The sequence below is a fragment of the Thermomonas sp. genome, from assembly GCF_023953935.1.
GTDB lineage: Bacteria > Pseudomonadota > Gammaproteobacteria > Xanthomonadales > Xanthomonadaceae > Thermomonas.
In genome coordinates this window covers 1-57,315 of the sequence record NZ_JAMLIW010000004.1, presented here as the reverse complement: position 1 = coordinate 57,315, position 57,315 = coordinate 1, and the positions used below count along the sequence as shown (strand labels likewise).

General features: G+C 68.2%; 49 protein-coding genes (1 of these 49 only partly in view). 21 read left to right on the top strand and 28 right to left on the bottom strand.

What is annotated here, in order from left to right; all coding sequences use genetic code 11:
* The 11 genes from M9902_RS05820 to M9902_RS05770 all read left to right on the top strand — a co-directional run.
* On the top strand, nt 1-823 hold the 3' portion of the coding sequence (locus M9902_RS05820; protein WP_297221540.1) for an HIRAN domain-containing protein. It extends 1,181 nt beyond the left edge of the window; only the last 823 of its 2,004 coding nucleotides appear in the window; its start codon lies off the left edge, out of view; its stop codon occupies nt 821-823.
* Between the two features lie 31 nt (nt 824-854).
* Nucleotides 855-995, top strand: coding sequence for a hypothetical protein (locus tag M9902_RS05815; RefSeq protein WP_297221539.1), 141 nt, complete (start codon nt 855-857; stop codon nt 993-995).
* Nucleotides 996-1,316: 321 nt separating this feature from the next.
* Nucleotides 1,317-2,792: an anthranilate synthase component I gene (gene trpE / locus M9902_RS05810; protein WP_297221538.1), complete on the top strand. Its 1,476-nt coding sequence runs from the start codon at nt 1,317-1,319 to the stop codon at nt 2,790-2,792.
* Between the two features lie 93 nt (nt 2,793-2,885).
* Nucleotides 2,886-4,199, top strand: a complete 1,314-nt coding sequence (locus M9902_RS05805) for a hypothetical protein (RefSeq protein WP_297221537.1) — start codon at nt 2,886-2,888, stop codon at nt 4,197-4,199.
* Between the two features lie 110 nt (nt 4,200-4,309).
* Complete coding sequence (prmA, locus tag M9902_RS05800; protein ID WP_297221734.1) at nt 4,310-5,242, top strand: 50S ribosomal protein L11 methyltransferase; 933 nt, start codon at nt 4,310-4,312, stop codon at nt 5,240-5,242.
* A complete protein-coding gene (locus M9902_RS05795) occupies nt 5,239-5,757 on the top strand; it encodes a DUF3426 domain-containing protein (RefSeq protein ID WP_297221536.1) in 519 nt (172 codons plus the stop codon). The genes prmA and M9902_RS05795 overlap by 4 nt, the downstream gene beginning before the upstream one ends.
* A 99-nt stretch (nt 5,758-5,856) precedes the next feature.
* A complete protein-coding gene (gene fis / locus M9902_RS05790) occupies nt 5,857-6,120 on the top strand; it encodes a DNA-binding transcriptional regulator Fis (RefSeq protein WP_297172462.1) in 264 nt (87 codons plus the stop codon).
* A 65-nt stretch (nt 6,121-6,185) separates the two neighbouring features.
* The gene (purH, locus tag M9902_RS05785) at nt 6,186-7,787 is read left to right on the top strand and encodes a bifunctional phosphoribosylaminoimidazolecarboxamide formyltransferase/IMP cyclohydrolase (RefSeq protein WP_297221535.1); all 1,602 of its coding nucleotides are present in this window, start codon (nt 6,186-6,188) and stop codon (nt 7,785-7,787) included.
* Nucleotides 7,788-7,798: 11 nt separating this feature from the next.
* On the top strand, nt 7,799-8,245 hold the full coding sequence (locus M9902_RS05780; protein ID WP_297221534.1) for a hypothetical protein: 447 nt from the start codon (nt 7,799-7,801) through the stop codon (nt 8,243-8,245).
* Between the two features lie 10 nt (nt 8,246-8,255).
* The gene (gene purD / locus M9902_RS05775) at nt 8,256-9,542 is read left to right on the top strand and encodes a phosphoribosylamine--glycine ligase (RefSeq protein WP_297221533.1); all 1,287 of its coding nucleotides are present in this window, start codon (nt 8,256-8,258) and stop codon (nt 9,540-9,542) included.
* 23 nt (nt 9,543-9,565) lie between these two features.
* Nucleotides 9,566-10,594, top strand: a complete 1,029-nt coding sequence (locus M9902_RS05770; RefSeq protein ID WP_297221532.1) for a zinc-binding dehydrogenase — start codon at nt 9,566-9,568, stop codon at nt 10,592-10,594.
* Nucleotides 10,595-10,606: 12 nt separating this feature from the next.
* Here M9902_RS05770 and M9902_RS05765 read toward each other — a convergent pair whose 3' ends face one another.
* The 6 genes from M9902_RS05765 to M9902_RS05740 all read right to left on the bottom strand — a co-directional run bounded on the left by M9902_RS05765 (nt 10,607) and on the right by M9902_RS05740 (nt 15,493).
* Nucleotides 10,607-12,025, bottom strand: coding sequence for a diguanylate cyclase (locus tag M9902_RS05765; protein ID WP_297221732.1), 1,419 nt, complete (start codon nt 12,023-12,025; stop codon nt 10,607-10,609).
* Nucleotides 11,946-13,181: a hypothetical protein gene (locus M9902_RS05760; RefSeq protein ID WP_297221531.1), complete on the bottom strand. Its 1,236-nt coding sequence runs from the start codon at nt 13,179-13,181 to the stop codon at nt 11,946-11,948. The genes M9902_RS05765 and M9902_RS05760 overlap by 80 nt, the downstream gene beginning before the upstream one ends.
* 16 nt (nt 13,182-13,197) lie before the next feature.
* Entirely contained in the window at nt 13,198-13,419 is a 222-nt protein-coding gene (locus tag M9902_RS05755) for a hypothetical protein (RefSeq protein ID WP_297172399.1), read from the bottom strand.
* 161 nt (nt 13,420-13,580) lie between these two features.
* A complete protein-coding gene (locus M9902_RS05750; RefSeq protein ID WP_297221530.1) occupies nt 13,581-14,465 on the bottom strand; it encodes a nuclease-related domain-containing protein in 885 nt (294 codons plus the stop codon).
* 10 nt (nt 14,466-14,475) lie between these two features.
* Nucleotides 14,476-14,895: a hypothetical protein gene (locus M9902_RS05745; RefSeq protein ID WP_297172393.1), complete on the bottom strand. Its 420-nt coding sequence runs from the start codon at nt 14,893-14,895 to the stop codon at nt 14,476-14,478.
* Between the two features lie 70 nt (nt 14,896-14,965).
* Nucleotides 14,966-15,493 (bottom strand): NUDIX domain-containing protein, encoded by a 528-nt coding sequence (locus M9902_RS05740; RefSeq protein ID WP_297221529.1) that lies wholly within the window; start codon nt 15,491-15,493, stop codon nt 14,966-14,968.
* A 163-nt stretch (nt 15,494-15,656) separates the two neighbouring features.
* On the opposite strand from M9902_RS05740, the gene M9902_RS05735 reads away from it, so the two are divergent.
* Nucleotides 15,657-17,561 carry an MFS transporter gene (locus M9902_RS05735; protein ID WP_297221528.1) on the top strand — a complete coding sequence of 635 codons (1,905 nt, stop codon included), beginning with the start codon at nt 15,657-15,659 and terminating at the stop codon, nt 17,559-17,561.
* A 37-nt stretch (nt 17,562-17,598) separates the two neighbouring features.
* Here the strand turns inward: M9902_RS05735 and M9902_RS05730 are convergent, their stop codons facing one another.
* The gene (locus M9902_RS05730) at nt 17,599-17,967 is read right to left on the bottom strand and encodes a DUF2269 domain-containing protein (protein WP_297221527.1); all 369 of its coding nucleotides are present in this window, start codon (nt 17,965-17,967) and stop codon (nt 17,599-17,601) included.
* Between the two features lie 98 nt (nt 17,968-18,065).
* Nucleotides 18,066-19,352: a DoxX-like family protein gene (locus M9902_RS05725; protein ID WP_297221526.1), complete on the bottom strand. Its 1,287-nt coding sequence runs from the start codon at nt 19,350-19,352 to the stop codon at nt 18,066-18,068.
* A gap of 191 nt (nt 19,353-19,543) precedes the next feature.
* Between M9902_RS05725 and M9902_RS05720 the strand changes: the two genes are divergently transcribed.
* Together M9902_RS05720 and M9902_RS05715 are read left to right on the top strand one after the other, a co-directional pair.
* Nucleotides 19,544-19,816: a CD225/dispanin family protein gene (locus M9902_RS05720; protein ID WP_297221525.1), complete on the top strand. Its 273-nt coding sequence runs from the start codon at nt 19,544-19,546 to the stop codon at nt 19,814-19,816.
* 118 nt (nt 19,817-19,934) lie between these two features.
* The gene (locus M9902_RS05715) at nt 19,935-20,300 is read left to right on the top strand and encodes a DUF2752 domain-containing protein (RefSeq protein WP_297221730.1); all 366 of its coding nucleotides are present in this window, start codon (nt 19,935-19,937) and stop codon (nt 20,298-20,300) included.
* Nucleotides 20,301-20,315: 15 nt separating this feature from the next.
* On the opposite strand, the gene nudC is transcribed toward M9902_RS05715, so the two are convergent.
* From nudC to M9902_RS05700, 3 genes are all read right to left on the bottom strand, one after another.
* The gene (gene nudC / locus M9902_RS05710; protein ID WP_297221524.1) at nt 20,316-21,233 is read right to left on the bottom strand and encodes an NAD(+) diphosphatase; all 918 of its coding nucleotides are present in this window, start codon (nt 21,231-21,233) and stop codon (nt 20,316-20,318) included.
* A 5-nt stretch (nt 21,234-21,238) separates the two neighbouring features.
* The gene (erpA, locus tag M9902_RS05705) at nt 21,239-21,571 is read right to left on the bottom strand and encodes an iron-sulfur cluster insertion protein ErpA (protein WP_297221728.1); all 333 of its coding nucleotides are present in this window, start codon (nt 21,569-21,571) and stop codon (nt 21,239-21,241) included.
* Between the two features lie 67 nt (nt 21,572-21,638).
* Nucleotides 21,639-22,385, bottom strand: coding sequence for a DUF6776 family protein (locus M9902_RS05700; protein WP_297221523.1), 747 nt, complete (start codon nt 22,383-22,385; stop codon nt 21,639-21,641).
* A gap of 193 nt (nt 22,386-22,578) precedes the next feature.
* Here M9902_RS05700 and M9902_RS05695 point away from each other — a divergent pair, with 193 nt between their 5' ends.
* Nucleotides 22,579-24,294 carry an EAL domain-containing response regulator gene (locus M9902_RS05695; RefSeq protein WP_297172369.1) on the top strand — a complete coding sequence of 572 codons (1,716 nt, stop codon included), beginning with the start codon at nt 22,579-22,581 and terminating at the stop codon, nt 24,292-24,294.
* Between the two features lie 80 nt (nt 24,295-24,374).
* Entirely contained in the window at nt 24,375-26,570 is a 2,196-nt protein-coding gene (locus M9902_RS05690; RefSeq protein ID WP_297172526.1) for an ATP-binding protein, read from the top strand.
* 57 nt (nt 26,571-26,627) lie between these two features.
* On the opposite strand, the gene bfr is transcribed toward M9902_RS05690, so the two are convergent.
* The 7 genes from bfr to M9902_RS05655 all read right to left on the bottom strand — a co-directional run bounded on the left by bfr (nt 26,628) and on the right by M9902_RS05655 (nt 29,912).
* Nucleotides 26,628-27,101, bottom strand: coding sequence for a bacterioferritin (gene bfr / locus M9902_RS05685; protein WP_297172366.1), 474 nt, complete (start codon nt 27,099-27,101; stop codon nt 26,628-26,630).
* A 112-nt stretch (nt 27,102-27,213) separates the two neighbouring features.
* Nucleotides 27,214-27,432 carry a (2Fe-2S)-binding protein gene (locus tag M9902_RS05680; protein WP_297172363.1) on the bottom strand — a complete coding sequence of 73 codons (219 nt, stop codon included), beginning with the start codon at nt 27,430-27,432 and terminating at the stop codon, nt 27,214-27,216.
* A 74-nt stretch (nt 27,433-27,506) separates the two neighbouring features.
* A complete protein-coding gene (queD, locus tag M9902_RS05675) occupies nt 27,507-27,863 on the bottom strand; it encodes a 6-carboxytetrahydropterin synthase QueD (protein WP_297172360.1) in 357 nt (118 codons plus the stop codon).
* Nucleotides 27,864-27,958: 95 nt separating this feature from the next.
* A complete protein-coding gene (gene rimI / locus M9902_RS05670) occupies nt 27,959-28,444 on the bottom strand; it encodes a ribosomal protein S18-alanine N-acetyltransferase (protein ID WP_297221522.1) in 486 nt (161 codons plus the stop codon).
* Complete coding sequence (locus M9902_RS05665) at nt 28,444-28,695, bottom strand: hypothetical protein (protein ID WP_297172353.1); 252 nt, start codon at nt 28,693-28,695, stop codon at nt 28,444-28,446. The genes rimI and M9902_RS05665 overlap by 1 nt, the downstream gene beginning before the upstream one ends.
* On the bottom strand, nt 28,692-29,477 hold the full coding sequence (gene pssA, locus M9902_RS05660; protein WP_297221521.1) for a CDP-diacylglycerol--serine O-phosphatidyltransferase: 786 nt from the start codon (nt 29,475-29,477) through the stop codon (nt 28,692-28,694). Before pssA ends, M9902_RS05665 begins: the two co-directional genes overlap by 4 nt.
* A 99-nt stretch (nt 29,478-29,576) precedes the next feature.
* Nucleotides 29,577-29,912, bottom strand: a complete 336-nt coding sequence (locus M9902_RS05655; protein ID WP_297221520.1) for a hypothetical protein — start codon at nt 29,910-29,912, stop codon at nt 29,577-29,579.
* A gap of 186 nt (nt 29,913-30,098) precedes the next feature.
* On the opposite strand from M9902_RS05655, the gene M9902_RS05650 reads away from it, so the two are divergent.
* Nucleotides 30,099-32,462 carry a S9 family peptidase gene (locus M9902_RS05650; RefSeq protein WP_297221519.1) on the top strand — a complete coding sequence of 788 codons (2,364 nt, stop codon included), beginning with the start codon at nt 30,099-30,101 and terminating at the stop codon, nt 32,460-32,462.
* A gap of 26 nt (nt 32,463-32,488) precedes the next feature.
* On the opposite strand, the gene M9902_RS05645 is transcribed toward M9902_RS05650, so the two are convergent.
* Complete coding sequence (locus M9902_RS05645) at nt 32,489-33,457, bottom strand: pyridoxal-phosphate dependent enzyme (protein WP_297221518.1); 969 nt, start codon at nt 33,455-33,457, stop codon at nt 32,489-32,491.
* A 533-nt stretch (nt 33,458-33,990) separates the two neighbouring features.
* Between M9902_RS05645 and M9902_RS05640 the strand changes: the two genes are divergently transcribed.
* Together M9902_RS05640 and mnmG are read left to right on the top strand one after the other, a co-directional pair.
* Nucleotides 33,991-34,173 carry a hypothetical protein gene (locus tag M9902_RS05640; protein ID WP_297221517.1) on the top strand — a complete coding sequence of 61 codons (183 nt, stop codon included), beginning with the start codon at nt 33,991-33,993 and terminating at the stop codon, nt 34,171-34,173.
* A 2-nt stretch (nt 34,174-34,175) separates the two neighbouring features.
* On the top strand, nt 34,176-36,065 hold the full coding sequence (gene mnmG, locus M9902_RS05635; protein ID WP_297221516.1) for a tRNA uridine-5-carboxymethylaminomethyl(34) synthesis enzyme MnmG: 1,890 nt from the start codon (nt 34,176-34,178) through the stop codon (nt 36,063-36,065).
* Between the two features lie 76 nt (nt 36,066-36,141).
* On the opposite strand, the gene M9902_RS05630 is transcribed toward mnmG, so the two are convergent.
* Nucleotides 36,142-39,111 (bottom strand): serine/threonine-protein kinase, encoded by a 2,970-nt coding sequence (locus tag M9902_RS05630; RefSeq protein WP_297221515.1) that lies wholly within the window; start codon nt 39,109-39,111, stop codon nt 36,142-36,144.
* 202 nt (nt 39,112-39,313) lie between these two features.
* On the opposite strand from M9902_RS05630, the gene M9902_RS05625 reads away from it, so the two are divergent.
* A complete protein-coding gene (locus tag M9902_RS05625; protein WP_297221514.1) occupies nt 39,314-41,398 on the top strand; it encodes a hypothetical protein in 2,085 nt (694 codons plus the stop codon).
* 90 nt (nt 41,399-41,488) lie between these two features.
* Here the strand turns inward: M9902_RS05625 and M9902_RS05620 are convergent, their stop codons facing one another.
* Nucleotides 41,489-42,037: an ECF-type sigma factor gene (locus M9902_RS05620; protein ID WP_297221513.1), complete on the bottom strand. Its 549-nt coding sequence runs from the start codon at nt 42,035-42,037 to the stop codon at nt 41,489-41,491.
* A gap of 213 nt (nt 42,038-42,250) precedes the next feature.
* Between M9902_RS05620 and M9902_RS05615 the strand changes: the two genes are divergently transcribed.
* Nucleotides 42,251-43,585 (top strand): sialidase family protein, encoded by a 1,335-nt coding sequence (locus M9902_RS05615; protein WP_297221512.1) that lies wholly within the window; start codon nt 42,251-42,253, stop codon nt 43,583-43,585.
* A 46-nt stretch (nt 43,586-43,631) separates the two neighbouring features.
* Here the strand turns inward: M9902_RS05615 and M9902_RS05610 are convergent, their stop codons facing one another.
* The 7 genes from M9902_RS05610 to glyS all read right to left on the bottom strand — a co-directional run.
* On the bottom strand, nt 43,632-46,259 hold the full coding sequence (locus tag M9902_RS05610) for a serine/threonine-protein kinase (protein ID WP_297221511.1): 2,628 nt from the start codon (nt 46,257-46,259) through the stop codon (nt 43,632-43,634).
* On the bottom strand, nt 46,260-46,823 hold the full coding sequence (locus M9902_RS05605) for an ECF-type sigma factor (RefSeq protein ID WP_297172319.1): 564 nt from the start codon (nt 46,821-46,823) through the stop codon (nt 46,260-46,262).
* Nucleotides 46,824-46,868: 45 nt separating this feature from the next.
* Nucleotides 46,869-49,535 (bottom strand): serine/threonine-protein kinase, encoded by a 2,667-nt coding sequence (locus M9902_RS05600; protein ID WP_297221510.1) that lies wholly within the window; start codon nt 49,533-49,535, stop codon nt 46,869-46,871.
* Nucleotides 49,536-50,108 (bottom strand): ECF-type sigma factor, encoded by a 573-nt coding sequence (locus M9902_RS05595; protein ID WP_297221509.1) that lies wholly within the window; start codon nt 50,106-50,108, stop codon nt 49,536-49,538.
* Nucleotides 50,109-50,141: 33 nt separating this feature from the next.
* The gene (locus tag M9902_RS05590; RefSeq protein WP_297221508.1) at nt 50,142-53,954 is read right to left on the bottom strand and encodes a translocation/assembly module TamB domain-containing protein; all 3,813 of its coding nucleotides are present in this window, start codon (nt 53,952-53,954) and stop codon (nt 50,142-50,144) included.
* Between the two features lie 52 nt (nt 53,955-54,006).
* Entirely contained in the window at nt 54,007-55,953 is a 1,947-nt protein-coding gene (locus M9902_RS05585; RefSeq protein ID WP_297221507.1) for an autotransporter assembly complex family protein, read from the bottom strand.
* A 67-nt stretch (nt 55,954-56,020) separates the two neighbouring features.
* Nucleotides 56,021-57,315 (bottom strand): glycine--tRNA ligase subunit beta (glyS, locus tag M9902_RS05580; protein WP_297221506.1); only part of this gene is annotated, 1,295 nt, incomplete at its 5' end.

Here is a 57,315-nt window from a genome sequence, read left to right as displayed (position 1 = left end):
AATCCCCGCGGCAATCCCCGCCGATGCGCCACTGGTGCCGCTGTTTGGCGAGATGGACGTTGCCGAAGGCCATGCCAGGGAACTGCTGACCGCTGAGGCGCTGTACATGGAAGGGGAAACCATGGCGCATTGCGTCGCCGACTATTGGCACCAATGCCAACGCGGCGGCATCCGCATCGTGCATCTGGAGACCGTGGCCGGGGCGGCGGCCACCTTGCAACTGGGGTTCGACCTCGCCGGCTTCAGCAGCGAAGTTCGCAACGATCAGCTGCGCGGTCGCTACAATGCAGACCCCTCGCCAGCCCTGTGCGAATTGGCGGAGGCGGTGCTTGCCCAGCTTGCCGAGCAAGCCGACGCTGTTCGTGGGCAGATGACGCTGATCGCCGCGCAAGCACGCGCCTTTCGGGCGCAGGAGGATGCGCAACGCCAGCCACCTCCGCCACCGCGACGCCAGCTCGATGCCCGCCTGCGCACGCAACTGGCGCAGGTGCTGGCCTATGCCCAGGCGCAGGACGATTGGCGGCTGCCAATCCATCGCCCGCTGCGCGTGACCGTGGCCGGGTTCCAGTACGGGCAGGGTGAAGACGTCCTCGACGATCTGCAAATCGGTGACGTACTGAGGCTGGTACGCGAGCCGGACAATCCGCACGACCAGCGGGCGGTGCGCATCGAATGGAACCGGATCAAGCTGGGCTACGTGCCGCGCGCAGAGAACGCGGCGCTCGCGCAGGCACTCGACCGTGGCGCCGCGGCGTCGGCAAGGGTGCACGCGCTGCTGGACAACGACTGGGCGCCGGTGGAGATCGAGATCGAACTGGAGTGAGTGCTTCCCTGCCCGAGGCAAGGAGTCTGCGATGGGAAAGCTTGTGAAATTGCTGGCGCTACTGACGGTGGCGTGCCTGTCCATGGAGTCGTTCTGGTGGGCGGCGTGGGGCGTGGTGTTCGCGTTGTTTGGCATCGTTTGGCTCACGGCGGTGTGGCGGAGCCTGGAGTAGCTGCTCGTGGTGCGTCCACAACGCCGTTCGTGGTGAGCCTGTCGCCGTTCGTGGTGAGCCTGTCGAACCACGGGCGGTGTTGGCAGGTTCCGTTCATGGTTCGACAGGCTCACCACGAACGGAATTGGGTAGGCTCGCCACGAATGGGGCATCCGGATTCGCCTCGAACGGACGGCGGGTGGCGGGCTTGCCTGATCTGCACCTCGCCGCTTACGCTAGGCCGCATGAACCCGGCGATCCTTCCTTCCGTGCACGGCTGGCGATGGTGGCGTGGCGATGCCGCCGCGATCGTCCCCATGCCTGTCTTGAAGGAACTGCCCGATGTTGTCGCACGCCCAATTCCAGCGCTACGCCGCTGACGGTTTCACCCTGGTTCCCGTGGTGCGCGAGGTCTTGTCGGACCTCGATACGCCGCTGTCCGTGTATCTGAAATTGGCCGATGGCCCGCACACGTATTTGTTCGAATCGGTGGAAGGTGGCGAGCGCTTTGGTCGCTATTCGATCATCGGTCTGCCGGCGCGGCGGGTGTACGAATTTCGTGGCCACACGCTCAGCGTGCGCGAACTCGGCGAAGTCATCGAGAGCCGCGAGGTGGCCGACCCGCTGGCCGAAGTCGAGCGCCTGCGCGCTGCCCACAAGGTGCCGCAGATCGATGGCCTGCCGGGCTTCAACGGCGGGCTGGTGGGCTGGTTCGGCTTCGAGTGCATCGAATATATCGAGCCGCGCTTGAAGGTGAACGCCAAGCCTGATGAGCTGGGCACGCCCGACATCCTGCTGATGCAAAGCGATGAGCTGGCGGTGTTCGACAATCTCAAAGGCCGCCTGTACCTGATCGTGCATGCCGATCCGACTGCGCCTCAAGCCTGGGCGCAGGCCAACCGGCGGCTGGATGCGTTGACCCATCGGCTGCGCCACGGCGGCGCGCCGTATCCGGAAACCCTGCAACCGGCGGCGCTGGACGAGGCGGATTTCGTCAGCGGCTTCACCCGCGAGGGCTTCATCGATGCGGTGCAGAAAGCGCAGGACTACATCCGCAGTGGTGATGCCTTCCAGGTGGTGCTGAGCCAGCGCATGAGCGTGCCCTTCCAGGCGCGTCCAGTGGACGTGTACCGCGCCCTGCGTGCGCTGAACCCTTCGCCGTACATGTATTTTCTGGATGTCGGCGGCACGCAAGTGGTCGGCTCATCGCCGGAAATCCTGGTGCGCCAGCAGGCGGGCAAGGTGACGGTGCGGCCGATTGCCGGCACCCGTCCGCGCGGCAAGACCGTCGAAGAAGATCAGGCGCTGGAAGCGGAATTGCTGGCCGATCCGAAGGAGCGCGCCGAGCATCTGATGCTGATTGACCTGGGTCGCAATGATGCCGGGCGGGTGTCGGTGGCCGGCAGCGTGGAAGTGGGCGAGCAGTTCGTGATCGAACGCTACAGCCATGTCATGCACATCGTCAGCGAAGTGACCGGCGCATTGCAGCCGGGCTTGAGCTATGCCGATGTGCTGCGCGCCACTTTCCCGGCCGGCACTGTGTCCGGCGCGCCGAAGATCCGCGCACTGGAAATCATCCGCGAACTGGAGCCGATCAAGCGCAATGTCTATGCCGGCGCGATCGGCTATATCGGCTGGCACGGCGATGCCGATACCGCCATTGCCATCCGCACCGCCGTGATCCAGGACGGTCGCCTGCACGTGCAGGCCGGCGCCGGGATCGTGTTCGATTCCGACCCGCAAAAAGAGTGGGAGGAAACGATGAACAAGGGCCGCGCCCTGTTCCGGGCGGTGGCGCAGGCGGCGAAGGGGCTTTGAGGCTGAACCGGGCAGCTCCGGGGCTTGTCCGGTTTGCCTGCCGGATTCCGCTTGTGTTGTCATCAACGTCTCACCCCGACTCCGGAGCCCGTCATGCGTCGCCGCAACCTCCTGTTCGTCACCCTGCTCAGCGCCCTTGCCGCGCTGCCCGCCGCCAGCCAGCAGGGCAAGGCCCCGCCGGTCACGTTGTACGTCGAAGCGCTCACCCACAGCATGGCCGGGATGCCGGACATGGGTGGGATGATGGGCGGCCTCGCCGGCATGATGGCGCGCCGCAATGGTGGCGGTGACAGCGGCCACACGATCTACCCGACCACCCGCACCGGCGTCACGACCGGCCAGTACCTCGACCTGGCCCTGCACAATGCCAACAAGCCCGGCGCCGAAGCCGCCGACCAGATCCCGTCCGGGCTGAACCTCGGTCGCTCACTGCAATTGCTGCCGATCACCGAACAGCGCCCGGATCGCGCGACTCGCCCGGACGCACCGCGCGAAGTCAGCACCGAGGACATGGAAATCAAGATCGTCGAATACTGGGGCTGCGGCGCGGCCGTGCGTCCCGGCCAGCCGAAGGTCACCACCATCAAGATCCGCGGCGGCACCTTCGACCCCAGCAAGGGGCCGATGGGCATGCAGGGCTTCGGCGTGCAGGCAAGCGGCCAGGTATCGCGCGGGATTTCGGTGCCCGACAGCACGATTGGGGTGCGCCCCGGTTATGTGTACTGGCCGAATCCCCGCGATGGCCGCAAGGTCCCCACCGGCGCGCGCCTGGCCGGTGACCACCAGATCAGCGGCGACGGCATCCCGGCCTCGATGCTTTTCCAGGTCAGCGATGCCTCCGACTTCATGGCCAAAATCGGCCTGCGCACGCAAGGCGAGCTGACCGATGCGGTCTACCTCGGCTGGCCGACGGTGGCGCACAGCAATGCCTACTTCATCTCGGCCGTCGGCATGCAGCCGCTCGGCGAGCGCGCCTACCAGATGACCTCGTGGAGCAGCGCCGAGTTGCCCGGCGCGGGCGCGGCATTGCATGTGTCGATGTCGGACAACGACGTCAACGGCCTCCTGCGCCGCAAGGTGTTCCTGCCGGCCACCTCCACCAGCTGCGTGATTCCGCGCGGGATCTTCGCCGGCGGGGGCGGCCGACAGTCCGGCATGCCGGCGATGCTGCAGATGTCCGCATTCGGGCCGGAGACCTTCATCACCTACCCGCCCAAGCCCGCCAATCCGAAGCAGGCCTGGAATCCGGAATGGAGCGTGCGCCTGCGCACGCGCTCGACCGCATCGGCCATCCTCGGCCTCGACATGGGCGGAATGCAGAACGAGGACGACGATGACCCGCAGCAGCCGCAACAGCAACAGCGGCGCGGCATGCGCGGCCTGCTCAACGGCATCCTCGGCGGTTGAGCACCCGCGTCGGCCCGCCTGGCCGATGGGCGGCGATGGCGGCCGGGCAGGCGCCGCGCGGGTGGGTTGAACCTGCGACAATGGGCGCGTTCGTGACGCGCCCGTACACCATGCCCTACCTGCAGCTTGCCGTTCCCTGCCGCCAGGACCAGCAGCCGCGCTTCGAGCGCGCGCTGGAGGATGTCGGCGCGCTGGCCGTCACCCTGCAGGACGCGCATCTGGATGCCGCCGACGAACAGGCGATCTTCGAGCCGGGCGTTGGCGAACTGCCGCTGTGGGACGAGATGACCCTCAGCGCGCTGTTCCCGGCAGACACCGACGCGCTGGTCCTGCTGGCAGCGCTGGACGCTTTCGATCCGGAGCTGGACTGGAGGCAGGCCCGCTTCGAGACAGTCGAAGATCAGGACTGGGAGCGCGCCTGGCTGGACACCTTCCAACCGATGCGCTTTGGCGCACGCTGCTGGATCGTGCCGTGGAACCACGCATTGCCTGAGGATGCCGACGCGGCCGATGCCGCCATCGTGCGCCTCGACCCGGGGCTGGCTTTCGGCTCGGGCACCCACCCAACCACCGCGCTGTGCCTGCGCTGGCTGGACGAATTGGCCGTGCGTGGCGACTTGCAGGGTCGCGGTCTGCTCGACTTCGGCTGCGGCAGCGGCATCCTCGCGCTGGCGGCGCTGAAACTGGGCGCGGCGCATGCCTGCGGCATCGACACCGATCCGCAGGCGCTGCTCGCCACGGCCGACAACGCGCGGCGCAATGGCCTGCACATCGATGCCCATCTCCCGCAGGATGCGCCGACCGCAGCCACCTACCCGGTCGTCGTTGCCAACATCCTCGCGGTCGCCCTGGATGCACTGGCAGAGACCTTGGCCGCACGCACCGCGGCAGGTGGGCGCCTTGCCATGTCCGGCATCCTCTCGGGGCAGGAAGCCGACTTGCTGGAACGCTACGCGCCGTGGTTCGACGCCTTGCAGGTCGCCCGCGAGGATGACTGGATACGCATCGACGGCGTGCGCAACACGCAGGCGGTGCCGTCATGACCCACGCGCCCAGCTTCGCCCATTCCGGCTCTCGCGACGGCCGCGCGAAACCGCATCGCCGCGCCGAATGGCTGGCGCTGGTCGTGCTGGTGCTGGCCCTGCTGGCGCAGCTGGGCTGGCTGGAGCGTGCGCGCATCGCCGCCAACCCGCAGCTGCGGCCGCTGCTGGTTTCGCTGTGCGGGCCGCTGCATTGCAGCCTGCCCGCGTGGCACGAACCGGCGGCCATCACCATGCTGGCGCGGGACGTGATTGCCCAGCCCGAACGCCCCGGCGTGCTGCGGGTGCAGGCCAGCTTCCGCAACGACGCCCGCTGGCCGCAGCCGTGGCCGGCGCTGGCGCTGAGCCTGTCCGACGTCAACGGCCGCCTGCTCGGTGCGCGCCGCTTCCAGCCCGCCGAATACCTCGGCAATGCCCCGCATGCGTTGCAGCTTGAACCCGGTCAGGCGGTCTCGATCGCCTTCGACATCGTCGAACCGGCGCCCAACGTGGTGGCCTTCGATTTCCGCTTCGAATGAGCGCATGCCGGCGCGCCGCACCACGCGGGCGCACAACGCGCTAGACTGGGCCGACCGCCCGCCGCACTGCCGCGACGCGGTTGCTGCGAGGACCGCCGTTTGAACCTCCCCGACTCCCGCCCCAACGCCGGCCGCACGCCGCTGCGTGAGCACGTCGCCACTTCGGTGCGGCGCTTCCTGCGCGATCTCGACGGCTGCGAGGCCAACGACCTGTACGCCATCGCGCTGCGCGAGCTGGAAATCCCGCTGTTCGTCGAAGTCTTGCAGCACTGCGAGGGCAACCAGAGCCGCGCGGCTTCCCTGTTGGGCATCCACCGCGCCACCTTGCGCAAGAAGCTGCGCGACTACGGCATGGCCAGCTGAGGCAAGCGAGGCCCGCAGGCGCCGCACCGCTATAATTCCGGTTTCCTCCCGCCCGCCTTCCGCGCATGTCTGCCGCACTCCCTTCCGGCGCGCCGGTAATCGTTCGCCGCGCCCTGCTCTCCGTTTCCGACAAGACCGGCCTGCTGGAGCTGGCCCGCGCGCTGGCCGCGCGCGGCGTCGAATTGCTCTCCACCGGCGGCACCGCCAAGGCGCTGCGCGAGGCCGGGCTGGCGGTGCAAGACGTCAGCGATGTCACCGGCTTCCCGGAAATGATGGACGGCCGGGTCAAGACCCTGCACCCGACGATCCACGGCGGTCTGCTCGGCCGCGCCGGGCTGGATGACGCAGTGATGGCGCAGCACGGCATCGAGCGGATCGACCTGCTGGTGCTGAACCTGTATCCGTTCGAAGCGGTGACGGCGCGCGCCGATTGCACTCTGGCCGACGCGGTAGAGAACATCGACATCGGCGGGCCGGCGATGCTGCGCAGCGCAGCCAAGAACTTCGCCCGGGTGGCCGTTGTGACGTCGCCCGACCAATACGCCGAACTGCTGGCCGAACTGGACGCCGGCGATGGCGCGCTGTCGGCGGCGACCCGCTTCCGGCTGGCGGTCGCCGCGTTCAACCGCGTCGCACAGTACGGCGATGCGATCAGCACCTACCTGTCGGCGATCACCGACGCCACCCAGCCCGTGCCCGAACGCAGCGCGTTCCCGACCCAGCTCAACGGCAGCTTCGTCAAGGTGATGGACCTGCGCTACGGCGAGAATCCGCACCAGCAGGCCGCGTTCTACCGCGACCTGTATCCGGCGCCGGGGTCGCTGGCCACCTTTACCCAGCTGCAGGGCAAGGAGCTGTCCTACAACAACCTCGCCGACAGCGATGCCGCCTGGGAATGCGTGCGCCAGTTCGATGCACCGGCCTGCGTGATCGTCAAGCACGCCAACCCCTGCGGGGTGGCGGTGGGCAGCGGCTGCGGTGACAGCTACGAAGCCGCTTACGCCACCGACCCGACCTCGGCATTCGGCGGCATCCTTGCCTTCAACACCAAACTCGACGGCGCCACCTGCAAGGCCATCCTCGACCGCCAATTCGTCGAGGTGCTGATCGCCCCGGACTTCGATGCCGCAGCGTTGGACTACGCGAGGAAGAAAGCCAATGTGCGCGTGCTGCGCATCCCGCTGGCCGCGCCATCACCCGGCTTCATCGACAGCAAGCGCGTCAACTCCGGCCTGTTGCTGCAAACCGCCGATGACCGCGTGGTGACCCGCGACGAACTGAAAGTGGTGAGCAAGCTTGCACCGACCGATGCGCAGTTCACCGATCTGCTGTTTGCGTGGAAGGTCGCCAAGTTCGTCAAATCCAACGCCATTGTCTACGCCAGAGACAGCCGCACGATTGGCGTGGGCGCCGGACAGATGAGCCGGGTGTATTCGGCGCGCATCGCCGGCATCAAGGCGGTGGATGCAGGCCTGGTCGTGCCCGGTTCGGTGATGGCATCCGATGCCTTCTTCCCGTTCCGCGACGGCATCGACGCCGCCGCGCAGGCAGGAATCAAGGCGGTGATCCAGCCCGGCGGCTCGATGCGCGACGCCGAGGTGATCGCCGCGGCCGATGAACACGGCCTCGCGATGGTGTTCACCGGCGTGCGCCATTTCCGGCACTGAAGGCCACGCGCATGCGCAGATCCGCCATCCGCAGCGTTCCCGCACTGGCCTTCTGCGTCGCCTCGGGGCTGGCCGCGTGCAGCGGCGGCAGCACGACGCCACAAACGCTGGCCCAGGTGCAGGCCAAGCTGGCGGCGACACTGCCCAAGCCCTACATCGAGGATCTGGTGATCGAATCGGTGGCGGTCGAAGGCAACGCCTTGGTCGAGGTGATTCGCAGCCCGCTCGGCACCGCCGCCAAGACCCGCGCGAATCCGCGCTTCAACGAATTGCGCCAGGCCGAGGCGATCGAACTGCGCGGCTGGTGCAGCGACCCCGTCATCCAGCCGTTGCTCAAGACCGACGCCGCGCTGAAACGGCGTTTCGTCGATCGCAACGGCGGGGTCTTCTTCGAAGTCGAAATGGCTGCACGCGCCTGTCCAGCGGCCACCACGAACGCAGGCGCACCGGCGCCATGAGGACATCGCCTTGAAACTCCTCGTCATCGGTTCCGGCGGCCGCGAGCACGCGCTGGCCTGGAAGCTGGCGCAGTCACCCCGCGTATCGGAAGTGCTCATCGCCCCCGGCAACGCCGGCACCGCGACCGAAACCAAATGCCGCAACCTGGCGGTCAAGGCCACCGATCTCGACGGTCTGCTCCAACTGGCGCAGGACGAAGGCGTGGCGCTGACCGTGGTCGGACCGGAAGCGCCGCTGGTGGCGGGCGTGGTGGATCGTTTCCGCGCTGCCGGCCTGCGCATCTTCGGCCCCAGCGCCGCCGCCGCGCGGCTGGAAGGCAGCAAGGCCTTCGCCAAGGATTTCCTCGCCCGCCACGGCATCCCGACCGCGCACTACGCCGTGCATTCCGACCTCGACACCGCGCTGGCGTATCTGCGGGAGCAGGGCGCGCCGATCGTGATCAAGGCCGACGGGCTGGCCGCCGGCAAGGGCGTGATCGTGGCCATGACCCTGGCCGAGGCCGAGGCCGCGGTGCGCGACATGCTGTCCGGCAATGCCTTCGGCGACGCCGGCGCGCGGGTGGTGATCGAGGAATTCCTGGACGGCGAAGAGGCCAGCTTCATCGCCATGGTCGACGGCAAGACCGCGCTGCCGATGGCCACCTCGCAGGACCACAAGCGGGTGGGTAATGGCGACACCGGCCCCAACACCGGCGGCATGGGCGCCTACTCGCCGGCTCCGGTGGTGACGCCCGAAGTGCACGCGCGGATCCTGCGCGAGATTGTTGAACCGACCGTGGCCGGCATGGCCGCCGACGGCGCGCCGTTCACCGGTTTTCTTTACGCAGGATTGATGATCGACGCCAGCGGTGCGCCCAAGGTGATCGAATTCAACGTGCGCTTCGGCGATCCGGAAACCCAGCCCATTCTGCTGCGCCTGCGCTCGGATCTCGTCGATCTGATCGAAGCCGGCATCGACGGAAGGCTGGGTGGCGTGGTCGCGGACTGGGATCCGCGCCCGGCGCTGGGCGTGGTGATGGCGTCCCGGCCCTATCCGGAAGCGCCCGTCACCGGCGATGTGATCAGCGGGCTGGATGCCGTGCCCGAAGCAGCCAAGGTGTTCCACGCCGGCACAACGCTCGACGCAAGCGGAAACATCCTCAGCAGCGGCGGCCGCGTGCTGTGCGTGACGGCACTGGGCGCAAGCGTGCAGGACGCGCAGCGCAACGCCCACGCCGGGGTGGCGTGCATCCACTGGGCCCACGCATTCCACCGCAGCGACATCGGCTGGCGCGCGATCGCGCGCGAGCGCAGTTGAACCTCCAAGACCGGGAAATCCCCATGCGCAGCGTGCAGATCGTCGAACTCGGCAAGCCTTTGCAACTGCGCCAGACCGCGCTGCGCGAACCCGGCCCGGGTGAAATCCGGGTGCGGGTCGAGGCGGCCGGCATCTGCCATTCCGACCTCCACTACCGCGACGGCGTCGCCAGCGTCGCACGGCTGCCGATCACGCCCGGCCACGAAATCGCCGGCCGCGTCGACGCCCTCGGCGAAGGCGTGACGGAGCTGGCCATCGGTGACCGCGTCGCCCTGCACTATCTTGTCACCTGCGGCCGCTGCGACGCCTGCGCGCGCGGGCTGGAACAGTTCTGCAAACACGGGCAGATGCTCGGCAAGCACCGCGACGGCGGCTATGCGCAGTACGCGCTGGCGCCAGCACGCAACGCCATCCCGATAGCCGACGGCATCAGCGCCCCCGAGGCGGCCATCATGATGTGTTCCAGTGCCACCGCCTTCCACGCCCTGCGCAAGGCGCGCATCGCGCCCGGCGATCGGGTCGCGGTGTTCGGCTGCGGCGGCCTCGGGCTGTCGGCCATCCAGCTCGCCCACGCCTGCGGCGCGGCGCAGGTGTTCGGCATCGACATCGACGCCGGCAAGCTTGCCGCCGCGCACGGCTACGGCGCAATTCCGGTCGATCCGGCCGATGGCGCGCCGGTGCGGCAGCTGCGCGAGGCCACCGGCGGGGATGGCGTGGAAGTGGCGCTGGAATTCGCCGGCCTGCCGCTCACCCAGCGCCAGGCGGTGGCGGCGTTGGCGGTGCAAGGCCGCGCCGCGATCGCCGGGATCACCCACGCCGCCTTCGAGATCGACAGCTTCGGCGATTTGATCTGCCGTGAGGCCGAAGTGATCGGCGTCTCCGACCACCTGCGCAGCGAGCTGGTGACCCTGATGGAATTCACCCGCCGCGGCCAGCTTGATCTGAAATCGGTGGTCACCGAAACCATTCCGCTCGACGCCGATGCCATCAACGCCCGTCTCGATGCGCTGGCCGGCTTCCGCGGCCACGGCCGCATCGTCATCACGCCCTGAGCCGGCGGCGTTTCAGCCTGTCGCGGGGTTCGCGTCCGCCAGTGGAGCCACGGCCAGACGGTCTGCCGGCTCACGCACCGCGGCCAGCGGCGGAATCACCAGCGTGGTGAATTCCTGATACTGCGCCTCCGGCAAGTCGAGCAGGCGCAGGCGATCGATCCGCGACGTTTCGATCGGCAGCCGCGCCGCTTCGTAAAGAATCACCTCGTGGTCGGCCGGATACCAGCGCCGCAGCTTGTCCACCAGCCGTTGCAACTGGGCACGATCGGCCTGGCGCCGGGTGCAGGTCAGATCCCCGGCCAGCGCGACCTGCCACAGCAGCACGAGGCCGGCCGGATCCAGCACGCGATCCTGCAGCAGGAACTGGGTGGCCTCCAGCGACTGCACGCCGTGACGACCCGGATCAATGCCGAGGTCGGCGTACAGGCAGGCTTCGGCGGAAACTCCCGGCTCCATGCGGGCGCTGAAGCCTTCTTCACGCGCCCGCCGCACCACCCGGTGCGGCACGTCCGCAAACACGCCGGGGTGGCCGTAGAACACCGCGCACACGCGCTTGCCGGCCCGCACCTGCGCCATGATGGCGGCGTCGATCTCGCGGTAGCTGTCGCGCCGATCCTTGCCATCGGCATAGTGCTCGCCGAGATTCACCGCATCCGGGCGCAGCGCGCGGATCATCGCCAGCGCGAACGGATCGACCAGACACATCACCACGTCGGCCAACCGGATTTCGGATTCGCAGCGCGGGCTCATGTGGCGACCCATCTGGATGCCGCAGCCGACCACGACGAGGCGATCCGCATGCGGGTCAACAGCAGCACCACCCGCGTCGGGCGCAGCGCGCGCATCCGCGCCTGCAAGCACCACGCGGTTGCGGCCTTCCTGCTTTGCCCGCCGCAAGGCGCCATCGGCGGCATGGACCAGCGCACCCAGACTGTCGAACGCGGCGCTGTCCGCGCAAATGCCGGCGCTGATGCTGATCCCGATCCTGTCATCGAACACCGCGATCGGTTCGATCGCATCCCGAATCTCCCGGACCACGGCCGCCGCGCGGTCCGCGTCTCCCGCAATCAGCAGGGTGAATTCGTCGCCACCGCTGCGACCGGCCAAATCCTCCGACCCCACCGCCTGCTCGATCCATCCACCCAGCTTGCGCAGCGCCTCGTCGCCGGCGGCATGGCCGTAACGGTCGTTGACCTGCTTGAAGTAATCGACATCCAGCACCACCACGCTGATCGGCCGATCCTGTCGACGCGCCTGCTCCCACGCCGCCTGACCGAGTTTGCGAATCTGCTTCTGGCTGAGCAGGCGGGTCAGGCCGTCATGTTCCGACTGCCAGCGGTAGCGCTGGCGGTCACGCGCGGAGCGCGCAGCAGGACCACCAGCAGCGCCACCAACAGCAACAGCAAAGCGCCGCCCGCGACCAGCAGCCACTGCCGCCGCTTTGCGCGTGATCTGCAGCTGGGCGATCACCTGCTGGGCCTGCAGCAGGTCGATCTGCTGCTGCTTCAGACGGGTAGAGAACTGCACCTGCTGGTAGGCGATCAGGCGGTCCCGCGCCGTTTTCTTGGGTCTCGACCGCGGCCGCCATCGCATTCTTGTAATGCACCAGCGCCAGACTGGCATCGCCTTCGCGTTCGGCCAGCGCGGCCAGCTGGCGTTCGGCCTCCTCGACTGCCAGCGACGCCTGTTGTTCGCGGAAATACACCGCGCTGTTTTGCAGCAGGGTGCGGGCCTGATCCAGATCCTCGCCCAGTGCGATCTGGCTGGAGGCCAGTCCGATTCCGGCATCCTGGATACCCGTTTCGTAACCTGCACGCTGGAATCGTGCCAGCGCGCTGCGGTACCAACCCAGGGCCGCACTCGGGTTGTCACGCTCCATTTCAACCTTGCCCATTCCGGCTTCAGCGCCGCCGACAAACAGGTTGTCCCCAGCCCCGGCAAGGCCACAATCTTCGATTTGGCGCATGCGCCAACGTCCGGCCGCGGCGTAATCCTGCGCATGTTCCTCGATCTGCGCCATGCCGGCGACAGCTCGACACAAGCTCAACGCATCGCGCCCTTGCTCGGCCAGATGCAGCGCTTTGGTGGCGAATTCGCGCGACAAGGCATCTTCGCCAACCAAACCGTTCAGGTAGCTCGCGGTCATCAGCATCCGCGGCGCATCGTCACCCGCCGTCGGCAGATAGGGCAGGCTGTCGTTCAACCATTGATAGGCCAGTTTCCATTGCCCGATGTTGGCGGCAATGGACGTCGCGGTTGCGTAAATCCGCACCCGCAAGGGGGCCGGCAGCTGCTGTTGCAGCAATGCCTGCAATCCGGTCAATGCGGAAGCCTGATCACCGACGATGGCCAGATTGCGCAGCCGCACATATTCGACGCGCTGGCGCTGCCCTGGCGTCAATGTGCCCATGTCCGGCGCAAGCTCCGCTATCTTGGCATTCGATTCCGCGACGGGCGCGGTAATCGCGAGGCGTTCGATTTCCCTGACTTTGGCCTCCGGATCGCCCGCAGCCATCGCTGGCGCACCGGCCATGAGCAGTGCCAGCAATGCGTTTCGAATCAGCGAAGCGAGACGCAGCCCGCACATTCAGGGGGCAGCAGGTTCAGTCGCCGTAGGCGGTGATGGTGGATTGGATGACGGCAAATTTTCCCTCCGCCAGCCCGGTGAGCCGCTTGATCGCTTCGATGTCCTTGTCCAGCATGGCGCGACGCTCTTCGTCCGACAGCCCGGCATGCCGCATCACCCCGTCCGGGTCGCGCCGATATTCCTCGGCCAGCGCCGCATCGCTTCCGAGCTTGCGCATCAGCATCAACAGTTTCGACATGGTTCCCCCCGGAACACCCCGTTTCAACCCTCGCCTCAACCTCCGGGAAACGCAGGTTACCGTGGCCAACCGCCGCATTCCCGCCCGCCAGCGAACAGTACCCCCGACCGCCGGCAAAGTCACCCTCGAAAGCCCCACGGCTGCGGGGGCCGCGCTGAGCCTCAGGTGGCGAGCTTTCGGTAGAGGCCGTGGATCGTCTCGATGACCCGGGTTCGCAGCGCCGGGTCGAAAGCGGCATGACGGTCGGCGGCGAGGAATCGCGGTTCGGCGTTCGGGTCGATGACCCGGGTTTCAGCCTGTTCGGCGCCCGGTTCGTCCAGCACGGTCCAGCCGGGCAGGCAGAGCACGGGCACCACCGGGATCGGTTGCCCCAATTGTTCGCGCAGGTACTCGGCCAGCCACTGTGCCTGCATCCGGGATTGTTCCAGCGGCCGGGTTTCGGCCCAGTGCGGGAAGTGCAGGGTCTGGCCGTCATAGCGCACTTCGGCGGACAGGCCATTGCCGCGGCGGCGCGCCTTGGTTTCGATCGCGAACACGGCCGATGCGCCGATCAGCACGTGGTCGATGTCGAAATCCCGCACCGGCACCTCGTGGAACACCTGGCAGCCCAGCGCCTGCAGCCCGTCCAGCCGGCGCGCCACGGCGACCTCGGCACGCACGCCATCGCCACCGCCGCGGCGTTCTTCCCACAGCACCGACAGCTGGCGCAGGGTCATCACCACCCAGCCTGCCGCCACCAGCAGCACGGCGCCGTCGATCCAGGTCAGGCGCAGTTCGTCCCAGGGAATTTGCGAGGCCACCACCGCGATCCAGGCCAGCATGCCCGCGATCAGCATCTGCACGGTCAGCCACTGGATCTTGTCGCTGCGCGTCTCGATCCGCCGGCGCTGGCGTTCGGCCGGCAGTTTGGCCGCCACGTCGTCGGCTTCATCCTGCGCATTCAACAGCCGCCCCTGGCGCAGCTGCCACCACACCACGCCCAGCGCCAGCGCCAGCGGCAGGCTGGTCGCGATCAAGGCCACCGCCGCCATGCTTCCAGGACCCATCAAATCCTCCTCAGCCGCGATTGCGCAAAGCGCTGCGCAAAACCAATCCCCCTCCGAGCCCGAGGATCAGGCCAAACCCCACCAGCAGCAGGCGATTTTCGCTTGCGATGCCGATCAGGAGCGGGTTGAACAGCGGCTGGCCGTTGACGATGCGGGCCGGCCAGCGGTCGCCGGTCGCACTGCGCCGGTACACCCGTCCGGTGACGGCCAGCTGCACCGTCTGCGGTGCAGCGGTGGGCGGCCCGTCCAAGCGCAGTTCGAGCAGGCTGGCCGTGCGCTGGGTTCGGCCACTCCCCATCTTCTCCTGGTGTTTGGACGCAACGACATAGTCCGCCACCGGCGCCGCAGCCGCGTCGTCATACTCACGCAGCGCGCTGTGGTAGCCGAGGAAGGCGTACAGCAGCGCGCCGGCAGCCAAGATCAGCAGCATCGCGGCATGGGGCACGCTGGCGCGTCTAGCGAGGGGCATGTTTGGCGATTCGGGCGGTATCCGATGAAGGCTACCCGCTGTCCGCGGCTTTTGCCAATCCCGAATCCCCAATTCCCAATCCCTGCCTCCCCACCCCCATTTCCAGGGCAGGATGCGGGCGGCGGAGGATGAATTCCTCGCGCAGGTGGTCCAGCAGCAGGCGCTGTTCGCCAAACGGCATCCGCTCGCGGGCTTCGGGCAGCGGCAGCCAAGCGAACTCCGAATGCTCGGCATTGAGGCGCACCTGCGCATCCGGCGCGATCTGTGCCACGAACGCCGGCACGATCTGGATGCAGTCGGCGGAGGCGTCATAAAAGCGCTCGCAGAAGCTGGTGGCGTGCAGAGACTGCGGCACCAGCGCGGTTTCCTCGCCCAGCTCGCGCAGCGCGGTTTGCCAGGCCGCTTCGCCGTCTTCGATATGCCCTGCCACGTAGGTCCAGGTACCGGCCATGGTGCTGCCGGCACGCCGCACCAGCAGCACCCGCGCATCCGCCGGCGTGGCTCCACGCCGCAGCGCCAGGACCGAGACCATCGTGCAGCGCACGGCGCGTTCCGACATGGATCCTCCTAGCGCGCACGCCCGCTGCGCGCAGCGCGAAGTCCAAAGCTTCGCATCGGAACCGTCACGATGGAATCAAGGCAAACGCGAGCGGCGGCCAGCGGTGGGCTGAACGCGGCACGGCCAGCCGGTACACTCCGGCAGTCTCCCAAGCGGCGCCCGCATGTCCGGCCACAGCCAATTCAACCTGCTGACCCAGCGCCGCTTCCTGCCGTATTTCATCGTGCAGGCGCTGGGCGCGTTCAACGACAACGTCTACCGCCAGGCGATCATCGGGCTGCTGGCGTTCATGGCGGTGGGCAGCAAGGAGATGGGGCTGTACGCGAACCTCGCGCCGGCGATCTTCATCCTGCCGTTCTTCCTGTTCTCGGCCAGCGCCGGGCAGATTGCCGAGCGGCTGGAGAAACAGAAACTCATTGTGATCACCACGGCAATGGAGATCGCGATCATGTCGCTGGCGGCGGTGGGCTTTTTGCTGCAAAGCATGCCGGTGCTGCTGGTGGCGCTGTTCTGCACCGGCATGCAGTCCACCCTGTTCGGGCCGGTGAAATATTCGATCCTGCCTTCGGTGCTGCGGCCCGAGGAACTGACCGGCGGCAACGGGCTGGTGGAGATGGGCACCTCGCTGTCGATCCTGATCGGGATGATCTTCGGCGGGCTGATCTTCCAGCTCGCCGGCAGCCACGGCCCGCAGGTGGCCGCGGTGGCGGTGGTGTTGATGGCGATCGCCGGCAATACGGTGGCGCGGCGCATTCCCAAGGTCGATGCCGGCAATCCTGAACTGAAGGTGGACTGGAACCTGCTGCGAGTGAGCTGGCAGATCTGGCAACTCACCCGCCAGCGGCTGGCGGTGCGCAATGCGGTGCTGGGGGTGAGCTGGTTCTGGTTCGTCGGCACCATCCTGACCGCGCAGCTGCCGGTGTACGCGCAGGACAACCTCGGCGGCACCCAGAATCTGTACATCTTCGCGCTGGCGCTGTTTTCGGTCGGTGCCGGGATCGGCTCGATGTCCTGCGAAAAGCTGTCCGGGCGCACGGTCGAAATTGGCCTGGTGCCGCTAGGCGCATTCGGCATCAGTGCCTTCCTGCTCGATCTGTACTTCGCCCGCCCCGGGCAGGCGCTGGCGCAGGGAATGACCATCGAGCAATTCGCGAATGCGTCGGGAAGCTGGCGGATCATCCTGGACCTGGTCGGCGTCGGCCTGTTCACCGGCTTCTTCGTGGTGCCGCTGTTCGCCCTGATCCAGAGCCGCACGCCGAAGTCGGAACTGGCGCGGGTGATCGCCGGGATGAACATCCAGAACGCGATGTTCATCGTGCTGGCGGCGCTGATCGGCATCTTCGTGCAGCGCGTGCTGGGCTGGACGATCCCGCAGCTGTTCCTGGCGCTGGCGATCGCCAACACTCTGGTGGCGATCTGGATCTTCACCATCGTCCCCGAATTCCTGATGCGCTTCCTCAGCTGGCTACTGGTGCGCAGCCTGTACCGGCTGAAACTGCACGGGATCGAGGACAACGTGCCGGACGAAGGCGCAGCTCTTTTGGTGTGCAACCACGTCAGCTACATGGACGCGCTGATCCTGTCGGCCTGCATCCCGCGGCCGGCGCGCTTCGTCATGTACTACAAGATCTTCAACCTCCCGGTGCTGCGCTGGATCTTCAAGACCGCCAAGACCATCCCGATCGCCGGTGCGCGCGAGAACCCCGAGGTGATGGCGCGGGCGTTCGATGCCGTGGACGCGGCATTGGCGGAGGGCGAGCTGGTCTGCATCTTCCCCGAGGGTGCCTTGACCAAGGATGGCAGCATCGCGCCGTTCAAGTCCGGTATGGAGAAAATCCTGGAACGCGCCGCCGCGCGCGGCCAACAGGTGCCGGTAGTCCCGCTGGCGCTCAAGCACATGTGGGGCAGCATGTGGAGCAATCAGGCCTCGCGCCTGCACCGCGCGCGCCTGCCGCGCCGCCTGCGGGCACGGATCGAAGTGCTGGCCGGCGTGCCGGTGCCCGGCGGCGAAGCCAGCGCCGCGCGGATGGAAACACAGGTGCGGGTGCTGCGCGGCAGCGAGGCCTGAGCGGGAGGGACAAATGCGCCCGCTCGAATGAACCTGCTCAGATGGGTTTGTTCACCATCAGCCAGAAAATCGCGATCACGCTGATGAAAGCCGGCCAGCCCAGCCAGAACCACCAGCGCATCACGCGCGCGTAGGCAGGCGGCAACGGCACGCCAGTTTCGGCCGCGGCACGGGCCAAATCGCGCGCCCGCGCCTGCAACCACACCACCGGCAGCCAGCAGACGCCAATCACGAAGAACAGCAGCAAAGCCGTTCCTACCCAGAATACGGTCAGTGGCAGGTGCAGCAGCCAAGCCAGCCACAGGCCGCTACCGAGCTGGACGATGACCGCCGGCGCGGTGAACAGCGCGTCGGCAATCACCACCACCCGCGCGGTGGTGGCGATCTGGCGGGGATCCCGCGTCAAATGCGCCATCCACATGAAGAATGCGATGCCCGAGCCCGGTACCCAGCAGCAGGGTCGACGACAGGATGTGGATCCATTTCAAGGTCAGGTAATCCATCTCACCTCCGATCCGCCAACACCCACAGCAGCGCCAGCGCCGGGATCAAGACGACGTTCTTGAGCAAACCACCGAGCGGATCCAGCAGCAGCGCCGGCTTGGCCACGCCGAACGCCAACAGATACGCCAGCGCGCAAATCAGCATCGCCAGCACCACGCCGCGTGGGCGGCGCGCCAACGCCAGACCGAGCCCCAAGCCGATATCCAGCAGCGCCGTCGCACGCGCCAGCAGCACCGGGGACAGCCCGGCCAGCGCGCTGCCTTGCGCCATCGCCTCGATCCCGGACGCCGGCGTCACCAGCCCGACCACGCCCGAACCCAGCCACACCAGCACCACGCTCCACTTCAACCACGGTGCCAGGAAATACAGCTGCGCCGCCCAGCGGTCCTGCATCTGGCTGGGCTCGCTCTGCAATACTTCGTCCAGAGCGCGCACCCGCACACCAAAGGTGTCCCGCACGCGCTGATGTGCGCCGGCCTCGGTGCGATTGCCGCGCAGCAGCATGTTCCAGATGGTGCGGTTGACCGGGCCGCGCCCCAACCACTGCCCGAGCGCCACCTGGGCGCGTACCAGCAGCAGCGGCATCCGCCAGGCACCGTGACCGGGAATTTGCAGCCAGCGCCGCCAGTTCGACTGGTAATCTCGCAGCGCAAGCGGATGTTCGCAGCCAACCGCGTAGACCCCGCGCGGGCCGCGTTCGCAGGCAACCGCCACCACCTCACCCAGATCCTCCGCGCACAGCGGCTGGAAGGTCCAATGCCCGTCTCCCGGCAGCAGCATCCGCCACGGGAACGCGGCCAGCGCCCGCAGCAGCGAAGTGCCACCGTAGGAACCGCGCAGCGAATACACCACCGAAGGCCGCAAGACGATCGCCTCGATCGGCATCGCCAGCAAGGCCGCATCGAAGCGGTGCTTGGAGGCGATGAACCCGCCATCCTCCGGATGTCCCAATGCGGACACCTGCACGAAGCGGATTGCGCGCGCGGCACAGGCGTGCGCCAGCGCCAGCGGCGCGCGCTCGTGCACGTCCACGAAGGTCTGCCGGCCTTCCTCGCGCAGGATCCCGGCGGCGTTGACGACCACGGACACACCGTCCAGCGCCTGCGCCCAGTCATCCTCGGCCAGCATCCGGGTCAGGTCGCCCGGCACTTCATCCGCATCCATCCGGCGCCCCTGCGGCCGCGCCAGCACGCGCACGCGCCAGCCGCGCCGGCGCAGGGCGGCAACCATGAACCCACCGAGGAAGCCGCGGCCACCCACCACCAGCGCACATCGGGTCTCCGCCATCGCCTGCCTCCGCCACCCTGGAAGTCCTGCCGTCCACGATAGCGGACTCGCCTGCTGACAACGCCGATCGCGCAGAGCGATCCGCGCACTCCGCCCATTCCATGCGACTATTCGATCGTGTCCGAACGCGACCGCGGCCCTGCGGAACGCGCCGGCACCACGCCACACTGACTTTTCCGCCGGAGCCACGCATGAATAGTCCCGCGATTTCCAACAACCTGATCTGGGCGATTCTCGCCACCTTGTTCTGCTGCCTGCCGCTGGGCATCGTCTCGATCATCTACGCCGCCAAGGTCGATGGGCTGGTGGCGGCAGGCAACTACGCTGCCGCGCAGGAAGCCGCGGACAAAGCCAAGTCCTGGGCGATGTGGGCCGCCGGTGCCTTTGTGATCCTGATGGTTCTCTACGTGATCTTCTTCGTGATGGTCGGCATGTCCGCAGGTGGCCTTAGCGGGCTGCAATGACGTGCCGCGGCGAGTACCAGTCAGGCGCGTCGCGGACGCGCGCGGGTTCGCCCGGTTGCGCGGCGGCGCGCTCTGGCGACGCGAATGGCGCCGCTATGGCACGCTGGCAGCGGTGACGGTGCTGGGCGCAGCTGCCTTCGGCGTGCTGCGCCGGATCGACCCCAACGTCGTCGGCAATCCGCTGCCGCCCTGCCCGCTGCAGGCGCTGACCGGGCTGTACTGCCCCGGCTGCGGCAGCACCCGCTGCCTGCACGCGCTGACGCAGCTGGATCTGGCCGGGGCGATGGCGATGAACCCGCTGCTGGTGCTCTCGCTGCTGCCGCTGGCGGTGCTGGTGCTGCACGGCGCCGGCCTGCTGCCGCAGCGGTTGCTGCCGCTGCGCAACGCATTGGCGGCACCCAAGCTGTGGCTGGTCCTGCTGCTGGGGTTTGCTTTCCTGCGCAACCTGCCGTGGGCACCGTTCACCCTGCTGGCACCGGGCTGAGCGCCGCCGGTACGATCATCCCGCCGGCTGGCCATCCAGCCACGCCTGGATCACATGGCGTGCAATCGACAGCGGCGCCGGCAAAACAATCCCCTCGCCTTCACGCTCGGCTGCGCTCCAGTCGCGAGCCAATCCTTCGCGCACCTGCTCGACGCTGAACCAGCGCGCCGCCTCCAGCTCGTCGCCCACCCGCGGCACGTCCGGCGCTGCGGCCGCGATGAAGCCCAGCATCAGCGCGCTCGGAAACGGCCACGGCTGCGAGGCCAGATAACGGGCGCTGCGCGGATCGACGCGGATCCCGGTTTCCTCCATCACCTCGCGGGCGACGGTCTGCTCCAGCGTTTCCCCCGGCTCGACGAAGCCCGCAATCACCGACCAGCGCCGCTGCGGCCAGCTGGCCTGCCGCCCCAGCAGCAGCCGCGCACCGTCGCTGACCGCCACGATGATGGCCTGATCGGTGCGCGGGTAGTGCTCGCTGGCGCAGGCATCGCAGCGCCCCAGCCAACCGGCGCGGACGTAGCGCAGCGCGCCGCCGCAGGCGCCGCAGAACCGGTGCTGGCGGTGCCAGTGCTGGAGCGCGCGCGCCTGCGCGAACAAGGTCGCCTGCCAGCGTGGCCACTGCGCGGCGGCGCTGCGCAGGTCGATTCGGCCGGATGCGTCCAGGCCCGCCTCGGCGGCCTCGACCAGGAACCATGCGCGTCCCTCCCGCAGCCCCAGAAACGTGTGCGTCAGCGGGTCACCCGCAATCGCGGCAGGCGCGAATTCCGCCAGCCCGGCGTCGGCATCGACCAGGGCACGGCCCTGGCCATCCAGCGCGATGATCCCCGCTGCCGGCCACAGCGCCGTCAGCCCATCCGGGTCATCGCGCAGAGCGTCGGCCCGGTCCAGCGCGCCGTCGACGAAGGCAAACGGCGAGGTCGCAGGATCGCGCATGCCGTTCAGTCTTCGATGCTGCCGCAGCCGCAGGTGGTCTTCGCGTTCGGGTTGCGGATCACGAACTGCGCGCCGGTCAGCGATTCGACGTAATCGACCGCGGCGCCGGCGAGATATTGCAGGCTGAGCGGATCAACCAGCAGGGTGGCGCCGTCGGTGATGATGGCCACGTCATCGTCGTTCTGGCCATCGTCGAACTCGAACCCGTACTGGAAGCCGGTGCAGCCGCCACCCTGGATCCAGGCGCGCAGCTTGAGGTCGGCGTCACCCTCGTCCGCCAGCAACTCATGCACCTTGGCCGCGGCCGCGGGGGTGAAAACCATCGGCGCCGCCGGCATCACCGAACGGACGAAATCCAGGGCAGTTGTATCCACCCGCGCAGGATCGCGCGTTGCGGGCCGCGTTTCAACCGCCGCCTTTTTGCCTGCCCGATTCGACTGTAGTGGCCGCGGCACGCGGCGCGTCGGCTCCGCCCGTGGCCACCGCCCAGGCAAACGACTGCTCGACCGCGGCCCCGGACTTGGGACGCAGATGCACGCTCACCCGCACCGGCATGGTGCCTTCCGGCAGCACGATGTCGCCTTCGACCTGCTGGAAATACTTGAACGCGTAGTCCACGCCGGCGGCGCTGGGCTGCTGGCGCAGGGTGTTCCAATCGAGGGTGCGCATGCGTCCGTCGGTGCTGGCTTCCAGGGCCAGGGTGAGACGGCCGCTGTTGATCGCATCACGGTTGATGTTCTGGGTGAGCGTGGCCACGAAGTGCCAGACCCCTGGGCCGCCCTGGCGCTTGAGCTGCAGGTCGTGCACGCTCAGCCCGTGCCGCTGTCCGGCCGCGCCGACGAAGCGTTCGTAGAAGGCGATGTCGGTGCGCAGGCCGGCGATTTCCTCGTCCCGATCGGCCAGGGTGCCCTGCAGATCCTGATTCGCCGTGCGGCTGATCTGGTCGGAGCGCGCCAGCGTGATGTTCTGCTGCTCCAGCATTTCGATTTTCCGGGCCTGGCTCTCCAGCCGTTCACGCGCATTCGGCGGGATCGGGCCGAAACTGCGCCATGCGCCCCACAGCCCGAGCAGCAGCGCCCCGGCCACCAGCACAACGATGGCAAGGCGCGGATGGCCCGTTTTTCGAGCGGTGGTCGCCGCAGGATCCGTCATGCTCCGGATATCGCACCCCCGCGGGCCCGGCGTCAAGCGCACGCGGTCACGAATTCGGCGAAACCGGGGCCCTATCGCCCGCGTTTTGCGGCAGAATCCCTCATGACGGGTCAGGGGAACCCGCCAACCGCCGGCTGTCGTTTGCCGCAGGCCTGTCTCCGGCTGCGACCACGCCCGGCCTCAGGAGGCAAGGATGAACGACGCGCCCAACGAAGCGACCCGATCGGAACAGCCGGAACCGGCTGGCGCCGATCGCTTCCGAGTGCTGATCGTCGAAGACGACCGCAGCCAGGCCCTGTTCGCCGAAGCCATCCTGCGCGGCGCCGGCATGGAGGCCGAGGTGGTCGCCATCCCCGAGCAGATGATGGCCACGCTGGAGCGCTTCGCGCCGGATCTGGTGCTGATGGATTTGCACATGCCCGGCATCAGCGGCACCTCGCTGACCGAACAGATTCGCCAACATCCGCTGTTCCAGAACATCCCCGTGGTGTTCCTGACCGGCGACCAGAATCCGGACAGCGAACTGGACGCACTCGAGCACGGCGGCGACGATTACATCGTCAAGCCGGTCCGGCCGCGGCATCTGGTGGTGTCGGTGCAAAGCCGGATCCGGCGCGCGCGCGCGATCGGCCAAGTCAGGCAGACGGCCGTCGAACCGATCCTGCACCCCATCACCGGGCTGCTCACGCGGCCCGCGCTGATGGATCTGCTGCTGGAAAAGGCCACTTCGGGCGTAGCGGGTGGCGCCCTGATGATCGAGATGGGCAATGCCACCGCGCTGCATGACCGTTTCGGCTACGCCGAATTCGAGGACCTGATCAATGCGGCGGGCCGCAAGCTGAAAGAACTGACCGCCAGCGAATCCGCGGCGCGGCTGAGCGACAACGCCTTCCTCGTGGTCGTCAGCGGGCGCGACGCCGGCTGGCTGGAGGCTTATGCGCGGCAGCTGCGCGACGGCATCGGCCGCACCGATTTCAAGGTTGACGACACCGCCCTGCGGCTGCGCTGCACCATCGGCTACACCACCTTCGAGCACGGCTTCAAGGACTCGGGCGATGTGCTGGCCGCGGTGGACGATGCGCTGCGCGAGGCGCGAGGCGCGCCGGTGGGATTCGCCCGCTATGTTCCGCCTGACCGCCTCGCCGCCAACGAGATCGTCGACGAGCTGCGCGCGGCTCTGGCCCCCGACGGGGAAACGCTTTACCTCGTGTTCCAGCCGGTGGTCGCGGTGGCCGGCGGTGATGAAGCGCGCTACCAGGTCCTGGTGCGGATGCGCGGGCCGGACGGCAGCGTGCGCCGGGCCGCGGAGTTCCTCGACATCGCCCAGTCCGCCGGGCTGCTGCCGCAGGTCGACCGCTGGGTGATGCAGCACGCGCTCGACCTGCTGCGCGATCGCAATCGGGCATCGCGCCCGGTCCAGCTGGTGGTTTCGCAGTCACCGCGCACGCTCGCGCAGGACGGTTACGCCGACTGGCTGCAGCAGGCCATCGGGGCCGCCAACATCGAAGGCCAATCGCTGATCATCGATTTGCGCCTGGAGGAAGCCCAGGTCCACTCGGTCCTGCTGCGCGAGTTCTGCCGGGTCATGGTGCCCTCCGGCGTCCAGTTTGCCCTCAGCCAGTATCGGCATACGCTGGACGCCGCGCAGTTGCTGGACCAGCTGCCGCTCGGCTACCTGCGCCTGGCGGCCGATTTCGCCCAACTGCCGCTGCCGCAGACCCTGCATGACGAGATGCGCGAGGCCATCCAGTACGCGCACCGCCAGGGCTTGCAGGTCATCGCCCAGAACGTCGAGGACCCGCAGGCCGCGGCCGCGCTGTGGATCGGTGGAATCGACTTCATCCAGGGCAACCTGGTCCATCGGCCCGAACAGACCCTCGATTTCGACTTCCGGAGCGCAACCCTGTGAGTGAGGCCAACGCCGGACGCAACCTGTTGGTGGCCCGCTGGCTTGCGCTGGGCGCAGCCGCCGGGGTGGCGCTGGCCCTGATGATCGAACGCACCGGCGTGGACGGCCCCTGGCAACTGATCGCACTGGTCCTGGCCCTGCTGGCCCTGTTTGCGACCACCACGCTTGCCCTCACCGCCCGCCAGCGCGAAACCGCGCTGCTGGCGCACGCCGAACAAAACGAGCGCAAGGCCGAGGAAATCACCGCGCTGCAACAGGAAATCAACCGTCATACCGAGCTCGAGCAGGAGCTGACCCGCGCCAAGCAGGCGGCCGAATCGGCGGTGATGGCCAAGGGTGAATTCCTGGCCACCATGAGCCACGAGATCCGCACCCCGCTCAACGGCATCATTCCGATGCTCGACCTGCTGTCGAACACGCGCCTGGCGCTGGAGCAGCAGGAGTTCCTGCGCACCGCCACGGCATCCGCGCAGCAGCTGTTGCGGATCGTCGATGACATCCTCGACTACTCCAAGCTCGAAGCCAACCGGCTGGAGCTGGAAACCACCGGCTTCAACCTGCGCGAGCTGCTGCAAAGCGTGATCACCCTGATGCAGCGCCCGGCCGAAGCCAAGGGCCTGCGCCAGACCCTGCAGATCGACTCGGCCGTGCGCCTGCCGGTGCGCGGCGATCCGGTGCGGCTGCGCCAGATCCTGAGCAACCTGTTGAGCAATGCGATCAAGTTCACCGAACACGGCGGCGTGACGGTGAGCGTGCGGCGCATGGGCGAGACCGCCACCCAGCACCAGCTGCGCTTCGAGGTGCAGGACACCGGCATCGGCATCGATGCCGCCACCCGCGCCAAACTGTTCCAGGCCTTCAGCCAGGCCGACGCCTCGACCACCCGGCTGTATGGCGGCACCGGGCTGGGCCTGGTGATTTCGCAGCGCATCGTCGAACTGATGGGCGGCAAGATCGGGGTCGAATCCGAGCCCGGCCGCGGCTCGGTATTCTGGTTCGAAATCCCCCTGCTGAAGGTGCAGGGCGACATCACCGAACGGCGCGAGGAATTGCACGGCGGGCGGGTGCTGCTGGTCACCACCGACGCCAAGCTGCGGATGCGGCTGACCCTGCTGCTGCCCAACTGGGGGCTGCGGATCACCGCCGTGGAAAATACCCACGACGCGCTCGAACGCCTGCGCCAGGCCAAAGGCCAGGGCGAACCGTGGAACTATTCGGTGGTGCTGGCCGACCTGTCGAGCATCCGCAGCACGGCGGTATCGCTGGCACGCAACATGGACCGCCACGAGCAGTACGGCAATGCGCGCCTGATCTTCCTGCGCAGCGACGAGGTGACCTCGCAGGACCTGCCGCTGGGCGCGTCCATCGTCTCGCGCAACGTCGCCGATGCCGACCTGCGCGCCGCGCTGTCGGCCTCCGGGGTGGCCTGGGCGCAGCAGGACCCGCATCCGGCCCCGGTGACGCCGGCGCCCAAGGTCGAACTGGGGCGCAAGGCCAGGATCCTGCTGGTGGAAGACAACCCGGTCAACCTGATGGTCGCGCAGCGCCTGCTGCAGGTGCTCGGCGCCGACTGCGACACCGCCGGCAACGGCCAGGCGGCGCTGGCCAAGCTTGACGAAGGCGAATTCGACCTGGTGCTGATGGACTGCCAGATGCCGGTGCTCGACGGCTATGCGGCCACCCGCCGCTGGCGCGAACTCGAACAACAGCGCAAGTCCCAGCGCCGGCTTCCGATCATCGCGATGACCGCCAACGCGATGGCCGGCGACCGCCGCAAATGCCTCGACGCCGGCATGGACGACTACCTGTCCAAGCCGGTCAGCCGCGCCGAGCTGGAGCAGTGCATCGCACGCTGGAAAGACACCCAGATGCCGGTTCCCGCGCCCGCGCCGAGCGTGGCGGATTCCCAGGACCCGCAGCGCCCGGCCGTGCTCGACCAGGCCATCCTCGGCGAACTGCGCGAAGTGCTCGGCACCGAAGTCGACAAGATCGTCGCGGTGTACCTGGAGGACACCCCGCGTCTGATCGCCCAGCTCGAGCATGCGGTGGCCGCCAGCAACCCGATCGCACTGCGGATTGCCGCGCACACGCTGAAGTCCTCCAGCGCCAACGTCGGCGCGATGACCCTGTCCAACGCCGCGCGCGATCTCGAATACGGCGCCCGCGACGGCACCTTGTCCCAGCCGGCGGTCGCGGTCGCCCAGATCGTCAGCGAGTTTGCACAGGTGCGCGAAGCGCTCAGGGACACGGTCGCCGCGCAAAACGAAAAGCACTGAGGCGGCGCCGGCCGACCCGGCGCCATGGCGCGCCAGGCGGGCAGGCGACGTGAACGCTCAGGACGCTTCCATCGACTGGGCGAGGTAGTTCTGTTCGCCCACGCGCGCGATCAGGTCCAGCTGGGTTTCCAGCCAGTCGATGTGCTCTTCTTCGGAATACAGGATATCGGCAAACACCTTGCGGCTGCCGATGTCACCGATCGACTCGCACCAGGCAATGGCCTCGCGCAGGACCGGCACCGCCTCCATCTCCAGCGCCAGATCGCAGCGGAACATCTCGGTCGGCGTTTCCCCGATCCGCAGCTTGCCCAGCGCCTGGAAGTTGGGCAGTCCTTCGAGGAACAGGATCCGATCGGCCAGCAGGTCGGCGTGCTTCATCTCGTCGATCGACTCGTGCTGCTCGTGCGCGGCCAGCGCGTGCAGGCCCCAGTTCTTCAGCATCTTGGCATGCAGGAAATACTGGTTGATCGAGGTGAGCTCGTTGTAGAGCGCCTTGTTGAGATAACCGATGACCTTGTCGTCGCCTTTCATGGCTGCGCTCCGTGCGGAATTGGGCTCACTTTAGCGCGCCCGGGCAAGGCTCGGGCAGAACGCGAATCGTCCGCGCTTTCCGTCGCCGCGCGCGCGGCGCGACCGGCCCGGTTCAGGCCGCGTTCGCCAGCTCAAGCTCAGTCAGGACCGGCAGGTCCAGCGCCTTGCGCGCTTTCACCTCCGCGATGATCTCACCGACCAGCCCCAGGCAGGACCCGCAGCAGGACCCGGCGCCGGTGCGCATGGTCATCTCGGCCACGCTCTGACAGCCCGCTTCGGCGGCCTCGCGAATTACCCGATCGGTGATTCCATTGCAAATGCAGACGTACATCGCACACCCGGAAGATCTTCCAGAGGCTGCGATTCAATCGCAAATGCGAACGATAGTCAACTATGCCTGCTGTCTCATTCGCCCCGATAGCGGCAGCCCGAGGTGCAGGTTTCACGCACCACGACCTCGGCCAGCTGCGGCAGGACCGGCCGCATCTGCGTCCAGATCCACTGCGCCAGCCGCTCGCTGGTCGGGTTTTCCAGCCCCGGGATGTCGTTGAGATAGTGATGGTCGAGGCACTCGAGCAGCGGCTGGAAGGCGCGGCCGAGATCGGCAAAATCCATCACCCAGCCGGTGTGCGGGTCGGGTTCGCCGGCGACGTGCAGCTCGACCCGGAACGAATGCCCGTGCAGGCGCGCGCACTTGTGCCCATCGGGCACATTCGGCAGCCGGTGCGCGGCCTCGAAGGTGAACGCCTTGAAGATTTCCATGCCGGTATTTTACGGCGGGTTCGCCGCCAGCGCCGGATCGCGGGAAGGCCGGTGACGCGCGCGATTCTCCGACCCTGCCGGTCGCGGATACCGGCTCAGTCCAGCAGTTCCATCGCCATCACGATGGCATCCTCGCGCCCGCCGGTGGCCGGGTAATAGCGCGGGCGCCGGCCGATTTCATTGAATCCGACCCGTTGGTACAGGTCGATCGCGCGCGGGTTGGAGGGACGCACCTCGAGGAACACCCGCTGCGCGCGCTGCCCGCGTGCGATCTTCAGCAACGCCTGCAGCATGTGCAGCCCCAGGCCCTCGCCTTCGTGGCCAATCGCCGTGCACAGGTTCAGGACATGCGCCTCGCCCGCCGCCACGCTGAGCACGCCATAGCCCAGCAAGGCGCCGCCGCGTTCGTGCACCCACATCGAATAGCCGGCGCGCAGGCAGTCGCGGAAGATGCCGCGGGTCCACGGGAAGGGATAGGCGCGCAGCTCGATCGCCATCACCGCATCCAGGTCGAATTCGCGCATCGGCCGCAGGCTGGATCGCCGCCCCGGCTCCGCCGCCTCCGCCGGCTTGGCGTTCATCACGCACCTTTGCGCAGCGCGCGCAGCTGCGTCCACAGGGCGCGGCGCGCGCGCGGATCGCGGCCCATTCGCGTGGCCTGCGCCAGCAGCTGCGGATGCTCCAGCAGACGGTCCGCGGACAGGCCCGCCGCCCGCGCCAGTTGTCCCAGCAATTCCGGCGGCAGACCCGCCGCCGGCCCGACAACGGCCCGGCGATAGGCCACCAGGCCCAGTTCAGCCAGCACCACCCGCTGCAGCGGATCGAGGTTCACGCCGCCGGGTCCGGGCCGCCCGGCTTGCGTCGCCGCCACAGGCCCTGCAACGGCCCCGACAACGCATACAGCACGCTGGCGACGAGCAGGGTTTCCGCCGGCACGACCCACAGGGCAATCAACAGCCCCAGCACCAGCGGCAGCACGATGAAGGGCACGCGGTCGGACTTGGGCCCTTTGCCGCTGCCCTTGAAACTGGTGTAGCGAATCCGGCTGACCATCAGCAGGCCGGCGATGATGGTCAGCCCCAGCGCCACGAATCGCAGCTCGCCGCCATCCCAGCCGCCGCGTTCACAGGTCCATACGAAGCTCGCCATCAGTCCGGCCGCGGCCGGGCTGGCCAGGCCGATGAACCAGCGCTTGTCCACGATCCCGACCTGGGAGTTGAAGCGCGCCAGCCGCAGCGCCGCACAGGCCGCGTACAGGAACGCCGCCAGCCAGCCGATCTTGCCAAGGGTGGTGCCATCGCCGCGCAGCGCCAGCAGCGCCCAGTAGTACATCACCATGGCCGGCGCCATGCCGAAGCTGATCAGATCGGCCAGCGAGTCATACTGCACGCCGAACTCGCTTTGCGTATTGGTCAACCGCGCGACCCGCCCGTCCAGGCCATCGAGCACGGCGGCGATGAAGATCGCCACGCAGGCGGCCTCGAAACGGCCCTGGGACGCGGCGATGATGGCGAAGAAACCGCCGAACAACCCGCCCGTGGTGAACAAATTCGGCAGCAGATAAATGCCGCGACTGCGCCGGGGGACATCTTGCTGGAGCTCGTTGTCATCCATGTTGGCAGTGTAAGGCAACGCTCGCCCTGCGTTCCAACGGGTTGAACCGGCGCCGATCGACGCGGCGACCCAAGCCCGGCCAGCCGACGGCAAGAGACATCAACCGGCCTTGTCGCCGAATTCCCGCACCATTTCGGTCATCGTCCGCGCCACGCAGGCACCGTCGCAGCGACCGGCCAGATAGCCCGAGCCGCAGGCCATCAGCTCCCCCAGCACCGGGAACAGCGCCGCGCTCTGACGATCCTGCGGCCGCCCATCGCTGCCCAGCGCCTGTTCCTTGGCCAGATAGCCCTGCACGGCCGCCACCATGGCCTTGGCCATGTGGTCGGCATCCACTTCGCCGCGCAAAAACCGCGGGCCCACCGCCACCGCATCCGCCACGGCCTGACGCATCCGCGTCGACTGCGCCGACGCGCCCTCCACCTCGGTGTTCATGATCGCCTCACTCGCACTCACATGCCGGATCACGCCCCGGCCCGGCGCCGAGTCTGCGCTTTCCGCGTGCACAGCCGCGTCAACGTGATTGCCCGCCACCTGCCGACGGGGCCGGGACCTCCGGCACGGGCCGCGTCGCGACGGGCTGCTACCCTGCGAGGCTTGCGGATACTGACGGAACCTTCGATGCGATTTGCCACGCTTGCCATTGCCCTGTTCGCCAGCCTGCCCGTGGCCCGGGCCGCCACCCCGGCCAACCCGACGGTGACCCTGGAACAGGCGATGGCCGACCCGGACTGGATCGGCCCGCCGGTGGATGCGGCGTGGTGGCGCTGGGATGGCCAGTCGGCCTACTACATGCTCAAGCGCGAGGGCGCGAACCTGCGCGACATCTGGCAGGTCGGCCGCGAGGGCGGCACGCCGGTGCTGGTGGATGACGCCGGCCGCATGGACATGGATACCGCCGCGCTGATCGAGGCAGGCGGCGCACGCAGCGCCTTCGTCCGCAATGGCAATGTGTTCGTGCGCGACCTGAAGAGCGGCGCGCTGACCCAGCTCACCCGCGACAACCAGGCCGCCAATCGCCTGCAGTGGAACCGCAGCGGCGGCTTGATCTGGCGGGTGGGTACGGATTGGTATCGCTGGGATGGGCGGGTGGTGGCGGTGGCGGCGCAGCCGCGCGCGGACGAGGCGCCGGACGCAACGCCGCCGGCGGATTCCCTGCGCGATCATCAATTGCGCCTGCTGACGACCCTGGCTGCAGACAAGGCCCGGCGCGAGGCCACGCGTGCGCAGACCGAGGCCTGGCGGCGCGCCGATCCGAGCCGGCCACCGGCGCCGATCCACCTGGGCAAGGACGTGGAGATCGTCGATTCGGCGCTGTCGCCGGATGGGCGCTGGCTGCTGGTGGTGACCCGCGCCAAGGGCGGCGATGCCGGCCGTGGCGAAAAGATGCCGGTGCCCGTCACCGAATCCGGCTATGGCGAATTCGAGGACGCGCGTACCCTGGTCGGCCGCAACGATCCGCTGCCGCACCGACTGTGGCTGGCCGAGGTTGCCACCGGCAGCGTGCGCGAGCTGAAGTTCGACAGCCTGCCCGGCATCAAGGACGACCCGCTGGCAGCCCTGCGCAAGGCCGCCGGCAAGGAGCCGCTGAAGGGCAACCGGCCGCTGCAAGTCGGCACCGGCGATGATGTCCCGGCGCCGCAGTGGAGCGAGGACGGCCGCAGCGTGGCGTTGATGCTGCGCGCGGTCGACAACAAGGACCGCTGGCTGGCCACGGTCGACCTGGCCAATGCCCGCTTGCAGCCGCGCCATCGCCTGCATGACGAGGCCTGGATCAACTGGAGCTTCAACGATTTCGGCTGGCTGCCGGACAACGCGACGCTGTGGTACCTGAGCGAGGAAAGCGGCTGGTCGCACCTGTACACCCTGCGCGGCATGCAGCGCACCCAGATTACCGACGGCCAGTGGGAAACCTCGCAGGTCGCGGTTTCGCGCGACGGCGCGAGTTTCTATTTCCTGTGCAACCGCGCCAAACCCATCGATTACGAAGTCTGTTCGGCACCGGCGGCGGGCGGCGAAGTGCGCGAATTGACCGCGCTGGATGGCGTCGAGGATTTCTCGCTGTCGCCGCAGGGCGATGCGCTGCTGGTGCGGCATTCGGCGGCGTATTTGCCGCCGCAGCTGTCGATCGTCTCCGCACAGGGCGGCCCGTCGCGCCAGCTCACCGACACCCGCAGCGTCGAGTTCAAGGCGCATCCGTGGATTCAACCGCAGTACGTGCAGGTGCCGAGCAAGCACGGCGCCGGCGTGATCTGGGGCAAGTACTACGGGCCGGCGAACCCGGAGCCGGGACGCAAATACCCCATCGTGATGTTCGTGCACGGCGCGGGCTACCTGCAGAACGCCGACATGCACTGGCCGGATTATTTTCGCGAACAGATGTTCCATAACCTGCTGGTCGCGGAGGGCTACATCGTCCTTGACCTCGACTACCGCGCCAGCCAGGGCTATGGCCGCGACTGGCGCACCGCGATCTACCGCTGGATGGGCAAGCCAGAGCTGGAGGACTATCGCGATGGCCTCGACTGGCTGGTGGAAAACCATCAGGGCGACCGCGATCGCGCCGGCATCTACGGCGGCAGCTATGGCGGCTTCATGACCCTGACCGCGCTGTTCCAGGCGCCCGGCGTGTTCAAGGCCGGCGCCGCGCTGCGTCCGGTCAGCGACTGGATGCAGTACAACCACGAATACACCTCGAACATCCTCAACGAGCCCGAGCTCGACCCGGAAGCCTATCGCCGTTCCTCACCAATCGAGTTTGCCGGCGGCCTGCAAGACCACCTGCTGATCGCCCACGGCATGATCGACGACAACGTGTTCTTCCGCGATTCGATCCAGCTCACCCAGCGCCTGATCGAACTGCACAAGGACCAGTGGTCGATCGCGCCCTACCCGATGGAACGCCACGGCTTCGTCCACCCCGACAGCTGGCTGGATGAATATCGTCGGATCAATGCATTGTTCGAGGCGAATTTGAAGTATTGAATCGACGCGTGGGGGAGGCGCGGGATTCAGCCTCTCAGGATCCCCGCCAGCCCCGCCAGATCGACATTGCCGCCGCTCAGCACGATGCCGACGCGGCGGCCGGCGAACGTTTCGCGGTGGGTGAGCACGGCGGCCAAGGCGATCGCCGAGGAAGGTTCGACCAGTTGCTTCATGCGTTGCAGCAGCAGGCGCTGCGCGGCCAGGGTGTCGGCATCGTCCACCGTCAGCACCTGCGCGCCGAACGCAGACAGGTGCCCGAAGTTGATCGCGCCCAGCGCGCCGCGCAGGCCGTCGCAGACGGTGTCCGGAACGAAATCGTGATCGAGTCGGCCGGTGGCCAGCGAACGCGCGCCGTCGGCTGCGCCGGTCGGTTCGGCCAGATACAGCGCGCAGTCGCGTTGCAGCGCCCGGATCGCCAGCGCAGTGCCGGTGGCCAGGCCGCCGCCGCCCAGTGGCACCACCAGCGCGTCGAGGTCCGGGTGCGCAGTCAGCAGTTCCAGCGCGGCGGTGCCTTGCCCGGCGATCACGTCGGGGTGGGTGTAGGGATGGATGACGGTGGCGCCGGTGCCGGCCTGCACCTGTGCACAGCCGGCTTCGCGGGCAGCAATCGTTGGCGCGCAGCGATGCAGGATGGCGCCCTGTCGCGCGATGGCCTCGACCTTGGCCTCCACCGCACCATTCGGCACCACCACATGGCAGGGAATCCCGCGCAATCGCGCCGCCAGCGCCAGCGCCGCGCCGTGGTTGCCGGAGGAGTGCGTGACGACGCCGCGCGCGGCTTCGCTTTCGGCGAGCGCGAACACGGCATTGCAGGCGCCACGGAACTTGAACGCGCCGCTGCGTTGCAGGTGTTCGGCCTTGAAGTGAAGCGTCGCGCCTGCCTCGGCGTCGAGCGAGCGCGCGGTCAGGACGGGCGTGACTTGCGCATGTGGCGACAGCCGCGCCGCCGCGTTGAACACGCTGGCAGGATCGAGTGGGCGATCGGCAGGATGCATCGGTGAATGCTAGCGCGTCACCTCGCGGCGGCGACTTTTCCGTCACCAAACCGGGCCTTCGGATGTGTTCCAAAGGCGAAACGGGCACGGAAACCGGACCTCGGTCACAGTCTGAACCGCAGCTTGTCGGAAACCTGACGAACGGCGTCACATCGGCGCCCAAAGATGTAATCTAGCCGCGCCGGTGCCTGGCGGGACTTCCCGGATCCCCCCTGTTCCGCACGTCCTGCGGGCACCGGCACTCATCGCCGCAGCGCTCGGCGCAGGCAGTGGGAACAAAAAAGAGGGCCGGCTGTCCCCCGACAACCGGCCCTCGTCGCTTTCTCGGCGTGCGCAGGATCGGCCCCTGTTCAGTCCGACCATCACCTTGCGGTGTGCCACGTCGAGCGCTGCCAGTACAGCAGCAGGAAGCGTGCCAACCGCGTGCGAAAATTGCCCGGTTGCCGGCTTGGGTTCGCGAACTGTGACTGCAACCACATGACCGCAGCGGATTGCGTCACGCTGTCAATCAAACAGATCGGCGAGCAGATCCGATGCGCCAGAATTTCCACAACTTCGACGTGATCGTGATCGGCGGCGGGCGTAGCGCCGCGCTGACGAAGCGAAGCTTCGTGCGGCGATACGCGCCGGAGCCATGGATGGCGGAGGCCGGCGCACCTGACGAGCCATGGAATGGCGAGCCTGGTGCGCGCAAGTGGCCGCCTGCAGGAGAATGACGATGCGCGATTCTTTCCACAACTTCGACGTGATCGTGATCGGCGGCGGCCACGCCGGCACCGAAGCGGCGCTCGCCTCCGCGCGCAGCGGTGCGCGCACCCTGCTGCTCACCCACAGCATCGAAACCGTGGGCGCGATGAGCTGCAACCCGGCCATCGGCGGGATCGGCAAGGGCCATCTGGTCAAGGAAATCGACGCGCTGGGCGGAATCATGGCCAAGGCCGCCGACGCCGCCGGCATCCAGTGGCGCACGCTCAATGGCTCGAAGGGGCCAGCGGTGCGCGCCACCCGCTGCCAGGCCGACCGCAGTCTGTACCGCGCCTTCATCCGCACGGCGGTGGAAGCGCAGGAAAACCTCTCGGTATTCCAGGCCTCGGTCGACGATCTCGTCATCGAAAGCGATGCCGTGCGCGGCGCGGTCACCAACACCGGCTTGCGCTTTGAAGCCCCCGCCGTGGTGCTCACCGCCGGCACCTTCCTCGCCGGCAAGATCCACATCGGGGAAACCCGGTACGCCGCCGGGCGCATGGGCGAGCCGCCTTCGACCGCGCTGGCGCACAAGTTGCGCGACGGCCGCTTCGTGGTCGATCGGCTCAAGACCGGCACCCCGCCGCGCATCGACGGGCGCAGTCTGGACTACTCGAAAATGGACGTGCAGCCCGGCGATGACCCGCGCCCGGTGTTCTCGTTTCTCGGCAGCCACGCCGACCAGCCGGCGCAGGTGAACTGCTGGATCGCCCACACCAACGAGCGCACGCACGAAATCATCCGCGCCTCCTTGCACCGCAGTCCGCTGTATTCCGGGCAGATCGAAGGCATCGGCCCGCGCTACTGCCCCTCGATCGAGGACAAGGTGGTGCGCTTCGCGGAGAAAACCGCGCACCAGATTTTCGTCGAACCCGAAGGCCTGCACGTCACCGAGATCTACCCCAACGGCATTTCCAGCTCGCTGCCGTTCGACGTGCAGCTGGCGCTGGTGCGCAGCATCGAAGGCTTCGAACACGCCCACATCACCCGCCCCGGCTATGCCATCGAATACGACTTCTTCGATCCGCGCGGGCTGAAGGCCTCGCTGGAAACCAAGGCGGTGGCCGGGCTGTTCTTCGCCGGCCAGATCAACGGCACCACCGGCTATGAAGAAGCCGCCGCGCAGGGCCTGCTGGCGGGCGTCAACGCCGCGCGCTTCGTGCGCGAACAGGAAGCGTGCACGCTGCGTCGCGACCAGGCCTATCTGGGCGTCCTGGTCGACGACCTGATCACCCACGGCACCAGCGAGCCGTATCGCATGTTCACCAGCCGCGCCGAATACCGGCTGCAGCTGCGCGAGGACAATGCCGACGCGCGCCTCACGCCGATCGGGCGTGAACTGGGCCTGGTGGACGATGCGCGCTGGCAGGCCTTTAGTCGCAAGCGCGATGCGGTCGAAGCCGAGACCGCGCGGTTGTCGAGCTTGTGGGCGGCGCCGAATAACGCGCTGGGCGCGGCCTTCGCGCGCCAGCTGGGCGTGGAACTGACGCGCGAAAACAGCGCGCTGGACCTGCTGCGGCGGCCCGAGATCGACTACGCCGGATTGATGCAAATCCCCGCACTCGGCCCCGGCGTGGACGATGCCAAGGTGATCGAGCAGATCGAGATCGAAACCAAATACGCCGGCTACCTGAACCGCCAGCGCGAGGAAATCGCCCGCCAGCAGCGCAACGAAACCACCGCGATTCCCGGTGATTTCGATTACGCGCGGGTGCGCGGGCTGTCGGCCGAAGTGCAGCAGAAATTCGAGCGCGTGCGCCCGCAAACCGTGGGCCAGGCCGGCCGCATCCCCGGTGTCACCCCGGCAGCGATCTCGCTGCTGCTGGTGCATCTGGAGCGCGCGCGGCGCGAACGCGCGGCGTAAACCGCCCCCTTCCGCCACCCGCAACCGGGCGATCGCCCCGGATTTTCCGCGGCTTCATCCCGCGGCTTGCCATCGGCTACTGCGCCAGCCGACCCGAGCGCACTGCCTGCATTCGCACGATGGTGCGCGACTGCGGTTTGCCGCTGGCGATGAGCTCGGCAATCAATGCATCGGCCAGGGCATTGGCATTCTTGCGCTGGCCCAGGACCAGCCAGCCTTCGGCCTGCGCGGCGCGTGCCTGCTGCCCGGTGTTCGAGCCGGCGGGCACCGCCTTGCGCACCGCTTCGGCCTGCGCAATGCCCGCCCGCGCGGTGGCCGAGTCGCGCACGAGGCAGCGCGCCAGGTTCAGCTGTGCCGACGGCAGCCGGTCGTGGGCGCCGGCCTGTTCAAACATCTCGATGGCCCGGCGCGCATGTTCGAGGCTGTCCACGCAGCGGCCCATGCGCCATTCGGCAAACGCGATGCTGTTCCAGGCCGAACCCAGCGCGGCCTGATCGCTGACACCGGCGTCTTGCAGACTGGCCAGCGCCTGTTGGGCGGCTTCCAGCGCTTGCAGCGGACGATTCTGGCTGGACAGGTTGACGGTCAGCATGTTGTAACCGGCCGCCAGCCCCAGCGCATCGTCCAGGGCGCGGCTGTGCTTGGCCCGCCGCGCCGCGATGATCTGGCGGATCTGCCCTTCGGCTTCGGCCAGCGCGCCGGTTTCATTCAACACGGCGGCCAGGTTGTTGCGCGCGGAGAGCAGGTCGCTGTGGTCGGCCGGCAGCAGCCGGCTCCACAGCGTGATGGCGGCGTCCAGATGGGTACGTGCGCAGGTCAGGTCGCTGAATTGGTAGCAGGTCACCGCCCAGTTGTTGTGGGTATTGGCCAGCAGCTCGTCGTCCGGATGCGCCGGCGTGTCCAGCAACGCCACCGCACTGGCGAAATTGCGCAACGCGGGTTCACGCCGGTTGGCCTGCCCCTGCAGATAGGCCAGATAGGCCAGGCTGCGGGCAATCAGCGGGTGCTGCGCGGGCAGAGCCGCCTGCCGCAGCCGCAGCGCTTCGTCGGCATACGCGATCGCCTCGGCCGGATGACCATCGTCGTTGGTCAAGGTGGCCAGGTTGTGCAAGGTCGTGGCCAGGGTGGCCTTGGGCAGCGCCGGCAGTGTGCGCTGGGTGGCCAGCAAGGCGCGCTGCAGCTGCACCGCCGCGCCGGTTTTGCCGGCGCTGCCCAGAAGCAGCGCGTAGGTTTGCTGGTAGGCCTGGGTGCGGGCATCGGAAGCCCCGTGCCGGGTCAGGGCGGATCGGTACACCGCCTCCCCCAGCCGCAGCGCGCGCGGAAGGTCTTCCATCTGCTCGGCCAGATCCGCCTGCTTGCCGTGCACCAGATCCAGCGCGTCGGCGTGGGCCGTGCCGTGCGCGGTCAATTCGGCCTCCAGGGCGGCCAAATTGGCCGCGGCGCTGCGGTATTCGCCGGCAAGCTGCTGCAATTCGGCCTGCTGGATGCGCAGCTGCACCGTGGCCTGCGGGTCGTGGGTGCTCAGGCTCAGCGCCTTGTTCACCTGTATCCGCGCCGCGGCATAGTCACCCAGCGCGGCGTAGGTCTGCGCCAGGGTGCCGCGCAGGCGGGCCTCGGCGGCCGGCTGGTCGGCCAATGCCCCGGCATCGAGCCGGCGCGCGCCGTCGTCGAGCAAATCGCGCACGCCCACGTTGCGGTTCCAGCCGTGCTCGGGGTCGATGCTGGTGAAAATGCCGGCCAGATAGGCGCTGACCGCATCGGCACGCGCTGCTTCGCGCTTGGCCTGCCGCGCCTGCCACAGCGATACGCCGCTGCCGATCAGGATCACGCACAGGGTGAAGACGCCGCCGGCCACCGTCCAACGATTGCGCCGCACGAAGCGCCCGGCGCGGTAGCGGAAGCTCGGCGCGCGCGCCGCTACCGGCCGGCCGTCCAGCCAGGCGGCAAGATCCTCGCGCAGGCTGGCCACGTCGGCGTAGCGGGCCTCCGGCTCGCGCTGCATGGCCTTGGCGAGGATGACGTCAAGATCGCCGCGCAGCTGGCGCGCAAGCTGATCCGGAGAGGCGCGCCGTGCCAGCGCCTGGGCCTGATCGGCCTTGAGCACCGCGCTGGACGCACGCCCGGCGTCAACGCCCAGCAGCTCCAACTGGCGACGCAGGGTGGTCTGGGCGGTGATTCCGTGCGGATGGGCTCCGGTGAGCAGGCGAAACAGCAGCAGGCCGAGCTGGTAGATGTCGGTGGCCGTGCCCACGGCATCGCCCAGGATCTGCTCGGGGGCGGCAAATTCCGGGGTCAGCACGCGGTCCAGGGTGCCGGTGGCGCTGCCGGTTTCACCGTCGCAAAGCCGCGCAATGCCGAAATCCAGCAGCCGCGCCCGGCCCTGGGCATCCACCAGCAGGTTGGACGGTTTGAGGTCGCGGTGCACCACCAGGTTGCGGTGGGCGTAAGCCACCGCGTCGAGCACCTGCAAAAACAGCGTGACGCGCGCGCGCAGGCTCAGCCGACGGGCGTCGCACCAACGGTCGATGGGCTCCCCGTCCACCCGTTCCATCACGAAATACGGCGCGTTGTGGGCGTCGGTGCCGCCGTCCAGCAGGCGGGCGATGCCGGGGTGGTGCAATCCGGCGAGGATCTGGCGTTCGCGCAGGAAACGGTCGCGGGCGGCAGGAGAATCCAGCCCGAAGCGCACCCGCTTGAGCGCGGCCTGCTGGGCAAACTGGCCGTCGGCGCGCTCCACCGCGTACACCGCGCCCATGCCGCCGCGCCCAAGCACGCCGGTGATCCGCCAGGCGCCGATGCGCTCACCCAGCAGCGCCTCCGCTGGCGCCGTGGTGGCGGCCTCGGCGCTGACGGCAGCCAGCGGGTTCAGGCACAGGTCGGCTGCGCTGTCGTGCGCATCGGCCGCCAGCAGCGCGCGCACCTGCGCCAGCAGCGCCGCATCGCCCGCGCACTGCGCATGCAGCCACGCCTCGCGCTGCGGCTCGGGTTGTTCCAGCGCGGCATCAAACAGCTCCAGCGCACGCCGCAGATGCTCGTCGGATGCCATGCGCCCTCCAGGTGCAGCGCCGGGCCGGCCCGCATTCCCCACGGGCGAATTGTGCGGCCCCGCCCGGCACCCGGCAAATGCGGCGGCGGACCGGGACGGCAGATTTCAATGCCGTGTCGGGTTGGGCCGGGTTTTTCCGAATGAAGGGACAAGGCCACCCACAAGCGGGGCCTGCATCCCCCTTCCCAAGGAACCTGACACCATGCACACCACCACGACCCGCCGCCGCTCGCCGGTGCTCTCCCTGCTCACCCTGGCCCTGCTGTCAGCGCTGGCGCTGCCGGCATTTGCCGCCGATCCGGTCTGCGTGGACGCCAACGGCGATCCCATCGTGCCGGCACCGTCCACCGATCAGGGCAATGAACACGGCACCGACAACGCGACTTGCGCTGTAAACGCATCGGCTTACGGATACAACAACAACGCCAGCGGCTCAAGTAGCAATGCGTTTGGTTTGAGCAACTCCGCTGTGGACACCTTCAGCAGCGCCTTTGGCGCATACAACTACGCCACCGGCTACGGCAGCAATGCGTTCGGATACGATAACCTGGCCAGCGACCAATACAGCAATGCGTTTGGATCCCTTAACGACGCCACCGGCCTATACAGCGATGCGTTTGGATTCTATAACCTGGCCGCCGGCCTATTCAGCAGCGCCTTTGGCACGCTCAACGTAGCTAAGGGCTCCAACAGCAGTGCGATGGGCTTTCGGAACGGGGCCTACGGCGATGACAGCAGCGCCGTAGGCCGAAACAATAACGCCAACGGTCTGGACAGCAGCGCGATGGGCTTCGAAAACAATGCCGATGGTGAAGGCAGCAGCGCCTTTGGCCGAAGCAATCTCGCCAGTGGTCTGAACAGCAGCGCGGTGGGCTCACAGAACGAGGCCAGCGGCGATGACAGCAGCGCCTTTGGCCGAAGCAATACCGCCTTCGGGCTTCAGAGCAGCGCGATGGGCTTCTGGAACAAGTCAGCAGGAGATTTGAGCAGCGCGTTTGGCTACAACAACTCGGCCTTCGGCAACCTCAGCAGCGCGATGGGCTTCGAAAACCATGCCGATGGTGAAGGCAGCAGCGCCTTCGGGCAAAGCAATGCCGCCAGCGGGCTGAACAGCAACGCAGTGGGGTCACAGAACGAGGCCAGCGGCCTGAACAGCAGCGCGGTGGGCGCACAGAACAAGGCCAGCGATTGGAACAGCAGCGCGGTGGGCGTACAGAACAAGGCCAGCGCTTGGCACAGCAGCGCGTTCGGCTTTGGCAACAAAGCCAGCGGCGATGGCAGCAGCGCATTTGGCTACCAAAACTCCGCCCAAGGGGCTCAGAGCAGCGCCTTGGGCAATTACAACATCGCCATCGGCTTTAGAAGCAGCGTGTTTGGCAACAGCTCGCGAGCGGAAGCAGATTACAGCACCGCCATCGGCTATCAGGCAGTGGCTGGCGTGGAAGGCGTGGTGTCGTTTGGCCATTCGGCAACGGACCTGGACAACAGCGGCGTCGCCTACGGCAGCGACCGCAACGCTCGCCTGATCCACGTCGCTGCGGGCGTGGATGACACCGATGCGGTCAACCTCGGCCAGCTCAACGCCGCCATCGCCGGGATTCCGGTCTGGGATCTGGCACCGTTCGCGGCAGCCTTGGGTGGCGGCGCGGCTTGGTCCAGCGGAGTGTTCACTGCGCCCAGCTACACCATCCAGGGCGTGGCCTACAACAACGTCGGTGCAGCGCTGGCCGCCATCGACGGCTGGATGACCGCCAATGCGGGTGGCATCCAGTACGACGACCCCAGCCATGGCAGCGTGACGCTGGACGGCGCCAACGGCACTCAAATCAAGAACGTGGCCGATGGCACCGACGCCATGGATGCGGTGAACCTCGGCCAGATGCAGGCCGGCGACGCCGCCACCTTGACCGCCGCCAACAGCTACACCGACACCAAGTCGGCGCAGACCCTGACCGCGGCCAATGCCTACACCGATCAGCGCTTCGCGGCCTGGAACGATACCTTCACCCAGTACCAGCAGCAGGTCGATCGTCGCTTCGCGCAAACCGATACCCGCATCGACCGGATCGGCGCGATGGGTACGGCGATGACCCAGATGGCGGTCAACGCGGCGATGAGCAACAGCCCGCGCGGCCGGATTGCCATTGGCGTGGGCGCGCAGGGCGGCCAGGGCGCGGTGTCGATCGGCTACGGCCGGCGCATCGGCGACCGCGGCTCGTTCTCGCTCGGTGCCAGCTTCGCCAGCGGCGAGAGCAGCGTCGGCGGCGGCTTCGGCTTCGACCTGTAAACGCGCGGTTTGGGGCGGGAAGGAATCCGGGGCGGGCAACCGCCCCGGATTTTTTGCGATTGCGCCGCGTCCGGGCTGGCCGCCCGCAAATCAGGTGGCAAGCTGGCTGAGCAGGAACGCGCGCGCCTTGCGCCAGTCGCGCTGGACCGTGCGTTCGTTCACGCCCAGGACTTCGCCGATTTCAGCGAAGTTGTAACCGCCGAAGCAGTGCAGCGTGACGACTTCGGCGGCGCGCTGATCGGCGCGGGCGAGGGTATCGATCAGGTTGTCCAGTTCCAGCGCGTCCAGCGGGCGGTTGTCGCCCTCGGCCAGGCTCAGGGTCAAGGTGACGGCCCGCTGCCCGGCCCCGCGCTTGTCGGCGTGCATGCTGCGCACATGGTCCACCAGCACTTGGCGCATGGCACAGGCGGACAGGGCGATGAAGTGGCGGCGGTCGTTGGCGTCGAAGTTTCGCGCTGCGCGCAGCTTCAGCCAGGTTTCATTGACCAGTGCGGTGGTGCCGAAATCCCCACCGAACCGGCGCAACTGGTCGCGCGCGGCCTGCTTGAGCGCCGCGTATTCGCCGGCGAACGCGGCATCGAAGCGCGCCGGGTCCGCGGCCCGCACGCCCGCCATCCAGAACGCCGCCAATTCGGGCATCGTTTCCTCCGTTGCCGCGCATTGTCCGGGTGAGCGGGGCCTGCCGCAACGCTTCTGCAAACCGCGCTCAGATTCGAGTTTCCATGGTTGCCCTGCCGGCAAGAACCTTGAATGAACGAAAAACCGGCAAAGACCACCGCCCTTGCCCGCGCGTTGATTCCGGCACAACGGTTTTCCGGTGACAATGCCGGAAGTGTCCTTCGGAATAGTCTCATGCACGCACGCATCGCAGTGCCGCTTGCTGTCGCTGCCGCGCTGGCCCTGACCCTGACCGCCTGCGGGCGCAAGCCGGCCGCACCGCCCGCCAGCGGGAATTTCCAGGCCCAGGTCTGGGTGCTCCCAGCCGAAGTGGGCTCGATGGCCCCGGATCTGGTGCGTGCGCCGGACGGGCGGATTCTGCTGAGCTGGATCAACCGCCGCGAAGGGCGTCGGAACGTGCTCCAGTTTTCCTCCTACACCGAAGCGGACGGCTGGCAGAGCCAGCCGCGCACGATTGCGATCGGCAATTCGCTTTCTGCCAGCGGGGCCAACGCCCCACACCTGCTGGCCACGCGCGATGGTGCGCTGTGGGCGCAGTGGCTGCAATCGCGGCCGGATGGCGCAGGTCACGATGCCGACGTGGTGCTGGCGCGTTCGCGCGACGGCGGCATGACCTGGGCGCAGATGACCCGGGTGAACGATGACCGGGCGCTGGCCGAACACGGCTTTGCGGCGCTGTGGCCGACCGGCGATGACAGCCTCGGCATTGCCTGGTTGGATGGGCGTGCAGTTGACGATGCGGCCACGACGGAACATCCGGAGTCCGCGCCCGCCGTACAAGCCAACGCGCCCGACGCGCACGCGATGGCCGGCATGGCGCATGGCGGGGAGGACGCGGGCAAAAGCACCCAGTTGCGGGTCAACGGCTTCGACATGAACCTGCGCCGCGGCGCCGATGTCGTGCTCGACCCGCACAGCTGCGACTGCTGCCAGATCAGCGCTGCGATGACCCCGCGCGGCCCGCTGCTTGCCTACCGCGCGCGCAGCGCGGAGAACGTCCGCGATATCGCCACGCTGCGGTTCGAGAACGGCGCCTGGAGCGCGCCGAAAATCGTCCATGCGGATGGCTGGAAGATCGAGGCCTGCCCGGTGGCCGGCCCGGCGCTGGCCGCGCAAGGCAACACCGTGATCGTGGTTTGGTACAGCGAGCGCACCGACAAACCGCTGCTGCAGCTGGCGCGCAGCACGGACGCCGGCGACAGCTTCTCGACGCCGGTGGAGCTGGACGCGGGCGCGCCGGTGCTGGGCCGCGCGGCGGTCGCCTTCGACGGCCAGCAGGTGTGGGTGGCGTGGCTGCGCGAGAACGGGCAGGGGCAGACGCTGATGGTGGCGCGCTACAGCCCGGATCTGCAGCGCCGGCTGCAAACCATCGAAGTGGCCAAAGTGGGCGCGCGCGGGATGGCCAGCGGCTACCCGAAGCTGCTGGCCGACGACGGCATGGCCTGGCTGGTGTGGACCGATAGCGAAGGTGGCGTGGCGCGCTTGAAGGGCGCGCGGATCGTGCGCTGACGGCTTTCACGCTCCAGGCGGCAGTCGGGTGCTTGTGAGGAGCGGCTCAGCGGCGGCTTGCGGACTGCGCGGCGGCAGCCTGCTCGATTTCATGCAGGGCTTTCATCCGGCCCTGATACAGCGGATGGTCGGTCGAATACTTGCTGGCGGTGAGCGCCAGCGATTCGCGCATCGTCGCCAGCGCCTCGACCGGCCGACCGGCACGCATCAAGGTGTCGGTCAGGGCATCCAGCAGCAGCGCATTCTGGTAGGCGGCGGGGCCGAGGATGGCGTGCAGGCGGGTGATCGCATCGCGCTGGATCCGCTCGGCTTCGGCGAACCGGTTTTGCATCGCCAGCCCCTGGCCCCAGACGCTGGCGTAGTACCAGGTACTGCCATCGCCATCGCCGGACAGCTTGCGCTGCAGTTCGAACGCCTGCCGCAGATCGGCTTCGGCGGCATCGCCCGCGCCCAGCATCAGGTGCAGCTTGCCGCGCTCGAACAGCAGTTTGGACAGCGCATCGTCATTGCCCGCCGGCATCGCGTGGGCGGCAGCGTCGAACAGCGTCTTGGCCTGCGGCAATTTGCGCTGCTGCAGCATCAGCGCACCGTGGCGGGCCAGCAGGTTGGCCAGCGTTCCGCTGGGCTCGGGATAGTAGCGGCGTGCCAGGGCCTCGGCCCGTTCGAATGCGGCGGCGGCTTCATCGGCACGATGATTCTGGCGCAGCGCGCTTGCCAGCAGCGACAGCGGCGGCAACAGCCGAGGCGACTGCACGCCGGCGCCGGCTTCGATGGTGGCGACCATCTGTCGGAGCTGGAGGATGGCTTCGTCGTCGCGCCGCAGTTGCAACAGCATCAGCGCGCGCTGCTGCATCGCCGCGGTGGTTTCCGGCGCACCGCGCCCCAGGCGGAGGGCGAGGTCGGCGATGGCTTGTTCGGCCATCGGCAGCGCCTGCTCGCGCTGTCGGCCATTGATGGTGGCCTGCGCCAGCGCCAGCCGTGCGCGGGCGGCTTCGGGCGCATGGCCGCCGTCAAGCTCGGTCGCGACGGCCAGCGCCCGCCGCGCATGCCGTTCGGCAGTTTCCAGATTGCCGGCGGCCCAGGCGGCTTCGCTCAGCTTGCGTTCGGTCTGTCCAGCCTGAGCGCTGGCGGGGCCGAACAGCTGCGTGCGCAGGGCGAGCGCCTGCTGCAGGGTGATGACACCATGGGCGGGATCGCCGAGATTGCTCTGGATTTCGCCCAGATCATCCAGCAGCTCCGCGCGCAGCGCAGGTTCGACCCCCTGTCGCGCGTCCAGCCCGCGGATGCCGTCGGCAAGAATCTGCGCCGGCGCACGCGCGCTGTCGGTGCCGCGCGCCAACGGGTCCTCCTCGCGGAACACCGACAGCACCAGATCCTTGACCTGCTGCGCGCGCTGCGCCTGCAGCCGCGCCTGCCGCGCCTGCTGCAGGGCGACCCCCAGCCCGATGGCGAGCGCGCAAATGATCGCCGCCAGTGAGGCCAGCGCCCACCGGTGGCGACGCACGAAGAAACGCAGCCGGTAGCTGCGCGAAGACGCGCGCACGCCCACCGGCAGACCGTCCAGCCAGCGCCACAGGTCCCCGGCCAGCGCATCGACGCTGGGATAGCGTTGCTCCGGTTCCACCGCAAGGCAGGTGGCGACGATGGCGGAAAGGTCGCCGGAGACGCTGTGGACGAACGCCTTGCGACCGCTCTGGCGCTGCGCCAGGGTGGCCTCGGACAGTTGCCGCGCCACCTGCCCGAGGCTGTGCGGCGGCGCTTCGAGCAGTGGCAGCAATTCGCCCACCGGGGTGGCGTCGCGCACGCCGAAGGGATGGTCGCCGGTGAGGATGAGGTGCAGCATCAAGCCAAGCTGATAGACGTCGGTGGCGGTCGTCACCGGCAGGTGGCGCAACTGCTCCGGTGCCGCGAACTGCGGCGTCATGGCCAGTTCGCGGGTGACATCGGACCGAGTTTCGGGCTCCAGCAGCTTGGCGATGCCAAAGTCCAGCAGCTTCACGTGGCCGTCGCCGTCCACCAGCACGTTGGAAGGCTTCAGGTCACGATGGACGATCAGGTTGCGGTGCGCGTACTGCACCGCGTCGAGCACCTGCAGGAACAGCGTCACGCGGGCCCGCACGCCCAGCCGCCGGCCATCGCACCAGGCATCGATAGGCTCGCCTTCGACGTAGGCCATGGCGAAATAGGGCTGGCCGGCGGCGCTGACGCCGCCGTCGAGCAGGCTGGCGATGTTGGGGTGTTCCAGCTGCGCCAGGATGCCGCGTTCGCGCAGGAAGCGCGCGCGTGCCAGTGAAGAATCCAGCCCGTGGGTGATCAGCTTGATGGCCGCCTGCTGGCGGAAGCCATCCCCTTCCCGCTCGCCCAGCCAGACCGTGCCCATGCCGCCTTCGCCCAGCCGCCGCAGCAGTCGCCAGGGCCCGAGCATCTGACCAACATCCAGTGCATCCGCGTCCCCCGCTTCGGTGGACAGATGCGCCGCCCAGCGCGCCAGCCGTTCGCCGGAATCGTCGCTGCCGGGCTGATCGTCAGCCGCCGCCAGCAGTCTTTCGACCGCATCGGCCAGCGCCGCGTCTTCGCGCCGCAGGGTCTGCAAGCGCTGCAACCGTTCCCGCACGGGCAAATCCATCAGCGCGCTGAACTCGGCGAAGGCGCGGCTGGATGGGCCCGATGCCATTCAGGACTCCAGCTCGACCTGCAGGAAGGCGCGGGCGCGGAGCCAGTCGCGCCGCAGTGTGCGTTCGGTGACGCCCAGGATCGCCGCCGACTCGGTTTCCGAATAGCCGCCGAAATAGCGCAGTTCCACCATCTGCGCGCAGCGCAGGTCGATCGCCGCCAGCCGCTCCAGCGCGCTGTCCAGCGCCAGCACTTCCAGCGCGGAGTGCGCCCGGTCCTCGTGCACGTCATCAAGGGTGACGTGCAGGCCGGCGCGCTTGGCGGTGCTGGCCTGTCGAGCCATGCCCACCAGCACCGAACGCATGGCGCAGGCGGACAGCGCCATCAGGTGACCGTGCTCACTGGGCGCGGGCACGTTGCCGGAGCACAGTTTCAGATAGACCTCGTTGACCAGGACCGTGGTCTCCGACCAGCGACCCACGCGCCGCAGCTGGGTGCGGGCAAGCCGCTTGAGCTCGGCGTAGGCGCTTGCATAGGCCTGCCGAAACGCCTCCGCGCGTTCGGGCGGCGCCTTGGCCAGCCACGAGGCCGCAGTCAGGGTGGCAGGTTGGCCGCAATCATCCATCGGCGCATTGTCGGGCTTGTCCCGCGCCGGCGCCACTGGCGGGTTTCAGCCTCCGGCAGCCGCCTGCTCGACCAGCCGCAGGGCACCGCCGCGGGTGACGGCCTGCTCGATTTCACGCAGGGCCTTCATCCGGCCCTGATACAGCGGATGGTCGGTCGAATACTTGCTGGCGGTCAGCGCCAGCGCCCGCTGCCGCAGCGGGATCTCCTCGGCATAGCGTTGTTGCCGGTGCAGGGTGCCGGCCAGGGCATCCAGAATCAGCGCGTTCTGGTAGCCGTTGCGGCCAAGGAGGGCTTCGAGCCTGGCCAGCGCATCGCGCTGCACGCGCTCGGCTTCGCCCAGCTTGCCCTGCAGCGCCAGCGCGCTGCCCCACTGGCTGGCGTAGTACCAAGTCTGTCCATCATGCTCGCCACCGCCCTGCAATCGCAGCCGGAAGGCGCGCTGGGCCACGGCTTCGGCGGCGTCCGCCTCGCCCAGCTGCAGGTGCAGCTTGGTGCGGTTGGACAGCAGTTGCGCCAATTCCGGGGTTTCGCCTTCCGGCAGGGCCAGTTCGGCCTTGGTCAGCAGCGCCTTGGCCTCGGGAAGCCGATCCATGTCAACCAGCAACATCCCGTAGCGGGACAGCGCGCTGGCCAGCAGCCGGTTCTTGCCCTGGAAGTGGCGCTGCGCGAGTGCGACCACGCGCGCATAGGTCGCGCCGGCGGCCTCCAGCTGCTGCGCTTGCCGCTGCACGCCAGCCAGTGCGATGAGCGGGGACAACAAGCGTGCGGAGTCCTTGCCGTTGGCCGTTTCGATGGCGGAAATGACGTCGCGCAGCTCGGCGATGGCTTCGGGATCGCGGCGCAGCTGGGTCAGGATCTGGGCGTGGCGCAGGCGCGCTTCCAGCGTTTCCGGGGCGGACGCCCCCAGCTGCGCGTCCAAGTCGCGGATACCGCTGGCGGCAAGGGCCAGGGCCTGGTCGCGCTGGCTGTCACCGGAGTGGACCAGAGCGAGCAGGATCCGGGCCCGCGCCGCGTCGACGGCGTGCGGGGTGCCGCGCCGCTTCGCAATTGCGATTGCGCGCCGGGCGTGCGTCGTCGCCGCGCGCAGGTCGAGGCTGCGGTGGGCCGCGAGCGCGAGCTTGCGCTCGGTCTGCATGACTTCGGCGCTGTCGGCACCGAATTGCCGCGTGCGCAATGCCAACGCCTGCTCCAGTGAACGGCGCGCGCCGGCCGGGTCGCCGAGGTTGGACTGGAGTTCGCCGAGGTCGTCGAGCAGCGCCCCGCGCAACGCGGGGTCGACGTCCTGCTGTTCCAACGCCGCGATGCCGGCGGCCACGACCTGGGCCGGCGTGCGCTGGTTGGCCAGTTCGCGCAGCAGCGGATCTTCCTCGCGGAACACCGACAGCGCCAGATCCTTGACCTGTTCCGCACGCACGGCCTGCGTGTGTGCCTGCTGCGCTTGCTGGTGTGCCAGCTGGGCTTGGTGGAGAGCGACTCCGAGGCCGACCGCCAGCGCGCAAAACACGGCGGCGAGGCTGGTCAGCGCCCAGCGGTGGCGGCGCAGGAAAAACCGCAGGCGGTAGCCGCGTGACGATGCGCGGACCGACACCGGCTGGCCGTCCAGCCAGCGGCGCAGGTCGTCCGCGAGACGGTCGACGCTCGGGTAACGCGCTTCGGGGGCGCGTGCGATGCAGCTGGACACGACTGCGGACAGATCGCCGGCTACCTTGCGCACCAGCTCGTGGCGGCGGGTGTGGCGCTGGGTCAGCGCCGCCGCGTCCATTGCACGGACCGTCGCTGCCAATGTCTTCGGCGGCTGATCGAGGGTGGTGACCAGCGTTGCCAGCGGCGTCCGCGCGGTGACGCCGTAGGGGTGGCCACCCACCAGCAGGGCGTGCAGCAGCAGGCCGAGCTGGTAGATGTCGGTGGCGGTGGTGACGGCCTGACCCAGCAGCTGTTCGGGCGCGGCGAACTGCGGTGTCATCGCCACATCGCGGGTGAGACCGGCGTCAACGCCCTCCTCCAGCAGCTTGGCAATTCCGAAGTCCAGCAATTTGACGTGGCCACCCGCGTCCACCATCACGTTGGCCGGCTTGATGTCGCGATGGACGACCAGATTGCGGTGCGCGTACTGCACCGCGTCGAGCACCTGCAGGAACAGCTGCACGCGGGCGCGAACGTCCAGCCGATGGTCATCACACCAACGATCGATGGGCGCGCCTTCGACGTGGGCCATCGCGAACCAGGGCAAGCCATCTTCGCCCACGCCGGCATCGAGCAGGCCGGCGATGTTGGGATGCTCAAGCCGGGCGAGGATGCCGCGTTCGCGCAGGAAGCGTGCGTGCGCGGCGCGGCGGTTCGAGACCAGGTGCAATTGCTTGATCGCGGCGCGCTGCACGAAACCGTCACCCTGGCGCTCGCCCAACCAGACCACACCCATGCCGCCTTCACCCAGCGGGGCCAGCAGCCGCCACGGGCCCAGGGTTTGGCCGGCTTCCAGGGTTGTTGGCGCGGGCGCAGCGGGCGTCAGCTCGGACGCCCAGCGGGTCAGCGGCGGTGCGTCGGGGGCCGCCTCTGCTTCCACGTCGGCCGCCAGCAGCCGTTCGATTGCCTCCGCCAGCGCGGCGTCTTCCGCATGCAGCGCCGCCAGCCGCTCGCGGCGCTGCGGCTCGGGCAGTTCCACCAGCACGTTGAACAGTTCAAAGGCGCGGCGTGACGGATCCGAGGCCATTCAGGAACCCAGCTCGGCCTGCAAAAACGCGCGCGCGCGTCGCCAATCGCGGCGCAAGGTGCGGTCGGTGATGCCGAGGATGGCGGCGGTTTCCGCTTCGGTGTAACCGCCGAAATAGCGCAACTCCACCATCTGCGCGCTGCGCAGGTCAAGCTCGGCCAGCCGCTCCAGCGCGGCATCCAGCGCCAGCACGTCGACCGCGGAACGCGCCGATTGCGCCGGATCGGCATGCACGTCGTCCAACGTGACCGCCTGGCCCGAGCGCTTGTCGGCATTGGCATGGCGGGCCATGCCCACCAGCACCTGCCGCATGGCGCAGGCCGACAGCGCCATCAGGTGGCCGTGCTCGCTTGGGATCGGCGAGTGTCCGGAGCACAGCTTCAGGTAGACCTCGTTGACCAGCACCGTGGTTTCCGACCAGCGCCCCATCCGCCGCAACTGCCCGCGCGCCATCCGCTTGAGCTCGGCGTAAGCAGTGGCATAGGCCTCGCGGAAAGCGTCGGCCTTCGCCTCCGGCGTGGTAGCCAACCACGAGGTGGCGGTCAGGGTGGTGGGCTGGGCATCGGCATCCATGCCGTCATTCTGCGATGCGGCCACGGCGCGGGGCTACCTTTCCATCCGCCAATTGATCGAGGCGCGGTTTTGCACGCTGCTGGATTCGATCTGGATGTCGAAGCCTTTTTTCAGCAGATATTTGAGGGTGACGACTTGCCCGGTGCCGAGCAGGGCCACGCCGTAGCTGACGTACAGGCGCGGTGACAGGTATTTGCCGATGCCAAGCACTTCGCCGCCGAGCGCGCGCGACTGGCTGACGCCGGCATCGTCAAGACCGATCCGGTTGCCCAGTTCGGCGGCCAGCAATCCGGCGCTGGCATTGAGGGCGGAGCGCGCGGCGCCGAGTTGCTGGGCTTCGCGCCCGGTCAGGGTCGACAACGGCCGGCCCAGGGTCAGGTAGGCCAGTGCTTCCGATTGGCTCATCGCCGGATTGGAATACACGCTGGCCTGCAGATTGGAGGCGCGGCCGGTGACCGCCACGCCAGCGGTCACATCACCGACATGACGCTCGGCGCGGATGTCCAATTGCGGATTGCCGATCGCCGCGTTCGACCACGCCAGTCGGCCACGGGTGATCTGCAGGTTCTGCCCATAGGCGCGATAGCGGCCAGCGACCTCAAGCGCACCGGTGGCGCGGGTGTCGCCGCCCGGCGGCTGGCGCACGCGCAGGCTGCCGGTCAGGCTGCCGGCCAGGCCATAGCCGTCGATGCGCACCTTGTCACCGACGCGCAGGCCAAGGTCGACGTCGACGGCGATGGGCGTGGCTGCCGCGACCGGCTTGTCGGGATCCAGCACCACCACGTCGGGCGATGGCGAGACGCCCGATTGCAGGCGTTCGAGGTGCAGATCGGCTTCGGGAACGAGCACGTCGCCGCGCAGTTCGATCGGTGCGCCGGCGCGCCAGCGCGCGGTGAGATCAGGCGACGCCAGCAGGCGCAGCTGGCGGGTGTCGGCCAGCAACACCTCGCTGCCATTGATCGCCAGTTGCAGCGGCGTCGTGTCATCCAGCCAGCCCAGGCTGCCGTCGACGCGCAGGATGCCCTTGCCGGTGCTGGCGCTGCCGGTGATCCTGGCGCTGCCGTCTGCGTCGGCGTTCAGGGCGATTTCGCCTTGCTCGATGCCGATGCCCAGCGCCGGCAGTTCCGCACTGAAAGCTTGCAGCTGCGCGCGGCCGGCAAGGTGCGGGCGCCCGCGCGTTCCAGCCAATTGCACGTCCACCGAAAGCGCGCCGCCGGGTTCGGCGAGATCGGGCGACAGCAATTCCAGCCAGGTCAGTTCCTTGGTGTTGGCGCGCAGACTGCCGGTCAGTGGTGATGCGGCCTCCCAGCCGGTGGCGAATTCGGCATCGAGCTTGCCGCCGCCGGAGAGGCCCGCGTTGATGTGGCTTTCGATGCGCTGCGGGTTAGCGCGCACATCCAGCTTGAGATCGCGATAGCCGAACAGGTCGCGGCGCGCGCGCTGGCGATCGCGCAGCCCACCGCTGGCGGAGGTCAGGCTGGCATCGGCAGTCCAGCCTGAGCCCGCCACCGCAAGTCGCGCCTCCAGGTCCACGTTTCCGACCAGCACCCAAGGGCGCCCATCCTCGCGCTTGGGCAGAAACTCGGCGACCAGCGCCAGCGGCAATTGGCTGCCTGCAAGTGTCAAGCCCGGCGCCGGCCAGCCACCGCGGGCGCACAGGCGGCCGCCGAGGCTGGCGTGCAGGCAGGCGTCGGCGAGGGTGGCGCGTTGGCCGTCCCAGGACCACGCACTGGGCGCTTGCAAGGCCCACGCGCTGCCTTGCACCGGGGTGAATGCGAGACTTGCGAGTTGTCCTTGCCAGCGCATGCCCTGCTTGCTTGCGCTGCCGGCCAGCGCCAGCGTGCCGACATCGCTTTGGGCGTCGAGCACAAGGCCCAGACGGGTAAGCGCGCCGTGCAGGTTGGCATGCAGCGATGCCAGCGCGAGCCCGGCCTGCACGTTCTCAGCGTCCAGATTGAGCGTGCCCTCACCCTGCGCCCACGGAAGCTGGCCGCGGGCGTGCAGATGGCGGGCGCGATACGCCTTCCAGACGAGGTTCTGGCCGTTCAAATCCACGCGCAGATCGGGCGCGTCACGGCGACCGCGCAGCGCAAGCTGGCCGTCGATGCGGCCGCTGGCGCCGGGGAGCAGGTCTTCCAATTGCAGCGGTGCGAAGTTGGCATCGACTTCCAGCGTCGCGGCCATTTGCCCCTTCGCTTCGATCCGGCTTGTACCCAGCGCCAACGCCACGTCGCCGCGATAGCGTTCACCCTCAATGGCGAGCATGGCATGCCCGGACAGCGGCCGGCCGCGCAGCTGGCCGCCAAGATCGCGCGCATCGAAGCGGGCGCTCAGCGCGCCGTTGCCTTGCTCGCCTTGGGTTTCGATGGTGCCGCGCAGCGCGCCCGGCCAATCGGGCGCGAAGTTGCCGGGATCGAAATCGGCAAGCGTGGCCTTGGCCTGCCACTGCCACGCAGGCGACCACGCCAGCCTGCCGTTTGCCGACAGCCGACCGGCGCGGGTGCCGGCATCCAGTCGTTCGATGCGGGCGCTGTTGCGATCGCCGCTGCCGGCGAGATCGAGCGTCGCTTGCTCCTTGCCACGCGTGAGGCGCGCCTGTCCGCGCAGCGTCCACTGGTCCAGGCGTCCGGCAAGTTTGAGGTCGGCGTCACCGGCAACTGCCGTTTGTCCGTTGGTATCCGCCCAGCGCAGCCCGCGTGCCGCCAGCGCCAGATCGACGCTGGCTTGATCGGATGCCGCCAGTTCGACATGCCCCTGCGCGGTGACGCGGCCATCCAGCAGATCCACCACCAGCGGTTGCAGGTCGATGCGTTGACCGGACAGGCGCAACCTGGAGGCTTGCAGGCGTGCCTTGAAATCACCGCTGGCGAAATCTCCGTGCAGCTGCGCCTGCCCGCCCACGCCGGTGGCGGCCAGCGTGAAACGCAGCGGCGTGCCGCTGCCGTTGCCGGCAAGCAGATCAGGATCGAGTCCGGCGCTGTCGGCATCCAGCTGCCAGCGCGGCGTCGCGGCGTCGCCGCCCAGCGTCAGCCGCAGATGCGTGGCTTCCGGCAGGCGGCCATCGACCGCGGCTTCCAGCTTCGACAGATCGCCGCGAACACGGAGGTCCAGATGCGCTGCGGGCCGACCAAGCCGCGCCGGAAACTGCGCGCTGGCGGTCAGCTCGGTGCGGTAATTGCGACGCGGCGTGTAATCACCGTGCACGCTCAGCAGCCCGCGATCGCTGTCCACGCGCAGATGCTCGAGATGCGCCATGCCCCGGCCCACGCGCAGGCCGCCGCGCACGCTGCGGATGGCGATCAGCGCCTCGCCTTCGCGATGGATTTGAACGTCATCGACGGTCAGCGCATCGGCCTCGATCACGATCGGCAGATCCAGCCTGGGCAGCACCTCCGGCCAGTCCGGCAATTCCAGCGCGCTGTCGTCGCGCGGCAGATCCAGGCGCGCGCCGCGCACGAGCAGCTGGTCCAGCCGCAGCCGTCGCGCCAGCAGCGGCAGCAGCGCGGCATCGAGCCGGGTCTCGGCGATATCCAGCCGCAGCGTGCCGGTGGCGCAGGGTGAGGCGGGCGTCGGCTGGCAATGTTCGTCGCGCTGCACCGGCGTGGTGAATTGCACGCCTGCCAGCCGCAGCGGGCCCGCCAGGTGGCCCTGCGCGCTGTTCCAGCGCAGCGTGCTGCCAGTCGGCAGGCGGGCGGCGAGCTGGCGCAGGGCGAAGTCGCGGCCGCCGTCGGTGTTCAGCAGCCACAGCAGGGCCATGACGATAAGCAACACCAGCGCGGCGAGCGCGACGATCAGCGCCCGCCAGCGACGCTTCAGCGGGAGCGGCTTCGCTTCCGGCGCGCTCATGGCGAACCCTCCGCCACACGCCACGCCACCTGCGAGGCGTGCGCGTGCCGGCTCACAGATCCGCTCCGATGTTGAGGTGCAAGGTCACCGGCGAATCGGGTGCATTGAGGCCATGGGCGATATCGATCCGCACCGGGCCGACCGGCGAGCGCCAGCGCAGGCCGATCCCGATCCCGGTGTGCAGATCCGGGCGACGCCCTTCGAACGCGCTGCCGGTATCGACGAACACCGCCGCGCCCCAGGGACCGTTGAAATAGCGCTCGTATTCGAGACTGGCGGTCAGCAGATTGGGCGCGCCGGTGAAGTAATCGCCGCCGCTGGTGACGATGCGCGGACCGATCTCGTGCCAGCCGTAGCCGCGCACGCTGCGGTCGCCACCGGCGTAGAAACGCAGGCTGGGCGGCAGATCGAGCACATCGTCGGTGAAGGTGTGGCCGAGCTCGCCGCGCACGATCAGGCGGCTGTCGGCGTCAAAGCCGTGGAACCATTGCCCGGAAAGGTAAAGCTGGGCGAAGCTGGCGTCGCCACTGCTGCCACCCTTGCCGCCGCGCAGGATCAGGCTCGCGCCCATGCCACGGCGTGGTGCCATTCGATCATCAACATCGATGTATTCGGCTTGCAGTGCCGGGAACAGAAAGCTGGCAAAGCGGAACTCTTCGACGGGTTTGAGGATCGTGCGATAAGCCCAGCGCTCGCGCAGCAGGTGCAGCGAGGCGACCACATTGAGGTGATCGTTGACCTGCCCACTGCGACTGGCCACCAGTTCCAGGCGGCGGCTGTTGACGTAATCGGTCAGCTCGTCGCTGGCCTGCAGGCTGGCGGTGTACCAGCCGTCCAGCCAGGCGAAGGCGGGGATCCGGTATTGCAGGGTGACAGTCTTGCGCAGGCGCGCCCAGTCGATCTGCGCCAGCGCCTTGTGTCCGCGCGCATTGAGGTAGCGACGCTCAACCCCGGCGCTGATGCCGGGGCCGTCGAGGGTGGCATAGCTCAGGCCGAGACTGTAGATGCTGCGCTTGGCCGGCGTCAGTTCGACCAGCACCGGCGTAGTGCGATCCACCGCCTGTTCCGGCGCGGCCTGCACATCGACCAGCGCGAAGTAATCCAGCGCCACCAGCGCGCTGCGCAGGCGCTCGAGTTCGGCCTGGTCAAACGGCGTACCCGGCTGCCAGCGCACCAGCTTGTGCAGCAGGGCGTCGCGCAGGAACGGTTCGGGGGTTTGATTGAAGCGCACGTCCCCCAAGGTGTAGCGCTGGCCGCTGCTCCAGCGCAGTGCGATGTCGGCGGCCTGCGCCGCGCGCGTCACCTCGATGCGATGCTCGGCCATGCGGGCATCGAACCAGCCATGTTCGGTCAATGCGCGACCGATCCGCGCCTTGCCGTCTTCGTAGAGCGCGTGATTCAACACCTCGCCCGCGCGCGGCTGGAATTGGGCAACGGCTGCCGCAACCGAAGCGTCCGCGCTGGCCGCGCCATCGATGCCCAGATCGAAGCCGCGCACCCGCACCGGTGGCCCCAGGGTGATCGTGAGGGTGATGGTCAGGGCATCGGCGCGACCGCGGATGGTGCCCCGCGCCGTCGGATCAGCCCGGGTCGAATCGGCATCGGCATCGTCCAGCGTGCTGGCGGATTTTTCGCCACCGCTGGCGACGTCCGTCGTCGCTGCATCGTCAGGCGTGTCGTCCTCGTCGGCATCGGGTTCCGGCCATGCGCTGCCACTGCGATCGCTGCGCGTCAGCGTGATCGTCGGCGTGTAATAGCCGAACGGTTCCAGTGCGGTCCGGGTTTCGTCCTGCGCCACGCGCAGCAGATAAGCCAGCCGGCGCGGCCGCAGCTCCTTGTCGAGCTCAGCCTCAAGCGACAGCGCGCTGCGGACATTGGCCTCGATGGCCGGATCGTGCAGGCCTTCGATCCGCACCTGCTGCACCCGAACCGCCAGCGCCGGCGTGCAGGCAAACAACAGGGCGCCGGCCAGGGCGAGGCGAAAAACAGCGGGGGACATGCGCGCAGGATAGCGGGCGATCGGCGCCGGCGGCACGATCAATGCTGAACGTCGGCGCGCGTCAGGGTCAGCCCGACAAATGCTCGATCGCCGCCACGCTGCCCAGCCGCTGCGCGAGGCGTTGCAGCAGGGCGAGGCGGTTGGCGCGGATCGCCGGGTCATCGGCATTGACCATCACCGCATCGAAGAACGCATCCACCGGCGCGCGCAGCTGTGCCAGCCGGGTCAGTGCGGTGACGTAGTCGCCCTGCGCCAGCGCCGGGCCGGTTTCGGCATAAGCCGCTTCCACCGCTTCGGCCAATGCCAGCTCGGCCGGTTCACGCAGCAGGGCCGCGTCTTCCTGCAGCGGGATGTCGATGTCGGCTTTTTTAAGGATATTGCCGATGCGTTTGTTGGCGGCGGCCAGCGCGGCGGCTTCCGGAAGCTGCGCGAAGGTGCCGATGGCGTCGAGGCGGCGGGCGAAATCGGTGAGCGAGGCGGGCTTCAACTCTGCCACCGCGTTGAAGTGCGCGGCCGGCACGCCCTGGTCAGCGAAGTAGCCGCGCAGGCGGTCGAGGATGAAGGTGTAGAGGTCCTCTGGGACATTCTTGTCCAAAGGTACGCCCACACCTTGAGTCTCCGATACCTTTACACCGGAATGTTTTGCATGTTCGGCAGCGACCTTGACGCCGTGCATTGCTGCATTTGCCATCGCGTTAAATGCTTGACGATATGCAGTCTGAAGCAGTCCATCGCCAGATAAGCTGTCTTGCGGGTCGCGTTGGCTGAGGAGCTTTAGTTCAAAGCCACTTTCGATAATCGTCCTCGCCAACCCCAGTGCGTTTCGGCGCAGCGCGAACGGATCCTTGTTGCCGGTGGGCTTCAGGCCCGCAGCGAAGCCGCCCGCCAGAGTATCGAGACGTTCGGCAATCGCCAGCACCTTGCCCGCGCTTGAGGCGGCGATGTCATCGATGGCAAACCGCGGCCGGTAGGCTTCGTCGATAGCTAGCGCAACATCGTCCGGCTCCCCTGCACGCTGCGCGTAGTAGCGGCCGGCGATGCCCTGCAGTTCGGGGAATTCATTGACCATGCGCGATTGCAGGTCATTCTTGGCGAGCTGCGCGGCGCGTTTGGCCGACTTCACATCGGCTCCAATCTGTTCAGCGATTATTCCTGCGAGTGCGACGACTCGTGCCACTTTTCTTTCCACGCTGCCCAGCTTGGCCTGATAGGTCACCGTCGCAAGGCCTGCGCCCATCGCTTCGAGACCTTGTTTCAGGTCTTCGTCGAAGAAGAACTTGGCGTCGGCAAAGCGCGGACGGATCACCCGTTCGTAGCCTTTGCGGATTTCGTTCGGATCCCTGGATGCGATATTGGCGATGC

What these genes read in the sequence shown, in the direction of transcription:
- M9902_RS05680 (WP_297172363.1), bottom strand. Translation starts at nt 27,432, where the DNA reads ATGTACGTCTGCATTTGCAATGGAATCACCGATCGGGTAATTCGCGAG.
- M9902_RS05725 (WP_297221526.1), bottom strand. Translation starts at nt 19,352, where the DNA reads ATGGCGGAGACCCGATGTGCGCTGGTGGTGGGTGGCCGCGGCTTCCTC.
- mnmG (WP_297221516.1), top strand. Translation starts at nt 34,176, where the DNA reads ATGCGCGATTCTTTCCACAACTTCGACGTGATCGTGATCGGCGGCGGC.
- M9902_RS05690 (WP_297172526.1), top strand. Translation starts at nt 24,375, where the DNA reads ATGATCGAACGCACCGGCGTGGACGGCCCCTGGCAACTGATCGCACTG.
- M9902_RS05760 (WP_297221531.1), bottom strand. Translation starts at nt 13,181, where the DNA reads ATGTGCGGGCTGCGTCTCGCTTCGCTGATTCGAAACGCATTGCTGGCA.
- M9902_RS05630 (WP_297221515.1), bottom strand. Translation starts at nt 39,111, where the DNA reads ATGGCATCCGACGAGCATCTGCGGCGTGCGCTGGAGCTGTTTGATGCC.
- M9902_RS05590 (WP_297221508.1), bottom strand. Translation starts at nt 53,954, where the DNA reads ATGAGCGCGCCGGAAGCGAAGCCGCTCCCGCTGAAGCGTCGCTGGCGG.
- M9902_RS05780 (WP_297221534.1), top strand. Translation starts at nt 7,799, where the DNA reads ATGCGCAGATCCGCCATCCGCAGCGTTCCCGCACTGGCCTTCTGCGTC.
- M9902_RS05720 (WP_297221525.1), top strand. Translation starts at nt 19,544, where the DNA reads ATGAATAGTCCCGCGATTTCCAACAACCTGATCTGGGCGATTCTCGCC.
- bfr (WP_297172366.1), bottom strand. Translation starts at nt 27,101, where the DNA reads ATGAAAGGCGACGACAAGGTCATCGGTTATCTCAACAAGGCGCTCTAC.
- M9902_RS05645 (WP_297221518.1), bottom strand. Translation starts at nt 33,457, where the DNA reads ATGCATCCTGCCGATCGCCCACTCGATCCTGCCAGCGTGTTCAACGCG.
- M9902_RS05700 (WP_297221523.1), bottom strand. Translation starts at nt 22,385, where the DNA reads ATGACGGATCCTGCGGCGACCACCGCTCGAAAAACGGGCCATCCGCGC.
- M9902_RS05735 (WP_297221528.1), top strand. Translation starts at nt 15,657, where the DNA reads ATGTCCGGCCACAGCCAATTCAACCTGCTGACCCAGCGCCGCTTCCTG.
- M9902_RS05805 (WP_297221537.1), top strand. Translation starts at nt 2,886, where the DNA reads ATGCGTCGCCGCAACCTCCTGTTCGTCACCCTGCTCAGCGCCCTTGCC.
- trpE (WP_297221538.1), top strand. Translation starts at nt 1,317, where the DNA reads ATGTTGTCGCACGCCCAATTCCAGCGCTACGCCGCTGACGGTTTCACC.
- M9902_RS05745 (WP_297172393.1), bottom strand. Translation starts at nt 14,895, where the DNA reads ATGCTGCTGATCTTGGCTGCCGGCGCGCTGCTGTACGCCTTCCTCGGC.
- M9902_RS05695 (WP_297172369.1), top strand. Translation starts at nt 22,579, where the DNA reads ATGAACGACGCGCCCAACGAAGCGACCCGATCGGAACAGCCGGAACCG.
- erpA (WP_297221728.1), bottom strand. Translation starts at nt 21,571, where the DNA reads ATGCCGGCGGCGCCGATGGTTTTCACCCCCGCGGCCGCGGCCAAGGTG.
- M9902_RS05610 (WP_297221511.1), bottom strand. Translation starts at nt 46,259, where the DNA reads ATGGCATCGGGCCCATCCAGCCGCGCCTTCGCCGAGTTCAGCGCGCTG.
- M9902_RS05655 (WP_297221520.1), bottom strand. Translation starts at nt 29,912, where the DNA reads ATGAACACCGAGGTGGAGGGCGCGTCGGCGCAGTCGACGCGGATGCGT.
- prmA (WP_297221734.1), top strand. Translation starts at nt 4,310, where the DNA reads ATGCCCTACCTGCAGCTTGCCGTTCCCTGCCGCCAGGACCAGCAGCCG.
- M9902_RS05755 (WP_297172399.1), bottom strand. Translation starts at nt 13,419, where the DNA reads ATGTCGAAACTGTTGATGCTGATGCGCAAGCTCGGAAGCGATGCGGCG.
- pssA (WP_297221521.1), bottom strand. Translation starts at nt 29,477, where the DNA reads ATGGATGACAACGAGCTCCAGCAAGATGTCCCCCGGCGCAGTCGCGGC.
- M9902_RS05815 (WP_297221539.1), top strand. Translation starts at nt 855, where the DNA reads ATGGGAAAGCTTGTGAAATTGCTGGCGCTACTGACGGTGGCGTGCCTG.
- M9902_RS05605 (WP_297172319.1), bottom strand. Translation starts at nt 46,823, where the DNA reads ATGGATGATTGCGGCCAACCTGCCACCCTGACTGCGGCCTCGTGGCTG.
- purH (WP_297221535.1), top strand. Translation starts at nt 6,186, where the DNA reads ATGTCTGCCGCACTCCCTTCCGGCGCGCCGGTAATCGTTCGCCGCGCC.
- M9902_RS05625 (WP_297221514.1), top strand. Translation starts at nt 39,314, where the DNA reads ATGCACACCACCACGACCCGCCGCCGCTCGCCGGTGCTCTCCCTGCTC.
- M9902_RS05740 (WP_297221529.1), bottom strand. Translation starts at nt 15,493, where the DNA reads ATGTCGGAACGCGCCGTGCGCTGCACGATGGTCTCGGTCCTGGCGCTG.
- M9902_RS05595 (WP_297221509.1), bottom strand. Translation starts at nt 50,108, where the DNA reads ATGGATGCCGATGCCCAGCCCACCACCCTGACCGCCACCTCGTGGTTG.
- M9902_RS05650 (WP_297221519.1), top strand. Translation starts at nt 30,099, where the DNA reads ATGCGATTTGCCACGCTTGCCATTGCCCTGTTCGCCAGCCTGCCCGTG.
- M9902_RS05585 (WP_297221507.1), bottom strand. Translation starts at nt 55,953, where the DNA reads ATGTCCCCCGCTGTTTTTCGCCTCGCCCTGGCCGGCGCCCTGTTGTTT.
- rimI (WP_297221522.1), bottom strand. Translation starts at nt 28,444, where the DNA reads ATGAACGCCAAGCCGGCGGAGGCGGCGGAGCCGGGGCGGCGATCCAGC.
- nudC (WP_297221524.1), bottom strand. Translation starts at nt 21,233, where the DNA reads ATGCGCGATCCTGCGACCTCGCCGTTTGCCTTCGTCGACGGCGCGCTG.
- M9902_RS05615 (WP_297221512.1), top strand. Translation starts at nt 42,251, where the DNA reads ATGCACGCACGCATCGCAGTGCCGCTTGCTGTCGCTGCCGCGCTGGCC.
- queD (WP_297172360.1), bottom strand. Translation starts at nt 27,863, where the DNA reads ATGGAAATCTTCAAGGCGTTCACCTTCGAGGCCGCGCACCGGCTGCCG.
- M9902_RS05770 (WP_297221532.1), top strand. Translation starts at nt 9,566, where the DNA reads ATGCGCAGCGTGCAGATCGTCGAACTCGGCAAGCCTTTGCAACTGCGC.
- M9902_RS05640 (WP_297221517.1), top strand. Translation starts at nt 33,991, where the DNA reads ATGCGCCAGAATTTCCACAACTTCGACGTGATCGTGATCGGCGGCGGG.
- M9902_RS05620 (WP_297221513.1), bottom strand. Translation starts at nt 42,037, where the DNA reads ATGCCCGAATTGGCGGCGTTCTGGATGGCGGGCGTGCGGGCCGCGGAC.
- M9902_RS05600 (WP_297221510.1), bottom strand. Translation starts at nt 49,535, where the DNA reads ATGGCCTCGGATCCGTCACGCCGCGCCTTTGAACTGTTCAACGTGCTG.
- M9902_RS05795 (WP_297221536.1), top strand. Translation starts at nt 5,239, where the DNA reads ATGACCCACGCGCCCAGCTTCGCCCATTCCGGCTCTCGCGACGGCCGC.
- M9902_RS05750 (WP_297221530.1), bottom strand. Translation starts at nt 14,465, where the DNA reads ATGGGTCCTGGAAGCATGGCGGCGGTGGCCTTGATCGCGACCAGCCTG.